This window comes from Variovorax sp. UMC13 (assembly GCF_014170375.1).
In the GTDB taxonomy this organism is placed as follows: domain Bacteria; phylum Pseudomonadota; class Gammaproteobacteria; order Burkholderiales; family Burkholderiaceae_C; genus Variovorax.
In genome coordinates this window covers 57672-102464 of record NZ_LZZW01000002.1, presented here as the reverse complement: position 1 = coordinate 102464, position 44793 = coordinate 57672, and the positions used below count along the sequence as shown (strand labels likewise).

Genomic DNA, 44793 nt, shown 5'->3' with positions numbered 1-44793 from the left:
GTGAGCATCTGCTTGGCGCCGAGCCAGATGAGCAGCGCGAAGACGGCGAACACCCACTTGGGGGTATGGAGGATGACTTGCATCAGCATGGTGGTACTCCGTGAAAGGAAGGATCGGGGACAGGTGGAAGGGCGGGAAGCGATGGAGCGGACTGTGCCGCGAAGCCCCGACGCCCGCCATCGCCGTGAACGGCGGGTAAAGCGCCGACCGCCGGCCGCCGCCGGCCGCAACTGGCGCCGCGAGGCATCCGTTCGCGCCGCCAGCCGGCATTCCGTCGCACGGCGATGGCGGGCGTCGGGGCTTCGCGGCACAGTCCGCTCCATCGCTTCCCGCCCTTCCACCTGTCCCCGATCCTTCCTTTCACGGAGTACCACCATGCTGATGCAAGTCATCCTCCATACCCCCAAGTGGGTGTTCGCCGTCTTCGCGCTGCTCATCTGGCTCGGCGCCAAGCAGATGCTCACCAACAGCGTGGGCCTGAACCGCGTCACCCTGATGCCCGTCGTCATGGGCGCCCTGTCGCTCTACGGCGTGATCTCGGTCTTCGGCGACGCCGTGGGCGCGCTGCTCGGCTGGGCGGTGGCCGTGGCCGCGATGCTGGCCCTGCTGCTGCAGCGCCCGCTGCCCGCCACCACCCGCTACGACGCGGCGGCGCGCCGCTTCCACCTGGCCGGCAGCCCGGTGCCGCTGATGCTCATGATGGGCATCTTCCTGACCAAGTACCTGGTGGCCATCGCCCTGGCCATGCACCCGGAATTGAAGCACCAAGCCACCTTCGCCGTGCTGCTGCCCATGCTCTACGGTGCCTTCACCGGCGTCTTCGCGGCCCGCGCCGTGCGCCTGTGGAAGCTGGCCATCGCGACCGATTCGATCACCGCCGGCGCCCGCGCGGCCTGACAATCCCGCCACCGTCCCACTGCCAGGAAGTGCCATGAGCGTGCTCTTGCTGATCCTCAAGCTGGCCGTCACCGTGGTGCTGGTGGCCTCGATCGCCGAGGCGCTGGTGCTGTCGTGGCGCCATGGCTGGCGCAGCTACGACTGGAAGGCGTCCGCCATCTCGGTGGTCGACTTCCTGGTGCGCGAATACCCGCTGCGCTGGCTGCTGCCGCTGGCCTTCTGGACCGGCGCCATGGAGTGGTTCTACGCCCACCGCCTGCTCACGCTGCCGATGGACCACTGGACCGGCTGGGCCGCCTGCTTCATCGGCCAGGAGTTCTGCTACTACTGGTACCACCGGTCGGCGCACCGGGTGCGCTGGTTCTGGTGCACTCATGCCATCCACCATTCGCCCAACCAGCTCAACCTGTCGGCCGCCTACCGCTTCGGCTGGACCGGCAAGCTCACCGGCACGCTGGCCTTCTTCATGGTGGCGCCCCTGCTGGGCATGCCGCCGCGCGTGGTGCTGCTGATGTTCACGCTGAACCTGCTCTACCAGTTCTGGATCCACGCCACCTGGATCCCGCGCCTCGGGCCGCTCGAGTGGGTGTTCAACACCGCCTCGGCGCATCGCGTGCACCACGCCTCGAACCTCGAATACCTGGACGGCAACTACGGCGGCGTGCTGATCGTGTTCGACCGCCTGTTCGGCACCTACATCCCCGAGCGCGCCGACCTGCCCTGCCGCTACGGGCTGGTGCGGCCGATCACCTCCCACAACCTGCTGGAGATCGAGTTCTCGCAATGGCGCGCGCTGTGGCGCGACCTGGCTTCGGCACGCTCGGCGCGCGCCTTCCTGGGCTACCTGGTCAAGCCGCCGGGCTGGCGGCCCGACGGGCCGGGCGAGACCACCGAGGAACTGCGCCAGCGCGCGGCGAGCCCGCGCGAGGCGCCCGCCACCGAGCCACCGCTCGGCACCGGGCTGGGCGTCGAGCGCAGCTGACCCCGCCTCCATTCCCCACCCCTTATGCTGAGGAGCATCGCCATGGCCTACCCCGCTTCGAACCCCACCCGTCCCGACCTCGAGCGCGCCGCCCGCCGCCGCGCCGGCGCCAAGATGGGCTGGTACATCCACGCCTTCGTCTACGTGCTGGTCAACCTGGGCCTGGTCACGCTGTCGGCCGCCAACGGCCACAGCTGGGCGGTCTATCCGCTCATGGGCTGGGGCCTGGGCCTGCTGGTCCATGGCGCGGTGGTCTGGCTGCTCGCGCCCGGCGGCGGCCTCTACGACCGGCTGCTGGAACGCGAACGCCGCGCGTTGCGCGCCGGGGACCGCGGATGAGCCTGGCCGCGCCGAGCGCCACGCCGCCTTCCCGGCGCCTTGCCGAAGACCTGCGGGACATGCTGCGGCACGGCCTGGTCACCGCCGTCTTCTGCTGCCTGATCGCGATTGCGCTGACCGTCACCAAGGGCGGCGGCTGGGCGAACCACCTGGTCTACTCCCTGTCGATCGGCACCATCAGCTGGCTGTTCATCGACGGTTGCCGGCTGCTGCTGACGCGGGGCCGCGAGATCCGCTGGCCGCTCGGCGTCAGGGGCTACCTGGTGGTGGTCGTCGGCGTGACCCTGGGCTTCCTGGGCGGCAACCTCATCGGCGACGCCTGGATCGGCGCACCGACCTTCGATTTCCTGGACTTCGCCGGCCACAAGCTGGCCACCGCGATCGTCATCACGATCACCGCCACGGTCGGCATGTGCTTCTATTTCTACAGCCTGGGCAGGAGCAAGCACCTGCTGGGCCAGATCGAACAGGCCCGGCGCGACGCCACCGAGGCCCGGCTCAAGCTGCTCGAAGCGCAGCTCGAGCCCCACATGCTGTTCAACACCCTGGCCAACCTGCGGGTGCTGATCACGCTCGACCCGCCGCGCGCCGTGACCATGCTCGACCGGCTCAACAGCTACCTGCGCGTCACGCTGTCGGGCTCGCGCGCGCTGTCGCACCCGCTGGGGGCCGAGTTCGACCGGCTGGGCGACTACCTCGAGCTGATGGCCGTGCGCATGGGCCCGCGGCTGCGCTACACGCTCGACCTGCCGGCCGCACTGCGCGAGGTGCCCGTGCCGCCGCTGCTGCTGCAGCCGCTGGTGGAGAACGCCATCCGGCACGGCCTGGAACCGCAGGTCGAGGGCGGCGAGATCACGGTGCGCGCGCGGCGCGAGGGCGCGCGGCTGGTGCTGGAGGTGTGCGACACCGGCCAGGGCCAGGCGTCGGGTGGCGCGCCGTCGGAGGGTGGCGGCTTCGGCCTGACGCAGGTCCGGGAAAGGCTGGCGACCCTGCATGGCGACGATGGCGTCCTGCAGCTGCACCCCTTGCGCGAAGGCGGCACCTGCGCGAGCATCTCGTTCCCCCTGACGCCATGAATCCGACCGCCCTGATCGCCGAAGACGAGCCCTTGCTCGCCCAAGCCCTGCGCGCAGAGCTGGCGCTCGCCTGGCCCGAGTTGCAGGTGGTCGCCGCCGTGGGCGACGGCCTCAGCGCGGTGCGCGAAGCGCTGCGCCTGCTGCCGCAGATCCTGTTCCTGGACATCCGCATGCCTGGCCTCGACGGGCTGGCCGCCGCCGCCGAGCTGGCCGACAGCTGGCCGACCGACGAGGCGCCGCTGCCGCAGCTGGTATTCGTCACCGCCTACGACGAGTACGCGACCCGCGCCTTCGACGCCCAGGCCATCGACTACATCCTCAAGCCGGTGCAGCCCGAGCGGCTCCAGCGCACCGTCGCCCGCCTCAAGGAGAGCATGGCGCTGCGCCGCTCGACCGCCGTGCCCGGCGAAGACGTGCTGGCCAGCACGCTGGCCCAGTGGCGCCGGTTGCTCAACGCGGCCGGCGACCCGGCCGGCACGCCGCTCAAGTTCATCACCGCCAGCGAGGCCGGCTCCTCGGGCGCGACCGTGCACATGGTGCCGATCGACGAGGTCCAGTATTTCGAGGCCGCCGACAAGTACGTGCGCGTGCTCACCGCGACGCGCGAGTACCTGATCCGCACCCCCCTCAAGCAGCTGCTGCCGCAGCTCGACGCCAACGCCTTCCGGCAGGTGCACCGCGCGGTGGCCGTGCGCACCGACGCGATCGCCTCGGTGCACCGCGACGACGCCGGCAAGCTCTCGCTCACGCTGCGCGGCCGCAGCGAGGCGCTGCCGGTGAGCAGGCTCTACGCCCACCTGTTCCGCGCGATGTAACGCCCAAGAAAAAGCCGGCCTCGAAAGGCCGGCTGCTGGCGGGCGCGTTCAGGCGCCCCCCGGATGCTGGCGGCTCAGCGCCAGTCGCGACGACCGTGGTCGTGGCGGTAGTAGCCGCCGCCCCGGTAGTAGTTGGGCGCCGGACGGTAATAGACCGGCGGCGGTGCGTAATAGACCGGAGCAGGACGGTAATACACCGGCGGCGGCGCGTAATAGGTGGGCGGCGGTGCATAGTAGGTCGGCGGCGGGGCGTAGTAGGTGGGCGCGGGGGCGCCGAAGACCACGCCGGGCGTGTTGATGCCGATGGACCAGCTGACGTCGCCACGGGCGCTGGCGGCCGAGGCGCCGAACAGCGCGGCGGCGGCCACCGCACCGGCGGCGGCCCACTTGAAGAAGGTAGAACGTGTGAGGCTCATGACGGGACTCCTGTGAAAACGGGGCGGTCGGCGGCGGGATGCCGGGGAATCGACCGGGGGCGACAACCGCCCATGCCTGTATTGAACGCGTCAGGCGTTAATCAGGTTCACTCGGCATCGTGAAGTTCGTTGCCAAAGGTAACGCCCGGACCCGCCGCCTAGAATGATCCCATGACCTCCCCTGTAGACAAAAGCGGCAACAAAACGCCCGCGGCCCCCAGCAATTTCCTGCGCCACGTCATCGAAAACGATCTCGAGCAGAAGACCTATGCCCAGCGCCAATGGGGCGGCTCGCCCGGCGACGCCGCCCACCACGCCCAGGGCATGGCCGACCCGGCCCAGGTCCGCATGCGCTTCCCGCCCGAGCCCAACGGCTACCTGCACATCGGCCACGCCAAGAGCATCTGGCTGAACTTCGAGATGGCCAAGGAATACGGCGGCGTGTGCCACCTGCGCTTCGACGACACCAACCCCGAGAAGGAAGAGCAGGAGTACGTCGACTCGATTCGCGAAGCCGTGCAATGGCTGGGCTACGAGACCTACCTGGCCGACCGCCCCAGCGCGCCGGGCACCCTGCAGCCGCACGAGTACTTCGCCAGCAACTACTTCGACTTCATGTACCGCGCGGCCGAGTACCTGGTCGAGGCCGGCCTGGCCTACGTCGACGAGCAGACGCCCGACGAGATGCGTGCCAACCGCGGCGACTTCGTCACGCCCGGCACCGACAGCCCCTTCCGCAGCCGCACGCCGGCCGAGAACCTGGCGCGCTTCCGCGCCATGCGTGACGGCCAGCTCGAGGACGGCGCCGCGGTGCTGCGTGCCAAGATCGACATGGCGAGCCCCAACATCAACATGCGCGACCCGGCGCTCTACCGCATCCGCCGGGCCACCCACCACAACACCGGCGACACCTGGTGCATCTACCCGATGTACACCTTCGCCCATCCGATCGAGGATGCGCTGGAGCAGATCACGCACTCGATCTGCACATTGGAGTTCGAGGACCAGCGTCCGTTCTACGACTGGCTGCTCGACCGCCTGGCCGAGGGCGGCCTGATCGCCAGCCCGCACCCGCGCCAGTACGAGTTCGCGCGCCTCAACGTGACCCACGTGATCACCAGCAAGCGCAAGCTGCGCCAGCTGGTCGAGGAAGGCCACGTCGACGGCTGGGACGACCCCCGCATGCCCACCCTGGCCGGCCTGCGCCGCCGCGGCTACACGCCCGAAGCCTTGAAGCTCTTCTGCGAACGCAGCGGCGTGACCAAGTCCGGCGGCTGGATCGACTACGCGAGCCTGGAGGCCGCGCTGCGCGACACGCTGGACCCGATCGCCCCGCGCGCCATGGCCGTGCTGGACCCGGTCAAGCTGGTGATCACCAACTGGGGCGAGCTCATGGGTGGCGACGCCGTGCTCGATGACTGCACCGCGCCCCTGAACCCGCGCGACGCCGCCGCCGGCCTGCGCCAGTTCAAGATCGGCCGCGAGGTCTGGGTCGAGCGCACCGACTATGAAGACGTGCAGCCCAAGGGCTTCTTCCGCCTGTTCCCGGGCAACAAGGTGCGCCTGAAGTACGGCCACACCATCGAATGCACCGGCGCCACGCGCGACGCCGACGGCCAGCTGCTCGAGATCCAGGCCACGCTGGTGCCCGACACCAAGAGCGGCACGCCGGGCGCCGACGCGGTCAAGGTCAAGGGCAACATCACCTGGGTCGCGGTCGCCGATGCGCTGCCGGCCGAGGTGCGCCTCTACGAACGCCTGTTCGCGGCCGAGAAGCCGGGCAGCGGCGAGCTGCTGGAAGAACTCAACAAGAACAGCCTGAGCACCATCACGGCCTTCGTCGAGCCTTCACTGGCGGGCGCCGAGGCGGGTGGCGCGGGCTTCCAGTTCGAGCGCCACGGCTACTTCGTGGTCGATTCGAAGGCCAGCGCCAGCGGCGCGCGCGTGTTCAACCGGGCGGCGGGGATGCGGGACGGCTGGGGGAAGTGAATGGCGTGCGGTGAGGCGTGCCTTTCGGCCGTGTCACCCCACAACAGGCCATCGCGTGCAAGAGCGCGATGGCCTGCACCTCAAGCGGTCGGCGTTGCCGCTTGCAGCGATGGCAGTCGAGCATCCAATCGAGCCATCGCCCCGCGCCACTCCTCCGCCACCGCCGCCTCCCCCCGCACCATCCCCTGCAGCGCAAAGAAGTGCAGGCTGCGCAGCCCGATGGTGGCCAGCGCCGCCTTGAGGTAGGGCGTGAGGAAGTCCGGCTGGCGCGCATGTTCGCCCAGGTAGAGGCCGCCGGACGCGACGGCCACGTACACCGGCCGGTCGGGCAGCAGCCCCTGCTTGCCCTCGGGCGTGGGCACGAAGGTGCGGCCGATGCGCAGCACGTGGTCGATCCAGACCTTGAGCGAGGACGGCACGGTGTAGTTGTGCATCGGCGTGCCGATCACGACGGCGTCGGCCTGTTCGAGCTCGGCGATCAGGTGGTCGGAGCGCGCCAGCGAACCCGGCGCCGCCACGTCGGGCCGGGCACCGGCGAGGGTGTAGGCATAGTCGCTGTCGACCTGTGGCAGCGGCACGCTGGCGAGGTCGCGCACGCGCACCTCGGCCTCAGGGTGGCTTGCCGTCAGGCGCTCGACGATCCGCGAAGAGAAACGCGTGCTGTGCGAGCCCTCGGCGCGCGGGCTGCAGACGATGTGCAGGATCTTCTTCATGCTTCGGCTCCAGTCGTGCCCAGCGTGCGGCCGAAGCGGATCGCCTCGGTCAGCAGGCCCTGGCGGAAATAGAAGCGCTGGGCCAGCGCGTTCGACAGGCCGGTGTCGAGCACGAAGCGCACGCAGCCGGCCTCGTCCGCGATGCGCGTGGTGGCCTCGATCAGGCGTGCGCCCCATTGCGTGCCGCGCGCCGCTTCGTCGGTCACCAGGTCGTCGACGTAGAGAAAACGGCCGCCGTAGACCAGGTTCTCCTGCAACCGGTAGCCGGCCAGCGCGCGCGGGCTGTCGCCCTGCCAGACGGCGAGCAGGCGGTAGCCGTCGGCCCGCATGCGGCGCACGCGGGCGATGAAGTCGTCGGGGCCCTGCAGGTGCGGTCGCAGCTGCTGCATCACGGGCCAGCAGGCGCGCAGTTCGGCATCGGTCTCGGCGTGGCGCAGGGTGGCGTCGATCGGTCGGGAGGAAAGAGGGGTGGCTTGGGTCATGCAGCGACTCTAGGCAGCCGACCCCGGGCGCGGTAGAGCCAAGAACGCGCTTTCGCGACTGGGCCATGGCGGCGCCAGCGCGCGCTCCCGCTCAGGCGCTGCGCTTTTTCGCGGGCTTCGGCTTGACGGACGACGCGTTGAGCGCCACCGCCTCGCCCACCAGCGCCTTGAACGCCGCCGCATCGACCTGCTCGCCCTCGGCGATGTCGATCGCGCGGCGCACGTTCCCATCGAGGCTGGCGTTGAACAGCCGCGCCGGATCCGCGAGCGAGGCGCCCTTGGCGAAGGTGAGCTTCACGACCTTCTTGTAGGACTCTCCCGTGCAGAGGATGCCGTCGTGCGACCACACCGGCGTGCCCCGCCACTTCCACTCCTCGACGACCGCGGGGTCGGCCTCGTGGATCAGCTGGCGCATGCGCGCCAGCGTCTGGCCGCGCCAATCGGCAAGCTCGGCGATGCGCTGGTCGATGCGCGCCGAGGCGTTCGGGTCGGGGTCCGGATTGGTCATGGGGTCTCCTGCGGGCAAGGCGCGAACACGTGGGCGCGATGGTACGGCGCCCACCGCCACGGCTGCAAAACCCCGGCCGGGACGAAACACCGGCGGCCATGCAGAATTCGACACAGCAGCAGCGGCCAACGCTGCCTCCGGCTCCTTTCTTCCTGCCCCACGCCCACACCATGACCCTCGACCTCTCCGCCTTCCCCATCACGCAGAAGTGGCCCGCCCAGCACCCGGAGCGCCTGCAGCTCTACTCGCTGCCCACGCCCAACGGCGTGAAGGTCTCGATCCTGCTGGAGGAGCTGGGCCTGCCCTACGAGCCGCACCTGGTGAGCTTCGAGACCAACGACCAGCTGTCGCCGGCCTTCCTCTCGCTCAACCCGAACAACAAGATCCCCGCGATCATCGACCCGGACGGCCCCGGCGGAAAGCCGCTGGCGCTGTTCGAATCGGGCGCGATCCTGTTCTACCTGGCGGAGAAGACCGGGCGCTTCCTGCCCGCGGATGCCGCCGGCCGCTACGAGGCACTGCAGTGGGTGATGTTCCAGATGGGCGGCATCGGCCCGATGTTCGGGCAGCTCGGCTTCTTCCACAAGTTCGCCGGCAAGGCCTACGAGGACAAGCGCCCGCGCGACCGCTACGTGGCTGAATCGAAGCGGCTGCTGGGCGTGCTGGAGCAGCGCCTGACGGGCCGCGACTGGCTCCTGGGCACCGACTACAGCATCGCCGATATCGCGACCTTCCCCTGGGTGCGCAACCTGATCGGCTTCTACGAAGCGCGCGAACTGGTGGGCTTCGAGAACTTCCCCAACGTGAGCCGCGTGCTCGAGGCTTTCGTGGCCCGGCCGGCGGTGGTCAAGGGGCTGGGAATTCCGGCGCGCGGCTGAGCGCGGCACGGCGCCGAAACACAAAAGGGACGCCAACCGGCGTCCCTTTTTTTTCGATCGGGGAACGGGCAGGCCGCTCAGGCCGGCACCGCCTCCACGCCCGTTCGGTCCCAATGCCGGTGCTTGGCGATCGCCGCCACGAAGCTCGCGGCGATGTCGGTGGCGGCCGTGGTGTCGCCCAGGTTGGTGACCGGCGTCGCCGCCACCACCACGCCAGCCGGCGCGGCGGAGTCCGCCGTCACGCCCAGCGTGGCCAGCAGCTGCACGCCCTCGCCCACCGCGCAGATGGCTTTGCAGTGCTTGTACGCCTCGAGCACGAAATGCACCGCGTCGCCGTTCTGTGACATGGCGTTTGCCCCGTCCTTGCCGGCCGGCAGCAGCACCGCATCGAACATCACCGAAGGCATGTTGGCGAAGGTGGCGTCGACGTCGATCTGGCGCTTCGAGGCGCTGGCCACCGTGCCCAGGCGCGGGCCGACCACCTTGCAGGTCGCGCCGGCGCTCTCCAGCGCCTCGCGGATCGGCTTGAGCGAGGCGGAGTCCACGCCATCGGCGACCAGGATCGCGACCTTGCGGGTCTTGATCGAGCCGTCGCCGGTGTCGACCATGCGCAGCGCGGGCGACTCCTCGATGGCCGAGGCGATGCGGTGGTCGCGGAAGCCCGGCCGGCCGGCCGCGGCCTTGGCGTCGGGGGCGCCGATGCCCAGCGGCTCGGCCACGCGCCGCGCCAGCTTCTCGTCGACGTGCGCGAGGTTGTCCACCATGCGCTGGCGGATCGCGGGCACCTCCAGCTTCGACAGCTCGAAGCGGAAGGCCGCGACGATGTGTTCCTTCTCGGCCGTGCTCTGGCTGTTGAAGAAAAGCCGTGCCTGCGTGAAGTGGTCGTCGAAGGAAGCGCTGCGGCGCCTTACCTTGGGCGCCTCGATCGCCTCGGGGTACGACTGGAAGCCGCCGCTCTCGCCATCGACGCGGTACTCGGCGCCGTTGCCCAGGGTGTTGGGCTCGTAGGCCACCTGCCCGCGCGCAATGGTCTGGCGGTGCATGCCGTCGCGCTGGAAGTTGTGGAAGGGGCACACGGCCTTGTTGATCGGCAGCTCGTGGAAGTTGGCGCCGCCCAGTCGCGAGATCTGCGTGTCGGTGTACGAGAACAGCCGGCCCTGCAGCAGCGGGTCGTTGCTGAAATCGATGCCCGGCACCACATGGCCCGGATGGAAGGCCACCTGCTCGGTCTCGGCGAAGAAGTTGTCGGGATTGCGGTCCAGCACCAGCCGGCCGATCTTCTGCACCGGCACCAGCTCCTCGGGGATCAGCTTGGTCGGGTCCAGCAGGTCGAAGCCCAGCGAGTGCTCCTTGTCCTGCGGGATCATCTGCACGCCCAGTTCCCACTCGGGGAAGTCACCGTTCTCGATCGCGTCCCAGAGGTCGCGCCGGTGGAAGTCGGCGTCCTTGCCGGCGATCTTCTGCGCCTCGTCCCAGGCCAGGCCGTGGATGCCCAGCTTGGGCTTCCAGTGGAACTTGACGAAGTGCGACTCGCCACGCGCGTTGACGAAGCGGAAGGTGTGGACGCCGAAGCCTTCCATCATCCGGTAGCTGCGCGGGATGGCGCGGTCGCTCATGGCCCACATCAGCATGTGGGTGCTCTCGGGCATCAGCGAGGCGAAGTCCCAGAAGGTGTCGTGCGCGCTGGCCGCCTGCGGCATCGCATGGTGCGGCTCGGGCTTCACCGCGTGGATCAGGTCGGGGAACTTCATCGCGTCCTGGATGAAGAAGACCGGGATGTTGTTGCCCACCAGGTCGTAGTTGCCTTCGCGGGTGTAGAACTTGACCGCGAAGCCGCGCACGTCGCGCACCGTGTCGGCCGAACCGCGTTCGCCGGCCACGGTCGAGAAACGCACGAAAACGGGCGTCTTCTGGGCCGGGTCCTGCAGGAAGTCGGCGCAGGTGAACTGCGACATCGACTTGTAGACCTCGAAGTAACCGTGAGCGGCAGAGCCGCGCGCATGCACGGCGCGCTCGGGGATGCGCTCGTGGTCGAAGTGGGTGATCTTCTCGCGGAGGATGAAGTCCTCCAGCAGCGTCGGGCCGCGCACACCCGCCTTGAGCGAGTTGTGGTTGTCGGGAATGTGCAGGCCCTGGTTGGTCGTGAGCTGCGCCGCGCCCTCCTGGGTGAAGCCCGCCAGCTGCATCTGCTTGCCGTTCGGGCCGTCGCCGGCCTTCGGACGGCGGTTGGCCGCAGCCCTGTTTCTTGGAGTCATTCCGAATCCTCGGGATCGTGGGTAAGGCGCCTCACGGCGCGAAAAAAACTCAGTTGGTTTCGGCGTCGAGGACGATGTCCAGCGCATTCACCAGGGCGACGAGGCCGATGGTGCCGGCCAGCGCCGCCACCGACCAGATCAGGAACTCGTCCATGAAGGGGCTGTTCAGCAGATCGACCAGGTTGGAAAGCGCCATGTTTTTGCCTCGTTGGGATGAAGGGCGTCGAGACGGCAGGTTGGCCTGCGGTCCGACGGATCGATTGCGTCGACCCGAAGGAGCGTAGGGCCGGCCACCCGTTTTCCCCGTAGTGGCCGCGCGCTCGGGTCTGTAGGCGCGCAGGGGCGAAAACGGTAGGTGTGCACCGACGCAGCGTCTTCGGCCTACGCAATGACGGGCTGCAATGCGGCGCGCGAACGCGTCCGTCGCTACGATGGATCGAAGCGGGCACCGAACATGCTTCAGCATTTCCCACCACTCCACTCTTCTTGCGAAGCGACGCCATGCTCATCCAGATCGGCTATGACATCGAAATCGGCGTCAGCGCGCCCACCGCGCTCCTCTACATGCTGCAGGTCCATCCCTCGCGCGCGGCGGACATCCAGACGGGCGAGCACATCACGATCAGCCCGCCGCTGCGCACCGACCACTACCAGGACAGCTTCCACAACCACTGCGCGCGGGTGCATGTGCCCGAGGGCGTGCAGAGCGTGCGGCTGCGCAACCATGCGGTGGTGTACGACCCGGGCTGGCACGACCCGATCGACTACGGTGCCGTCGGCCATGCGCCGGCCGACCTGCCCGTGGCCACCCTGCCCTTCGTGCTGCCCAGCCGCTATTGCGAGGTCGACAGCGAGCTGCTGGCCTTTGCCTGGGCCCAGTTCGGCGGCGTCGCGCCGGGCTGGCACCGGGTGCAGGCGATCTGCGACTTCGTGCACAACCACCTGCGCTTCGACTACCAGCAGGCGCGCGCCACGCGCACCGCGCTCGAGGGTTATCGCGAGCGCGTGGGCGTGTGCCGCGACTTCACGCACCTGGCGATCACGCTGTGCCGCTGCATGAACATCCCGGCGCGCTACGTGACCGGCTACCTGGGCGACATCGGCATCCCGCCCGTGCCCTACCCGATGGACTTCAGCGCCTGGTTCGAGGTCTACCTGGGCGACCGCTGGCACACCTTCGACGCGCGCCATAACACGCCGCGCATCGGCCGCATCGTGATCGCGCGCGGCCGCGATGCCGCCGACGTTCCGATCACCATGGTGTTTGGCGCCAACACGCTGCAGCGCTTCGAGGTCACGACCTTTGAAGTGACGGGCTGAGGCCGATCAGGCGGGCTCGTCGGGCACGAAGCCCACGACCTTCATCGGTGCGGCCAGGCCCTTGCGTCCGCGCTCCCAGTCGGCCCAGGGCATGTTGCCGACCGCGAAACGCTCGGGCGCCGAGCGCAGGTTCCAGTGCGCACCCGAGCGCAGCGTGGGCAGCTCGTCCCAGGCCACCGGCACCGACACGCCCATTCCCGGACGCGCACGCACCGACCAGGCGCTCACGGTGGTGGCACCGAAGCCGTTGCGCAGGTAGTCGACGAAGATCTTGCCCACGCGATTGCGCGGACCGCTCTTGGCCACGAATCGCTCGGGAATGGTCCGGGCCAGGTGCACCACCAGCGCCTGCGAGAAGGACTTGACCGCATCCCAGCCGTAGTGGCGGCGGATCGGCACCACCACGTGCAGGCCCTTGCCGCCGCTGGTCTTGAGGAAGCCGACCAGCCCGACCTCCTCGAGCAGCGTGCGCGCCAGCAGCGCGGCCTCCTGCATGCGCTCCCAGGGCACGCCCTCGCCGGGATCGAGGTCGAAGGTCATGCGGTCGGGTTGGCCGATGGCCTTCGACACCGCGTTCCAGGTGTGGAACTCCACCACGTTGAGCTGCGTGGCCGACAACAGCCCTTCGCCGCGGTCGATCTGCAGCAGCGGATCGTGGTCGGGGTCGAGCGCCGGGTCGAGCAGCGTGATGCCCGGCATCTCCGTGCTTTTGGCATGCTTCTGGAAGAACAGTTCGCCGCCGATGCCTTCGGGCGCGCGCACCAGCGAGACCGGCCGGCCCTTGAGGTGCGGCAGGATCAGGGGCGCGGCCTTGGCGTAGTAGGCGACCAGCTCGCCCTTGGTCGCGCCGCTCTGGCTGTCGATCACGCGCTCGGCGTTGGTGACCCGCGGCATCCTGGCCGCGGTGCTGCTTTTCGATGTCATGGCCATTTCCTTGACGGGCACCGCCTGTTCGCGCGTCACCTCACGCGCCGGCTTGTCGCTGCGCAGGCCCTGGAACACGCTGTGGCGCACCCGATGCTCGCGCGTCCATTCGCCGAAGGCGATCTCGGCCACCAGCTGCGGCCGGACCCAGTGCGCCTTCACGCTGCGCGGGACGCCGTGCGCGCCCTCGGCGAAGGGCGAATGCGCACTCGCGAGCGCATCGAGCTTCGCCTTGATGTCCGCGAGCCGCGCGCCGTCGAAGCCCGTGCCCACGTTGCCGCAGTAGCGCAGTGCGCCGTCCGCGTCGTGCACGCCCAGCAGCAAGGCACCGAAGCCCGCGCGCGAACCCTTGGGCGCGGTGTAGCCGCCGATCACGAATTCCTGGCGCTGCTGGCTCTTGAGCTTGATCCAGTCGGGCGAGCGGCGCGAGACATAGCCCGAACCGCGCCGCTTGCCGATCAGCCCCTCGAAGCCCAGCGCGCTGACCGAGGCCAGCAGGTCGCGCGGCGGCGCGTCGAAGGCCTCGCTGAAGCGCAGGCGCGGCGCGAGCTCGTCGGTCAGCAGCGGCGCCAGGCGCGCGCGCCGTTGCTCCACCGGCAGCGTGCGCAGGTCTTCGCCGTCCAGCCAGGGCGCATCGAAGAGCCAGTAGACGATCGAGGCGGTGGCGCGCTGGTCGAAGGCGTTTTGCAGCGCCTGGAAGTCGGGCCTGTCCTGCGCGTCCTGCACCACGATCTCGCCGTCGAGCCAGGCCGAGCGCACATCGAGCGTTGCCAGTGCGCGCGCCAGCTCGGGCAGTTTTTCGGTCCAGTCGTGGCCGTTGCGGGTGAAGCAGCGCACCGTGCCCTTCTCGATCCGGGTCAGCAGCCGGTAGCCGTCGAACTTGAGTTCCCAGAGCCATTCCTGCGGCGTGGGCGGCGGCGCCGTGGCCAGCGTGGCGAGCTGGGGGGCGAAGCTTTCGGGCAGCGCGGTCGCCGTTGCGCGGCGGCGCGGGGTGGTTTTCTTCGCGGCGGGGGTGGGCCTCTTCGCCGCCGCGGCCGCGGGCTTCGATAGGGGTGCGGTGATCACGCTGTCGGGCAGCGCCTCGGTCACGTCGTAGTCGTCGAGCGGCCGCGCCGCGGCGTCCTTCTCCTTGATCAGCAGCCAGGCCTCCTGCTTCTCGCCCTTGCCCTTCATGCGCACCAGCGTCCAGTGGCCCTGCAGCTTCTCGCCCTGGAGCGCGAACTTGAGCTTGCCCGCGGCCAGCGCCGCACGCGCGTCGCCCTCGGCCTGCCAGGTGCCGCGGTCCCAGACGATGACCGTGCCGGCGCCGTACTGGCCCGGCGGGATCGTGCCCTCGAAGCCGCCATACGACAGCGGATGGTCCTCGACCAACACCGCCATGCGCTTGACGTGGGGGTCCAGGCAGGGGCCCTTGGGCACGGCCCAGCTCTTGAGCGTGCCGTCGAGCTCGAGCCGGAAGTCGTAGTGCAGATGGCTCGCGTGGTGCTTCTGGACCACGAAGGACAGGATGCCCTTGCCTGCCTTGCCGCCTGTGCGCGGCTCCGGCGTCTTGCTGAAGTCGCGCTTGCGGTGGTAGTGCGCGAGCGCCTCCTTCGCACCCATGGCGGCTCCGCGTCTCAGGCCGCGCGGCGGCGGGCCGGGGCCTTCTTGGCCGCGGCGGTCTTGCGCGCGGGCTTCTTGCGCGCGGCCGTCTTCGCGGCAGGCGCTTCTTCCTCGTCGTCTTCGGGTGGCGCGGCCGCCGCCTTGGCACCCTTGCGCAGGCTGCGCTGCAGCAGTTCGGTGAGGTCGATGATCTTGGCGCTGCCGCGGCCGTCTTCCTCGGCCGACTCGGGCTGGGTCACGGTCTCGGTGTCGCCCGCCGCCACCTTGCGGTCCACCAGCCGCATGATCTCGTCCTTGAACGAGTCCTTGAATTCGTCGGGGTCCCAGTCCGAACTCATGTCCTTGACCAGCTCGCCCGCCATCTTCAGTTCGCGCTCGGTCAGGCCCGCGGCCTTGGCGCCCTCGGCCGGCAACGGCAGGTCCTTCCAGGGCCGGATGTCCGCGCCCCAGCGCAGCAGGTTGAGCACCAGCCCGGGCCCGGCCGGCACCAGCACCGCCAGGTGCTGCTTGGTCTGGATCACCACGCGCGCGATGCCGACACGGCCGGTGCGCTGCAAGGTCTCGCGCAGCAGCGCATAGACCTTGGCGCCGCGGTTGATCGGCGCCACGTAGTAGGGGCGCTCCAGATAAACGAAGGGGATGCTGTCGGCCGGCACGAAGGTCTCGATCTCGACCGTCTGCGTGGTCTTGGGATAGGCGGCGGCGATCTCGGCGTCGGTCAGCACCACGTACTGGCCGTCCTCGTAGGCGATGCCCTTGACGATCTGCTCGCGCGCGATCTCCTTGCCGGTCTTCTTGTTGATGCGCTTGTAGCCCACCGGGTCCATGGTGCGCTTGTCGAGCCAGTCGAAGTCGATGCTGTGGTCGGTGGTGGCCGAATAAAGCGCGACCGGGATGTGCACCAACCCGAAGCTGATCGCGCCTTTCCAGAGCACACGGGGGGTCGACGATTTGGCGGCAGCGGGCATGGCGGGATTCCTCCAGCCTGCAAGCTAGCCCGGCGCTCCGGCCGCGCATGTAGGAACCCGGCCTCCCCCGTCGTGGGGTGGCGCCGATGCGCTAGAGGCTGCGCTCGCTCGCCACCGCGAAGTAGAACCACTCGGTGCCGGGCAGCGCCTCGGTGTTGGGAAACACCAGGAAGCCGTCGCGCTCGGCGCGCAGCACGCTGCCGTCGGCGCGCACGCCAATGGCCTCGCCCTGCGCCACCGCGTCGAAGGTGGCCCATTCGCGCACGAACTGATCGTCTTCGTGGGCGCGGTCGGTCACGCTGACCAGCCGCAGCAGCGCGGGCTGTGGCGGCGCCACCGGGGCCGGCGCATCGACCATGCCGAGCAGGCGCAGCGCCGAATGGATGGCCGCGTGGGCCACGTCGGGCGCGGCCGGGTCGGTGTGCTGCCCGCATTCGAGCGTGACGCCGTAGCCGCCCTGGCTGCGCATGTACTCGTTGGTGCCCCAGCCGAAGGCCAGCGCCGCCTCGTCGGCCGGCTGGCCGCCGGCGCGCTGCGCCAGGCCCGCGGCATAGATGTCGAGCCAGCCCTCGACCACGCGCGGCGTGCCGATGTGCAGCGCCAGCTGGCCTTCCTCGAAGGCGCGGGCGAAGGGCTCGAGCGTGCCGCTGTTGTTGCGCGGGCCGATCATCGAAAAAGCCTCGCCCGCGCTCTGGAAGGAATGCAGGTCGAGCAGCACCTCGTGGCGCGCGAGCAGCGGGCACAGCAGGTTGGTGAGCCGCGCCTCGTGGTCGGCCGGCACTTCGCTGGGCCGGAAGGAGCGGTTGAGGTTGCGCTCGCCCTCGCGCCGCAGCAGCCGCCGCGCCAGCGGATTGGCCACCGGCACCAGCGTGAGTTCGCCGCGCGCCAGCCGCAACGCGCCGCCGTCGAGTTCGGCACGCAGGCGCTCGATGCCCACGGTGCCGCAGGTTTCGTCGCCGTGCACGCCGCCGAGCACGATCAGCCGGGGGCCGGGCTCGGTCGAGACGAAGCTGTGGATGCGAAGGAGGTCGTCGGGCGGAAAGGAAGGCATCGCCAGCGATCCTACAGCGCGCGGCTGGGCGGTCCTACCGGGCTTTTCCGAGGACCGGGCCATAACCGAGCTATAGGCGAAAGCCCAAGGAGCACCGCATGACCGCCACGAAGAAGACCCCGCCGAAGCCCGAGGACGGCAAGACCCGCGCCACGCAGGACGGCGAATCCTCGCCGCGCCTGCCGCACGAGCGCGACGAGTCCTCCGACAGCCAGCGCAACAGCGACGGCACCGCCACTGACGTGGGCAAGCGCGCGCACGACGACGTGGAGCGCGGCGCGGTCGACACCGACCGCGGACCGGTGACGGACCGCGTCTACAACGACAAGGTCAAGCGCTGAGCGCCACACCGTAGCGTTCGGCCGGCGTCGGGCGCGACAGGTTCGGGCCCAGCGCACGGCGGGCGGCGTCGGCACGTTCCCAGTCCGCCACGTCGGGCAGCGAGGGGATGGTGATCAGCTCGCGCCGGTCGAAGCCGACCAGTGCGGCGTCGACCATGTCCTCGGCGGACATCACGATGCCTTCGGGCAGGTGTTCCACCGGCACGCCCGCGATGCGCCAGAAGTCAGTATGCGTGGCGCCGGGCAGCACGGCCTGCACCTGCACGCCCTTGTCGCCCACTTCGTGGTGCAGCGACTGGCTCAGGTTGACCACGAAGGCCTTGCTGCCGCTGTAGACCCCGTTGAGCAGCTCGGGCGCCAGCGCCACGATCGACGCGATGTTGATCACCGCGCCCCGGCCGCGCGCCACGAAGCCCGGCACGGCCGCGCGCGTGAGCCGCGTCAGCGCCAGCACGTTGAGCAGCAGCATTGCATCGAGCGACTCCGGCGTCGATTGCACCAGCGGCGCGGTCGCGCCCACGCCGGCGTTGTTGACCAGCAGCGAAATGCCGGCGTCGCTTTCGAGCCTGGCCTCGACGCGGCGCAGGTCGGCCGTCTGCGTGAGGTCGGCCACCAGCACTTCGGCCTCGACGCCGTGCGCGGCCTTCATGCGCGCGGCGAGTTCGGCCAGGCGGCGCGCATCGCGCGCCACCAGCACCAGCGGATGGCCGCGGCGGGCGAGCCGGTCGGCGTAGACGGCGCCGATGCCCGACGAGGCACCGGTGATCAGGGCCTTGCCCAGCGGGGTTGCGGAAGTGTTCATGAGAGATGTCCTTGATGAGCGGTCGGGATTGACAAGGCTCTATTGGCTCACTTAGGCTCATGTCCTGAAAGTCATTTAACCCTCGTTTCAGGACATCATGCGCCGCATCGCCATCGTCGTCTTCCCGGGCTTCCAGGTGCTCGACCTGGTGGTGGTGTCGGTGTTCGAGCTGGCCAACCAGCAGCTGGCGCGCCCGGCCTACGAGGTGGGCGTGGTGTCGGAGCACGGCGGCGCGGTGCTCAGTTCCTCGGGCGTGCGCGTCGAGAGCGCGCCCTTCGGCCGCGCCCGTTTCGACACCGTGATGGTCACAGGCGCGATGACGCCCGAGCCCTCTTCGCCCGGCCTGCTGGCCTTCCTGCAGCGCGCGCTGGCCTCGTCGCGCCGGCTGGCGAGCATCTGCACCGGCGCCTTCATCCTGGCCGAGGCCGGCGTGCTCGACGGCCGCCGCGCGACCACCCACTGGCATTTCGCGCAGGCGCTGCAGCGCGCGCATCCGGCCATCCACCTCGAGCCCGACCGGATCTTCGTCAACGACGGCTCGGTCTGGACCTCGGCCGGCATGACGGCCTGCATCGACCTCTCGCTCGCGCTGGTCGAGGAGGACCTGGGGGTGGAGGTGGCGCGCGCGGTGGCGCGCAAGATGGTGGTCTACCACCGGCGCACCGGCGGGCAGTCGCAGTTCTCGGCGCTGCTGGACATGGCACCGGCTTCGGACCGCATCCAGACCGCGCTGGCCTATGCGAAGAAGAACCTGCGCCAGCGGCTGTCGGTCGACGACCTGGCGGCCGCGGCCAACCTGAGCCCGCGCCAGTTCAGCCGCGCCTTCACCTCGGAGACCGGCCAGTCGCCCGCACGCGCGGTCGAGAAGCTGCGCGTCGAGGCCGCGCGCGAACTGCTGGAAGAAGGCCGGCACCCGATCGAATCGGTGGCCGCGATGGCCGGCTTCGGCGACCCGGAGCGCATGCGCCGGGCCTTCCTGCGCACCATGGGGCAGCCGCCGCAGGCCGTGCGGCGCACGGCCCGGCAGCACGCCGCCGCCTGAAGGTTCAGCCCGCCAGGTTGGCGCGCATGGTGGAGATCACGCCGGCGTAGTCCTTGGCGTTGAAGATCGCGCTGCCGGCCACGAAGGTGTCGGCGCCGGCCGCGGCCACGCGCGCGATGTTCTCGGCCTTGATGCCGCCATCGACCTCGAGCCGGATGTCGCGCCCGCTCTGCTCGATGCGCTTGCGCGCCAGCTCGATCTTGCGCAGCGCCGAATCGATGAAGCTCTGGCCGCCGAAGCCGGGGTTCACGCTCATGATCAGGATCAGGTCGATGTCGTCGATCGCCCAGTCGAGCGCCTCGAGGCCGGCGCCGGGGTTGAACACCAGGCCCGGCTTGCAGCCCGCGGCGCGGATCGCCTGGATGCTGCGGTGCACGTGGGGCGAGGCATCGGGGTGGAAGCTGATGTAGTCGGCGCCCGCCTGCGCAAAGGCCGCGGCCAGCGCGTCGACCGGCTGGATCATCAGGTGCACGTCGATGGGCACGGGCGTGCCGTCGGGCTTCTTGGCGTGCGGCTTGAGGGCCTGGCACACCATCGGTCCGAAGGTGAGGTTGGGGACGTAGTGGTTGTCCATCACGTCGAAATGGATCCAGTCGGCGCCGGCAGCGATCACGTCGGTCACTTCGGCACCCAGGCGGGCGAAGTCGGCGGACAGGATCGAGGGCGCGATGCGGTAGGTGGGGCTGCTCATGCTCCGGATTGTCGCAGCGTGCCGCCGGAGCCAACAGTTACCATTCCCGCATGTCCCAGTCCCCCATGAGCGTCCAGGTCGATCCGCGCTACCTCCCCGAGCAATCCTCGCCGGACGACCACGTCTACACCTTCTCCTACACCATCACCGTGACCAACGTCGGCAAGGTCGCGGCCCAGCTGATCGCGCGCCACTGGCTGATCAACGACACCTCGGGCCATGCCCAGGAGGTCAAGGGCCTGGGCGTGATCGGCCAGCAGCCGCTGCTGGCGCCCGGCGAATCCTTCCGCTACACCAGCGGCTGTCGGCTGCAGGCCGCCAGCGGCACCATGCACGGCAGCTTCTTCGTGGTGGACGAGCACGGCGGGCGCCACGACGTGCCGGTGCCGCTGTTCCTGCTCGAAGCCAACACCGACGGCGCGCCCGCGGCGCGCGTGCTGCACTAGCCCCGGCGCCCCGTTTCCAGGATGCGCGCCCAGAGCGATCTGTCGACGCTGCTCGCCCGACTCGATCCGGCGGCGGGCGTGGCCGAGCGCCACATCTGGCTGATCGACCTGTTCGACTGGCTGCGCGGCGAGCGCGGCACGCCCCAGGCCGCCGCGGCGCGCGTGCGGCTGCTGCTCGACGCGGTGGACAACCGGCCCGCGCTGCGCGAACGCGTGCGCGCCTGGTGGACCGCCTTCACGCGCGACGTGGACCTCACGGCCCTGCTGGCCGACCACGGCTTCGCGCCGCGCACCGCCTTCCTCAGCGAACTCAGCGAGCGCCTGCGCCGCAAGCTGCTGCCCGGCACGCCCGAGACCACCGACGCCTCGGAACTGTTCCGCATGGTGCTGCCGGGCGACTTCGACGCGCGCTGGATCGCGCTGCTCGACGAGGCCACGCTGACCCGCGTGGGCGAACTGCTGGCCGATGCGCCGGACGCACCGGTGGATGAAGACATCCCGCGCTGGCGCCACACCGTGATGGATGCCATCACCTACTGCAGCAGCCAGGTGGTGGCCGCCGGTTTCTCGCCCGAACTGCGGCTGCGCATGAGCGACCCGGTGCGCCAGTCGCGCCCCTTCCACACGCTGATGTCCAGCCTGGACGATCTGCGCGACGAGATGTTCCGCAAGCCGCGCGACGAGGCCGCGCTGCAGGCCGCCTACCTTGCCTTTCGCGACCGGCTCGACGCCTGCCGGCTGGGCGCCTCCTCGGTCTACACGCATCTCGAGGACCACGGCATCTCAGTGGGCCTGGTGTTCCGGTTGCGCCAATTGCGCGAGCGCGTGCTGCGCATCCGCGAGCTGCTGGACTGCCTGATGACCCCGGCGCCGCAGGCCAGCGTGGCACGCCTGGTCGGCAAGCTGGTCACGGCCGGCGGCGAGCGCAGCAGCATCCGCGCGCTGATCGCCTCCAACTCCTCGATGCTCGCGGCCAAGGTCACCGAGCGCAGCGCCGAGGCCGGCGAGCACTACATCACGCGCGACCGCGGCGCCTACGCGCAGATGGTGCGCAAGGCCGCGGGCGGCGGCGCGCTGACCTCGGTCACGGTGCTGCTCAAGTTCGCCATCCTGGCGCTGGGGCTCTCGGCCTTCTGGGGCGGGCTCGCCTCCGGCCTGATGTATGCGGCCAGCTTCGTCGCGATCCAGCTGCTGCACCTGACGCTGGCCACCAAGCAGCCCGCGATGACCGCACCGGCCATGGCCGCCAAGCTGCGCGACCTGAAATCCGAGGGCGCGGTCGATGCCTTCGTCGACGAGGTCACGCACCTGGTGCGCTCGCAGGTGGCGGCAGTGCTGGGCAACGTGCTGATCGTGGTGCCGGTGGTGCTGACGATCGTGGTGGCGGCGCAGCAGCTGCTGGGCGCGGCGCCGCTGGACGCGGTGCATGCGCTCGGTGTGCTGCATGGCCTGTCGCTCGCGGGGCCGACCGCGCTCTATGCGGCCTTCACCGGGCTGCTGCTGTTCGCGTCCAGCATCGTGGCCGGCTGGACCGAAAACGCCTTTGTCCTGCATCGCCTGGACTCGGCGATGCGTTACAACCCCCGCATCGGCGCCTTCCTCGGTGCCGCCCGTGCCCGCCGCTGGGCCGACTTCATGCGCACACACATCTCCGGTTTCGCTTCCAACATCTCGCTGGGCCTCATGCTGGGCCTGGTGCCGGCGTTCGCGGCCTTCTTCGGCGTGGGGCTGGACGTGCGCCACGTCACGCTCTCGGCCGGCCAGATCGCGGCCGCGGCCGGCGCGCTCGGCCCGGCCGCGCTGCAGCTGCCCGCGCTGTGGTGGGCCGTGGCGGCCGTGCCGCTGATCGGCGCGCTCAACGTGAGCGTGAGCTTCTACTTCGCCTTCCGCCTCGCGCTGCGGGCCCACAGCGTGAACGCCGTCGACCGCGCGCGCATCCGTTCCGCGATCTGGGCCCGCTGGCGCAGCCGGCCCGCCAGCTTCTTCGTGCCTGCCCGATGACCTCTTTCATTCCCGCCGATCTCCTGGGCTTCTGGGCCGAATGGGTGCGCCCTTCGGCCGGCCTGCCGACCGTGCTGTGGTCGCTGTTGATCGCCGCGGCCGCGGCCTCCGGCCACCTGGTGCAACGCTACATGGGCCTGCCCAAGGTGGTGGGCTACGCCATCGTCGGCACGCTGGTCGGCCTGGCCGGCTTCGAGGGCGCGGTCTGGCCGCTGCAGGGCATCAGCCTGTTTCTGCTCGAGCTGGGCGTGGCCATCGTGCTATTCGAGGCCGGCGGCCGGCTGCCGCTGCGCTGGTTCCGTCACAACCCGATGCTGCTGCTGCAGAGCCTGCTCGAATCAGCCCTGACCTACTTCGGCGTGTTCTGGACCCTGCAATGGCTGGGCGTGCCCGAGCCGGTGGCCAACCCGGTGGCGCTGATCGCCATCGTCGCCTCGCCGGCCGTGCTGAGCCGGGTGGTGATGGACACCGGCGCCTCGGGCCCGGTGACCGAGCGCGCGCTCACGCTGGCCACGCTCAACACCTTCTATGCGCTGGCCCTGGGCTATGCGCAGGCCGGCCTGCTCGAGCGCGGCCCGGCCGGCCTGATCAGCAAGCTCTACCCGGTGCTGGTGGTGCTGGGCGTGTCCTTCGTGGTGGGCGCGGTGCTGGCCCTGGCCATGCGCTCGGCGCTGCGGGTCATGAGCCCGACCAGCGAGAACACCTCGATCCTGCTGCTCGCGCTGATCGGCGCGGGCGCCGCGCTGGCCGCCCACTTCGGCGGCGCCGCACCGCTGGCTGCGCTGATCGGCGGCATCCTGCTCAAGCAGCTCAATCCCAAGCCCTGGGCCTGGCCGCGCCAGCTGGGCACCGCGGCCTCGCTGCTGACCATGCTGATGTTCGTGCTGGTGTCGATCGTGGCCGCGCAGGGCGACTGGAGCATGCCGGTGGCCAGCCTGGTGCTGGCCGTGATCGGCGTGCGCCTGGTGGCCAAGATCGCCGGCGTGGCGATCGCCAACAAGGGCAGCGGCACCAGCTGGAAGCAGGCCTTCTGGGTCGGCTGCGCGATGTCGCCGCTGTCGTCGATCGCGCTGCTGATCGCTTCGAATTTTGCCAGCGCCTCGCCGCTGCTGGGCGCGATGATCACGCAGATCACGCTGCCCGCGATCCTGCTGATGGAGGTGCTGGGCGCGGTGCTCGCCACCGTGGCCGTGCATGCCTCGGGCGAGAGCCACCGGCCCTGGGCGCCCGAAGCCTTCACCCGCCCCGAGGAACGCGACACGAGGGACACCCAACGATGAGCACGCAAACCCCTTCGTCCGGTGCGGCGCCGTCGCTGCCGGCCGACCGCAGCGTCAAGCTCGAGCGCTTCAACAAGTCCGTGGCGCTGTCGCTGGGCGTGGAGCTCGAGCTGCAGCTGGTCAACACCAACGACTACGACCTCGCGCCCTATGCCGAGGACATGCTGCGCCTGATGGCGCAGACCCCGCTGCCCGGCAGCGTGGTGCCAGAGATGACCTCGAGCATGATCGAGATCTCGACCGACATCTGCCATTCGGCGCAGGACGTGATCGACCAGCTCACGCCGATCCGCGACGCGCTGGTGAAGAACGCCGACAAGCTCAACATCGCGGTGCTGGGCGGCGGCACCCATGCCTTCCAGCAGTGGCACGAGCAGCGCATCTACGACAAGCCGCGCTTTCGCGAGCTGTCGGAGCTCTACGGCTACCTGAGCAAGCAGTTCACCATCTTCGGCCAGCATGTGCACATCGGCTGCCCCGATGCCGACGCCGCGCTGCTGATGCTGCACCGCATGTCGCGCTACATCCCGCACTTCATCGCGCTGTCGGCCTCCTCGCCCTATGTGCAGGGGCAGGACACGCAGTTCGACTCGGCCCGGCTCAACTCGGTGTTCGCCTTCCCGCTCTCGGGCCGCGCGCCCTTCACCCTGTCCTGGAAAGAGTTCGAGAACTACTTCGAGCGCATGACCCGCACCGGCGTGGTCCGCAGCATGAAGGACTTCTACTGGGACATCCGGCCCAAGCCCGAGTTCGGCACCATCGAGATCCGCGTGTTCGACACGCCGCTGACGGTCGAGCGCGCGGCCGCGCTGGCGGGCTACGTGCAGTCGCTGGGCGCCTGGTTCCTGCAGGAACAGCCCTTCACGCCGACCGAGGACGACTACCTGGTCTACACCTACAACCGCTTCCAGGCCTGCCGCTTCGGGCTCGACGCGGTGTATGTCGACCCGGCCACCGGCCAGCACATGCCGCTGCGCGAGCACATCCTGATGACCATGACGCAGCTCGAATGGCACAGCGAGGCGATCAACGCGAGCCGCTCGATCGCGCAGCTGCGCACCGACGTCGAGGCCGGCCAGAACGACGCCCGCTGGCTGCGCGAGAAGCAGTCGAAGGAAAAGCTCTTGGCCGAGGTGGTGCGCCAGGCCGCGCTGCGTTTTCGCAACCCGCCGAAGTGGCCATGATGGGCGAGTTCGACCTGATCGCGCGCTACTTCACGCGCCCAGCACAGGGCCGCGCGGCCACCGGCGCGGCCGGCGCCGTGGTGCTCGGCGTGGGCGACGACTGCGCGCTGCTGCAGCCCGCGCCCGGCATGCAGCTGGCCGTGTCGACCGACATGCTGGTCGAGGGCCGGCACTTCCTTTCCACCGTCGACCCGGTGCGGCTGGGCCACAAGTCGCTGGCCGTGAACCTCAGCGACCTGGCGGCCTGCGGCGCGCGGCCGCTGGCCTTCACGCTGGCGCTGTCGCTGCCCTCGGTCGACGAGGGCTGGCTCGACGGCTTCTCGCGCGGCCTGTTCGCGCTGGCCGACGAACACGGCTGCGCGCTGGTGGGCGGCGACACCACACGCGGCCCGCTCAACATCTGCATCACGGTCTTCGGCGAGGTGCCGCAGGGCGGCGCGCTGCTGCGCTCGGGCGCCAAGGCCGGCGACGACCTCTGGGTCAGCGGCACGCTGGGCGATGCGCGGCTGGCGCTCGAAGTCTTCCGCGGCACGCTTGAACTGCCGGCCGAGCTGTTCGCGCTGGCGCGCGCGCGCATGGAAACGCCCGCGCCCCGCGTGGCGCTGGGCCAGGCGCTGCGCGGCATCGCGAGCGCGGCGGCCGACGTGAGCGACGGCCTGCTGGGCGACCTGTCGCACATCCTTCGCGCCAGCGGCGTGGGCGCGGTGGTCGATGCCGACGCCGCGGCCGGCTGCATCGCGGCCCGGGCCCATCCGGCCTTCGACCTCGGCGACGAACTGCAGCGCCTGTGCGCGCTCTCGGGCGGCGACGATTACGAGCTGGTCTTCACCGCGCCGGCCACGGCGCGCGAGGCCGTGGCCCAGGCCGGCCGCGCGAGCGCCACCGCGGTGACGCGCATCGGCCGCATCGAGGCCGCGCCCGGCGTGCGCATCGTCGACGCGGCGCGTGCGCCGGTCGAACAGCGCTTCACTTCATTCGATCACTTCGTGTGAGCTGTTGAAGCAGGCGGCTGCAGGCGCTTGAGCCGCACCGCGAGCTCGCGTTCCAGCTGGCGCTCGCCCTGCCGTTGCGCGGCGTCCAGCGCCTGCGCGAAGGCCTCGGCGGCCACCGCGGGCTCGCCCTGTTCCAACGCGATCAGCCCGCGCAGGCGGCCCGCAGCCGCGAAGCCCGGCTGGTGCCGCAGCGCCTCCTCGACATGGCCGCGCGCGCGTTCGAGTTCGCCGCGCCGGTGGTAGGCCAGCGCCAGGCCCATGCGCAGCAGCGCGTTGTCGGTGCCCTTGGCCAACAGCTTTTCGAGCGCCTCCGGCACCGGCCCGCCGGCCGTCATGCGGCCCCACCGAAGTGCAGCACACCGAAGGCCGCGAGGATCCACAGCAGCAGCAGGAAGTGCGTCTGCTGCAGCGCCTCCTGCCGGATCCAGTAGGCCGTCGCGAGGCCGCCCAGCAGCATCGCCAGCACCGCGGCCGAGAGGGCCGCCAGGCCCAGGTCGAACCAGGGCAGTGCCGGCACGCGCGTGCCGTGCGCGGCCCACAGCACGCAGCCGGTCCAGAGCGCGGCCGCCGCGACGCACTGCAGCAGCACAACGCCGACCAGGCCCAGCCGGTGCAGCGCCGGCGAGCGGATCGCGCGGCGGCGCAGCGGCGTGTCGACGGCCGGGGCCTCGGCCAGCGGCGCCATCGACAGCGTGCGGCCGACCGCAGCCGCCGCGCCCCGGAAATCCTGGACGTTGTTGAGCACCGCGAGGCTGGCCCAGAGCGCGAGCCCCAGCGCCTGCGTGGCGGCGAACAGCGCGGCGGTGTCGACACTCATGCGGTGCCCCGCGTCGCGCGCCGGGCCAGCAGGGCGGCCGCCAGCGGCGCCAGCGCGAAGCTGGCGAACAACCACAGCGCCGCCGACTGCGCGCCGGCCACGCCGCCGGGCGCGCTGAGCCCGGCCGCATTGGCCACCAGGCCCGCGACGGCCGCGCCCACCGCCATGCCGTAGAGCTGCACCGTGGTGATCGAGGCCGAGGCAATGCCCTCCTCGCCCTGGGGGGCCAGCGCCATCACGCGCGTCAGCAGGTGCGGCCAGCCGATGCCCACGCCCAGGCCGACCGCGCTGAGCGCCAGCGCCATCAGCGCCAGCGTCGGGCCGGCCGCCAGCGCGCCGCTGGTGGGCACGGCCCAGGCCAGCACGCCCAGGCCCAGCGCCGACAGCACCGGCCCGAGGCGCAGCAGGCGGTCGGCGGCCGCGCCCTGGCGCCCCGACGAACCCAGCGAGCCCACGCTCCAGCCCGCCGCCATCGCGGCCGTGAGGTAGCCCGCGGCCAGCGGGCTGTGGCCCTGCAGCAGCTGCAGGAAGTAGGGCACGAAGATCTCGGTGGTGGTGCCGACCAGCAGCAGCGCGATGGCCGCGTAGATCGCGCCCAGCGGCCGGCCCAGCGCATAGGCGCCGGTGGGCAGCAGGCGCACCGTGGCGCGCCGGTCCCAGCGGCTGGCCAGCCAGCCCAGCGCCAGGCCGACCGTCACCGCGACGGCCTGCGCCGCCAGCGAGTCCAGCAGCCCACCCGCGGCGATCGCCAGCACCGACAGCGCCAGCAGCGCGATCTGCGGCGCCGGCACGCGCGGCATGGTGGCGGGCCGCTGGTGCTGCACGCCGGCCCGCGGCGACAGCTGCCAGCTCACCAACAGGCCCTGCAGCACGGCCAGCGGCAGCAACGCCCAGAAGGCCCAGCGCCAGTGGCCGGCCTGGGCGAACAGGCCGCCCACCGCCGGGCCGCACAGGGTCGCGACGCCCCACATGCCCGAGACCAGCGCCACCGCGCGCGGCCACAGCCGCGGCTCGAAGACCCGGCCGATCAGCGCGTAGCTCAACGCCGCCAGGATGCCACCGCCCAGGCCCTGGACGGTGCGGCCGGCCAACAGCCAGGGCATGGACATCGCCATGGCGCAACCCGCCGAGCCCGCGGCGAACACCGCCAGCGCGGCCAGGCAGGCGCCGCGCGGGCCCAGCGCGGCCAGCAGGCGCACCGACAGGGCCGCGCCGACGATCGAGCCGACCACGAACAGCGTGGTGCTCCAGGCGTACCAGTCGAGGCCGCCGATCTCGCGCACCACCGAGGGCAGCACGGTGGTCACGATGTGCACGTTGACGGCATGCAGCGCGACGCCGCCGGTCAGCGCCAGCGCGCGCCAGCCGTTGCGGCCGGTGAAGAGTTCGGACCAGCCGGCGGTGATGTCGGGGGCGGAAGACGAAGGCGCGGCATCCACCGCGGAGGCTTGTGAGCTCATGTGTCGTGGCCAGCCAGAGCCGGCGTTATTATCCAAGTCAGGTCTTGGATATTAGACTTGCCCAGACGATTAAACAAGTAAATACTTGCATAAATGGAAGCCGACCCCGCCGCCACCGCCGACCGCCTGCTGTTCGCGCTGAAGACGCACGGCCCGCGCGCGACCGCCGCCCTCGCCGCCGAACTGGCGATCACCGGCGAGGCCGCGCGCCAGCAACTGCAGAAGCTGCAGGCCGCCGGGCTGGTCGAGGCCCGGTTGCAGCCGCAGGCCGGCGCCGGCCGCCCGCGCAGCCACTGGGCGCTCACGGCCGCGGGCCATGCCCGCTTTCCGGACGCGCATGCGCAGCTCACGGTGCAACTGCTGGCCACGGTGCGCGAGGTCTTCGGCGAGCCCGGGCTCGAGCGCCTGATCGCCGCCCGCGAGCAGGCCACGCGCACCGCCTACCTGCAGGCCTGCGAGGGCATCGAGGCGCTCGAGCCCCGGCTGCGCCGGCTGGCCGCGCTGCGCGACGGCGAGGGCTACATGGCGCGCGTCGAACGCGAGGGCGCCGACTGGCTGCTGATCGAGGACCACTGCCCGATCTGCGCCGCCGCCAGCAGCTGCCTGGGCTTCTGCCGCTCCGAGCTCGAGGTGTTCCGCGAGGTCGCGGGGCCGCGCGGCGCGCTGCGGCGCGAGGAGCACCTGATCGCGGGTGCGCGGCGCTGCGTCTACCGCATCACGCCGATCACGCCGATCACGCCGATCGCACCGGTCGAGGCGCAGCCGGCGCCCAAGATGCGCGACACTGCGGGGTGATGTCCACCGCACCCGAATCCGGCGCCATGCCGACCCCCTTCCCCGCCCCGCCCGCCACCGCGCCGGTCCGCGCGAGCTTCCGTTTCATGCTCTCGCACCCCGCGCACGTCATCGCGCTGGGCTTCGGCTCGGGCCTGCCCCGCTGGGCGCCGGGCACCGTGGGCACACTTTGGGCCTGGGTCGCCTTCCTCGTGATGCAGCTCTGGCTCTCGCCCGCCACCATCGGCTGGGTGATCCTGGCCTCGCTGCCGATCGGCTGGTGGGCCTGCACCGTGACCGCGCGCCACATGAACGTGGCCGACCCAAGCGCGGTGGTGTGGGACGAGGTGGTGGCCTTCTGGCTGATCCTCTGGCTGGTCACGCCGGCCGGCTTCTGGGGCCAGTTCGCGGCCTTCGCGCTGTTCCGCGTGTTCGACGCCGTCAAGCGCGGCCCGGTGGGCTGGGCCGACGCGCTGTGCAAGCAGAAGAACGCCACGCCCCAGACCATGCGCTGGAGCCTGGCCGGCTTCGGCATCATCTTCGACGACCTGGTGGCCGCCTTCTGCACGCTGGTGGTGATCGCGCTGTGGCGCGCCTGGTGACCCGGGTCACGCGCGCATTGCATACTCGCCGCCCATGAACGACGCCTATTCCACCCTGCCCGCCCTGGCCGCCGAAGTCGCCGCACTGCTGCAGCGCCGCGGCTGGATGCTGGCCACGGCCGAGAGCTGCACCGGCGGACTCATCGCCGCGGCGTGTACCGAACTCTCCGGCTCCAGCGTCTGGTTCGAGCGTGGCTTCGTCACCTATTCCAACGCCGCCAAGCACGAATCGATCGGCGTCGACACGGCGCTGATCGAAGCGCACGGCGCGGTCAGCGAACCCGTGGTGCGCGCGATGGCCGCAGGCGCGGTCGCGCATGCGCACGCCCAGGTGTCGCTGGCCGTCACCGGCGTGGCCGGCCCGACCGGCGGCACGCCCGACAAGCCGGTGGGCACCGTGTGGTTCGGCTGGTCGGTCGACGGCGTGCTGCGCAGCGAGCGCCGCCGCTTCGACGGCGACCGCGCCGCCGTGCGCGCCGCCACCGCCCACCATGCCCTGCAGACGCTGGCCCTGCTCCTGGCCGACGCCCCTCCTCCCGCACCATGACCACCACACCCGAACAGACGATCCGCCGCTTCTACGACGCCTTCGCCCAGCTCGACGCCGACACCATGGCCGCCTGCTATGCGCCCGACGCCACCTTCAAGGACGAAGTGTTCGACCTGCGCGGCACGCGCGAGATCAGCGGCATGTGGAAGCTGCTGTGCAGCGGCACCAAGGCCAAGGGCGCGCACGTCTGGAAGCTCAGCTACCGCGACGTGAAGGCCGACGCCACCAAGGGCCAGGCCCACTGGGACGCGCACTACCTGTTCAGCGCCACCGGCCGCACCGTGGACAACGCCATCGATGCGCGCTTCACCTTCACGCCCGAAGGCCTGATCGCGACGCATCGCGACAGCTTCCCCTTCTGGACCTGGGCCCGCCAGGCGCTGGGCCTGCCGGGCCTGCTGCTGGGCTGGTCGCCGAGCCTGCGCCGCAAGGTGCGCGGCACCGCGGCCGCCAACCTCAAGGCCTTCCTGGCCCGCCAACCCTGATTTCCTGGAGCCGCATCCCATGGCCGACATCCGCATCACCAACAACGCCGAACGGCACCGCTACGAGGCCTTCGCCGGCGACGCGCTGGCCGGCTACTGCGAATACAACCTGCTGACCGACGCCATCATGTTCACGCACACCGAGGTGCTGCCGGAGAACGAAGGCAAGGGCGTAGGCTCGGCGCTCGCGAAGCACGTGCTCGACGCCGCGCGCAGCGAGGGCAGGCACGTGATCCCGGTGTACCAGTTCATCGCGGGCTACATCCGCAAGCACCGCGACTACGCGGACCTGGTGCGGCCGGACATCCAGCGCGCGTTCAAGATCTGAGCACGGCGAACGAACCGGCCATCGCGGCCGCTTCGTTCGCACGTCGAGCGTGCGCCTCAGGCCCTCAGGCCCCGTGGCACTTCTTGAACTTCTTCCCGCTGCCGCAAGGGCACAGGTCGTTGCGCCCCGGCGTGGCTTCCTTGCGCACCGTCTCGACGCGCGGGCCCATGCTCTTCCAGAGCTGGCGCAGGTCGTAGACGGCCCAGATGGCCTCGCCGAACTCGTCGAGCCGGCGCTGGCTCACGCTGGGCGGGCCGTCCTCGCTGAACATCGAGAGCTCGGGCTTGCCGGTGTCGTCCTCGGTCAGCGCGACGATGGCATGGAGCGCGTCGTCGAGCATGCCCGCGGCTTCCTTGTCGCGCGGCGCGGCCCAGTCCTCGGGCCAGTTCTCGACCGCAAACATGAAGCCCAGCGCATAGACCTGGGCGAAGGAGGGAATCGCCTCGCCGGCCACTTCCTCGCGCTCCTCCTCGGGCAACGAGGCGATGGCGCCGCGGGTGTCGAGCACCTCGGGCTGGTAGCTGCGGTCGTCGTCGAGCGCCTCGACGTCGGCGTCGAGCGCCTGCTCGACCTCGCGCCAGCGGCGTTTCCAGTGCCAGACGAATTCCATCTGCTGCGCGGCGACGAAGCTGTCGCCCAGCAGCACGGGCCAGTACTCCGAGGGCGGGATGGCGCGGCGCGAGCAGACCAGCGCGGCCAGGAAGCCTTCGCAGAATTCCCACTGCGGGATCTCGTCGTCCTTCTCGCGCATCGCGTCGAGCAGGGTGTCGAGCAGGTCGAAATCTTCGGGGCCGAGGGCCTTTTCTGCGCTCGGGGTGACCGAGGTCGCAGGGGTGTCGTCGGAGGGCGGGGAAGCGGGGGTATCGGGTGTCGTGGTCATGAAAAGGCCGGATAGAGCCCTCTATGATGCAGCAGGCTCCCGGAGAGACATCATTTCATCCCCCACGTTTTCCTTCTTTCCAGCCCGTTACAGCGCCTTTGCGCTGTGCGTGGCAGGCCTTGTCGCCAGTGTCGTCGCCGCGGTCCTGCTGCCGCAGGCCTGGACGGCCTGGCTCGCGCTGGCCGTGTTCGCCACGCTCACCGGCGTGGGCGTGCACGACCTGCGCCAGGAGCGGCATGCGATCCTGCGCAACTACCCGGTGATCGGCCACCTGCGCTTCCTGCTGGAATTCATCCGGCCGGAGATGCGCCAGTACTTCATCGAGAGCGACAGCGAAGCCGCGCCCTTCTCGCGCGCACAGCGTTCGCTGGTCTACCAGCGCGCCAAGGGCGAGCCCGACAACCGGCCCTTCGGCACCCAGCTCAACGTCACGCTCTCGGGCTACGAGTGGATCAACCATTCGATGCAGCCCACGCAGCTGGCCGACCACGACTTCCGCATCGTGATCGGTGGCACGCCCAACCCGGCCACGCCCTCGGGCTTCACCTGCACCCAGCCCTACAGCGCCAGCGTGTTCAACATCTCGGCCATGAGCTTCGGCGCGCTGTCGGCCAATGCGATTCTGGCGCTCAACCAGGGCGCCAAGATGGGCGGCTTCGCGCACGACACCGGCGAGGGCTCGATCTCGCAGCACCACCGGGTGCACGGCGGCGACCTGATCTGGGAGATCGGCTCGGGCTACTTCGGCTGCCGCAACGACGACGGCAGCTTCAGCGAGGAGCGCTTCATCGTCAACGCGCGCGACCCGCAGGTGAAGATGATCGAGATCAAGCTGAGCCAGGGCGCCAAGCCCGGCCACGGCGGCGTGCTGCCGGCCCCCAAGGTCACGGCCGAGATCGCGGCCGCGCGCGGCGTGCCGATCGGCGTCGACTGCATCTCGCCCTCCTCGCACGGCGCCTTCTCCACGCCGACCGAGATGATGCATTTCATCGCCCGGCTGCGCGAGCTGTCGGGCGGCAAGCCCACCGGCTTCAAGTTCTGCCTGGGCCACCCGTGGGAGTGGTTCGCGATCGTCAAGGCCATGCTCGAGACCGGCATCACGCCCGACTTCATCGTGGTCGACGGGGCCGAGGGCGGCACCGGTGCGGCCCCGGTGGAGTTCAGCGACCACGTGGGCGCGCCGCTGCAGGAAGGCCTGCTGCTGGTGCACAACACGCTGGTGGGCGTGGGCCTGCGCAGCCGCGTCAAGGTCGGCTGCGCGGGCAAGGTGATCACCGCCTTCGACCTGGCGCGCATGATGGCGCTGGGCGCCGACTGGTGCAACGCAGGCCGCGGCTTCATGCTCGCGCTGGGCTGCATCCAGGCCCAGAGCTGCCACACCGGCCACTGCCCGACCGGCGTGACCACCCAGGACCCGGTGCGCCAGCAGGCGCTGGTGGTGCCGGCCAAGGCCGAGCGGGTGCGCAACTTCCATCGCAGCACGCTGCATGCGCTGCAGGAACTGGTGCAGGCCGCGGGCCTGGACCATCCGCAGCAGATCACCGCCCACCACATCGTGCGCCGCATCTCCGACACCGAGGTCCGCCTGCTGAGCAACCTGGTGATGCAGGTGCAGCCCGGCGCGCTGCTCGGTCCGCTGGACCAGCAGCACACGGTGTTCCGCATGTACTGGCCGCTGGCCAGCGCACAGAGCTTCCAGCCCATGGCCCAGGACATGCCCGAGCCCCAGGACCAGGCCCTCGCCGCATGAACCCCTTGCATCGCGGCCGCGGCAGCACATCGACGCGCGTGCAGATGCGCAAGGGCGCGGCCTCCGCACCGGCCCCGCTCACCGCTCAGGACACGCCACGCGACGGCTACGCCGAATTCCTGCGCAGCACGCTGCCGCGGCAGGCCGACACCGTCGCCAGCCACCGGCTGGGCCAGGAGCGCGTGTGGCTCAAGAAGGCCGGCCCGCGGCACGGCAAGTGGGGCTACCGCGTGATGGCGCTGTTCGCCCACGCGCTGCGGCTGGACATCATCAAACCCGTGCCCAACCCGGGCGGCGAGGCGGCCGTGGCCATCGAGGCCCGGCGCCTGCGCCAACTGGGCGCGGCCGGGCTGCGCGTGCCGGTGGTGCTGGCGCAGGAAGCGGGCGGCCTGCTGCTGTCCGACCTGGGCCAGAGCCATGCCACCGTGACGGTGCAGGAACGCATCGAGCAGGCGGCGGCGGCCGGCCCGGCGGCGCTGCTGGCCGTCTGGCGCGAGGGGCTGGAAGCCATCGCCGCGGTGCATGCGCGCGGCGCCTACCTGAGCCAGGCCTTCGACCGCAACCTGGTGCAGTGTCCCGACGGCGTGATCGGCTACATCGACTTCGAGGACGACCCGGGCGAGACCCTGGACCTGGTCGACTGCCAGGTGCGCGACTGGCTCAGCTACCTGCACTCCACCGCCATGCTGGTGCGCGCCGCCGCGCCGCAGGCCGCGGGCGAGCACTGGCACGCAATGCAGCAGACTGGCGCCAGCGAAGCGGTGCGCCAGCGCATCGCCGAGGCCTCGCGCCGCATGCGCTGGCTGCGCAAACTGCCCGCGAGCCGCCGCTGGGGCCGCGACACGCAGCGCGTACGCGCGCTGGCGCGGCTGCTGGGGCGCTGGTACCCGGACCGGGACTAGGGTCGGTTCACGCCGGGATCGCTCGGACAGCCCGCCGCATACGCCGAACGGGCAGCCTCAAGCCCGCGCGAACTAGCGTATTTTCGCAAGTCGGTCAGTTTGGAATTCAAATCGGATGCTATCGAACCAGATGACGTGATCGAGTGGTTCGTGCTTCACAAGAATCTTGTCTTGCGGGCGCCGCGCAGTCTCGGCGTTAAGCCGCTTCAGGACTTCGTCTTCAGAAAGGCCAGACCACTCGTGCGCAAGCAGTGCGAACGCTAAATCCCGCGCCTGCTCAGTTGAGCGGCTCCCAGCCTCGGCATAGCTGAGCGTCACTGATCGATCGATCCACAGATAGGCAAATATCCCGCAGGCGAGAAGCGACGTAACCAAGGCGCCAACCAGAAGGGTCATGCGAAGTGGGGTTTTCTCAATCACCGGCTCGCTCCTAGCGCATCTCGCGCGAACGTTCTGCATTGATTGGCCGACCATGGTTTCCAACTGTATGCCGGTCGACTCTTGTTGCGCGCTAGCTGTTCAGCGTAGTCGTAGACCTTTTTCTCGTTCGCGTCCTTCGTACACGTCAATGTTACTGGCGTGCCTTTTCCAGCGCCACGAGAGAGGGCGCCCTTGAGGGCGTCAAGGGAGGCTGGCGTTGGCTCGCCATCTCGCCCCATCTTAAGGTTGGGAACCCCAAGCCTCCGGTAATTGCCGTCGTCAGCAGGCAAGCGCTCGCCTATCACGCCCGATGCGTTGGGCGGGTACCGCCCGTACTCGTAGTACCGAGTGGCCCCATCACTTCCATAGCCGAGCACGCCACCGTGCCCTCCAAGGCTCGTTGAGCTGAAGCCCAAGCCTGTGTCGATTGGCATGTCTGGGAATTCGACCATACACGCCGCCAACCCTGCAGGATCGACCGCGCCAAGCGGATTTCCATCCACGTATCCGAATCGATTCCACCCGCCATCCAGTCCAATCGGGTCGCCCTGGCTATAGCGCCCCGTCGTTGCGTTGTAGCTTCGGAAGTAGTTGTAGTTGAGCCCACTCTCCTGGTCGTAATACTGCCCCGGATACCTCAGATTGAACTTCACCTCCGACATCCCGGTCATGCCCGGATTCGGCTTCACTTCCAAGTCCGCAAACCGATTCTTCAAGATCGTCGGCTTGTCCTCGCCGAACGCACTGTAATTCCACTGCCAGACGGGCAGCCCATCCGCATTGGTCAACTTGCGTGGCGTGTTCAGGTGGTCGCTGTACACCGCATAAGGCGTGCCGTTGACAATGAACGCGATCGGCATGGGGCCATTGGCCGTGGGGAGGTAGATGTACTGCGCGCGATCTGTGCCATTCGCGCCGCCGGTGCCCAGTTCCGAGAGCAGTGTCCCCTGCTCGTCGTAGACATAGGCACTGCCAAGTTTCTCTGCGTCCGCTTGGACCGGACTCCACAGGCGCGTGAAGAAATTCATAAGGCTCTGCATGAAGCCCGGGTCGTTCTCATCGCCCTGCGCTGGCGGATACAGCGGATCGGTCTTGAAGACGCGCTGGCCCAATGCGTTGTGGGCATAGCGTGTGGTCGGGCTCGTGTCGCTGGCGCCCGTCGTGGCGGCGGCCAGACGACCCTCGGCGTCGTAGGTGAAGCTGCGCAGGCCGTCGCTCACGAGATCGCCATTGGCGTTGTAGCCATAGACCACGCTGGTGTTGCTCGCGCCATTGATAGTCTGGGCAAAACCGCTGAGGCGATTGCTCGCGGTGTCGGCGGTGTAGGCACGCTCCGTGGTCTGGCCATTGCGCACCCGCATGCTGCTGCTTCGGTTGCCATTGGCGTCGTAGCCGAACCCGGCGGTGTTGTCCGTGGCGTTGAAGCTGGTGATGCGGCCGACGTTGTCGTAGCCAACCGCCCAGGTGAGGTCGGCGGCGGCGATGGTGTTGTGGGCAGGATCGGCATCGGCCGGCCCATAGAGGCCTTGCGTGAGGCTCGTGATGCGGCCCGCCGCGTCGTACACATAGCTGCTGAAGTCCGTGGTGGTCATGCGGCCCGCCGTGTCGTAGCTTCGGCTGGCGACCATGGCGGGGCTGGCAAACGCCCACGTCCACGCCACGGGTTTGCCCATCGGATTCCAGGCGATGCCGCTCACCAACGGGCTGCCGTTCCAGTTCAGGCCGCTCAGGCGCCCCGTGGCATCGTAGACATGGGTCAGCGTGGCGCCGCCCGGGTAGCCGATGCTGGCGAGCGTGCCATTGGCGTTGTAGCCATAGCTCAATTGCTGCACGCTGCCGTTGACGAGGGTCTGTGTCTTGAGGGTCACGCGGCCGAAGGTGTCGCGCGTGTATTCGGTGACGCCGCTGCGGTCGACGATCTCGGACAGGTAGCCCCTGCTGCTGGGCGTGAGGTCGTAGCGCAGCGTGCTGGTCTTGCCGTCGGCAAATGCCAAGCTGGTCAGGCGGCCCAGCGCATCGCGGGTGATCGTCGTGGCCTGGCCCAACGCGTCGATGAGCTGGCTTGGAAGGCCCAGGGCGTCGTACTGCGTGCTGAGGCCCCCCTGGTCGGCACTGTTCTCCGCCGTGGCGTTGCCGGCAGCGTCGCGTCCATAAGTGGTGGTCACTCCCTTGAAATCGCTCGCCTGGGTGACGGCGCCCAGCGCGTTGTAAGCCAGGCTGGCCGAGGCGTTGGCGGCATCGGTGACTGTCTTCACGCGGCGCAGGCCGTCCAGCATGTAGGAGGTGCGCTGGTTCAGACCGTTGGTGAACCCGGTGGGCTCGCCGTTGGCGTCGTAGGAAAAACTCGTGCTCTGGTTTTGTCCTTGCGTCACCCCGGTCACGCGGTTGATGCCGTTCACGGTGCGCGCAAGGCTGTACGCCACGGCGCCACCGGTTTTTCCGATCTGCTCGCTCACGCGGTTGCCCATGGCGTCCAACGTGTAGGCGCCCTGCTCGCCCCGGTTGTTGCTCCAACCGATCAACCGGCTCGCCGCGTCGTAGCTGAAGCTCCACTGCAGGCCATTCGGCAGGGCTGCCGTCGCCAGGGTGCCAGTGAGGTTGTACGTGTAGGTGGTGGTCTGGGCCAGCGCCCCCGAGCCAGTGGTTCGCGTCAGGAGGCGATCTCGCGCGTCCCAGGTGAATGCGGTGACCAGCCCGTTGGGGTCGGCCTGGCTGGTGAGCCGATTGCCGCTGTCCCATACGTAGTGGATGGCATGCCCCAGCGCATTCGTCGCACTGAGGGCGTTACCCGCCGAGTCGTAGCTGTAGTGCGTGACGGCGCCATTGGGTTGCGTCGCGGTTTCCACCAGGCCGTTGGCGTCGTAGCTCCAGCTCCAGGTTCTGCTGGTGTTGGGTGAGGCGGAGGTGTCCGTCACGAGCCTGCTCAGCAAGCGCCCTTGCGCATCGTAGGTGTAGGCCGTCGTGCGACCTGCCTGCGTCACCAGCACAGGCAGTGCGAAGTTGGCATGCCATTGCGTCTTCGTTTCCGTCGCATCCGCAGTGCCCGCCGCGCGCGTCACCGAAGTCGGCAACCGTCGCGCTGTATCCCAGATGTAGTCTGTGCGAACGCCTTTGAAGTCGGTCTCCCTGTCGATCAGGCCGTTGGCGTTCTGCGTCCGCTGAAAGGCATCGTTGCCACCCGTGGATGAAGGCGCCGTGGCAAGCATCACGGCCAATTGCTTGGCTTTCTTGCTGTAGAGATAGGTCACCGGCGTACCGATCGGCCCGGTCACGGAAGCGTTTGTAGTGCCAACGTCACTGTAGTCAATCGCGTAGCGATCCACCCCACCCGGCTTCTCCGAACTCAACGCCCGGCCTTGGGCGTCGTAGGTGAAGGTGGAGGCGTTGCCGAGCTCGTCCAACTTTCCGGTGAGCAATTGGGCGAACGTCGCGTTCCCATAGACGTACTGCTCGGTGGTGCCGTCCCCCCGCGTTCCCGAAACCAGTCGGCCTTGCGTGTCATAGCCGTACTGCACACTCCTCGCTCCGGGCGCCCCGACGCTCGAGAGCCGGTTGCTGCCGTCGTATGACAGGTTGAGCACACGGCCCGTGGGGCCGGTGACGCTGGTCAGTCGATCGCCGACGTAAGCGTAGGCGGTCACATGGCCGTCGCGGGTGCTCTCGCTCAGCAGGAGCCCCGACTTCGCGAAGACCTGTGTGACATCGTCGTCGGCTCGCCTATAGGTCCACGTCGAGCCACTGTCGGTCAGGGTGTCGGCATGGTCCATCGCTTGCCAGGCGCCGCCCGGCGCTGCCTGTGTGAAGGCCCTTACGGGGCCCCAGGGGGTCTGGACCGATGCCGTGGCCGGCGAGTTCGCCGCAGTCGCCATCAGAAAGGTGGCGTGGTTGTGCGTCCAGCCGCCGCCAAAGCCCGACACATTGACCGGACCGTTGTTTGCGGCCGAGCGCGCGGGACGGTTGCTGCGGTATATGCGCTCGAACGCCAGCGGGTAGGCACCAGGATCAAGAAGGTCCTGGATCCGTTCGATCTTCTCGCCAGTGACCGGCGCGATCGGGTTGCCGAACTGCGCACCCGCTTGGCAGGACTTGTCTTCGGGCGGATCCACATCCGGTGAGTTGATGAGAACAGCATGGCCGAACGGAGACGGGCGGGCGACCCCTTTGGAATCGACTATCTGGACCACGCAAATCGCATAGTCTCCTTTCCCTTGTGCCTCTACTGTGCCGAGAGCATTCAACCCTTGTGAGTTTGCAAGCGCACTGCAAACGGCTTGCGCTGTCGGCCCCTCAAAGTAAGGGACGCCAGTTAGCCTTGTAGGCGAGGTCGCATATAGCACTTGCTGCGCCCGAACGCTCCCTGCCCCTCCAATCCCTGCGATGAGCAAGGCGATGCACGCCCGATAGAACTGGCGGTTCATGTTCTATTCCTCCCTGCTGTCTTCGCCGTCGAAAGAGTGCGGACGTTCTGACAGGCGCGTAATTTTGGTGGCACATGGCCAAAACCAACCGGAGATTCACACCAAGAAATATCAATTTCGTGCTCTTCTTGAGCTGGATATTCCATTGACTTTTCAAACCAAAGCGAAGGTTCCAAGAGCCGATTTCAGCCGGCGGTCTTTTGCATCGCCGACGATCCGCGAATGAGGGCGTTGACTGCAGCGCAGGGCGCAGACATCGATCGGAAAAATCGCAAGCGAAGCGGCACGACGCAAACGTCCTCGTCACGGTATCGATCACATTACATGCTCGAGCAGGCGCATAGCCTGATCGCCCGTCACCACGAGACCGCATGCTGCTGCTCATTCACCTTGCCGCGGCAACGTCAAGAGCACGCACGCCGCCGCTGGCAACTACGACACGTGGCAGAGGCGCTCTGAAAGAGATGGACCTCGGGGCCCACTTCACGGACTACGACGGCACGCGTTCGGGCGACTTCAAGCCGCTGCGCTACCTGCCCAAGGGCAAGACCGTGGTGCTGGGCCTGGTGACCACCAAGTTCGGCGAGATGGAAGACAAGGACGAACTCAAGCGCCGCATCGACGACGCCGCGAAGTACGTGCCGCTAGAACGGCTCGCGCTGTCGCCGCAATGCGGCTTCTCGAGCACGGTGCACGGCAACAACATCGCGGTCGAGGCGCAGCGCAACAAGCTGCGGCTGGTGATCGAGACGGCGCGCGAGATCTGGCGCACCGACTAGCCCGCAGGCGGGGCTTCGTAACTCGGCGCCACGGTCACACCCAGCGTCGCGAGCCGCTTGCGCATCACCAGCACCGCCTGGTCCTTGCTCAGCAGCCGCGCACGGTGCATCACCGCGAGGTCGATGAAGACCTGGTCGTCGGGGTCCTTGCAGACGAAACGCGCGCGCGGCGGTGTCTCTTGCACGATGCGCGCCTGCGCATCGAAGGCGGCCAGCACCGCTTCGGGCGCGCGCGCGTCCTTGGCCAGCCGCCGCACGATCAGCGGATAGCCCAGCACGCGTGCGAGCTCGACGCGCATCGCTGCGGTGGCCAGCCACCGCAGCGTGCCCGCGGCCAGCGCCGCGCGCAACGCGGCCCAGCGCGGGTCGTCGAAGACCAGCAGGTCGAGCACGATGTTGGTGTCGATGACGATCGCGGTGTCGTCGGCAGAGGGATCAGGGGTCACGAGAACAGGGCCGGCTTGGCCACCATGAGATAGAAGATGCCCAGCATCGCCACGAAGGCCGGGTAGCCCAGCCATTCCCAGTAGCGCGCATAGCGGGCGAAGCGTTCGGGCAGAGGCGTGCCATCGCGCGCCGCCGCCTGTGCCATCGCGGCCAGCTGCAGCTGCAGCCACACCACGGGCAGCCAGCAGGCGCCGGCCAGGACGAACAGGCCCAGCGAGAGCATCAGCCAGGGCGTGCTCAGCGGCAGGCCGGCCAGATGCGCCATCGCGAGGCCGGTGGCCGGCTGCAGCACGATGGTGGGCGTGGTGAACCACCAGTCGGCCCGCACCACCAGCCGCGCCACCACGGCCTGCGCTGCCACGCTGCCGCTGCGGTTGGCGAAGAACATGTAGTAGGCCGAGCCGAAGCCGGTGCCGACCAGCACCACGCTCGACAGGATGTGCAGCCACTTGAGGGTCAGGTAGAGGCTCATCGTCTTGGGCTCGCCAGCAGCCACAGCGCCGCGGCGATGGGCAGGTTCTTGGTCAGGGGCCCGAGCGGATGCAGCCACAGCGCGGGCAGCAACAGCGTCGCGACCACCGTCATGCCGACCATCGCAGCCAGCGCCGCGAAGTAGACGGCGCGCGTCGGCCGCGCCCACAGCAGCAGGCCCAGCAGCGCATCGACGGCCGCGCCGCCCAGGATCAGGCCGCGCCGCAGCGCCGGGTCGCCGACGCCGGCCGCGACCAGCAGCTCGGTGCTCTGGCCGTCGAGTTCCCACACGCTAGCCGCCGCGGTCGCGAGCCACACGAAGACCAGGCTGAAGCGCAGCCAGGCCATGTCACGGGACGCTGCGTTCACGGCCGGAACTCCGATGCGGTCTCGACGCGCAGGTCGGTCACCATGCCCCAGCGCGCGAACTCGGGCGCGAACTCGGCCAGCGCCAGCAGGCCGCTGCTGGTGAACGCCCCCACCGGTGCGGGCTCTCCGCGTGCCCAGCGACGCGCCAGCAGGATCGCGGCCATGCAGGGGATCTCGGGCCCGTGGTCGTCGTCGGCCGCGATGTGCCAGGCCACGCGGGCCGGCCGGCCGCCCGCATCGAGGCCCTGCACGCGCACCACCATGCCGCCCAGTGCCGAGCCCAGGAAGTCGATGGTGCCCGCGGCCCTGTTGAGCCATTTCGCCCAGCGCGCGGGATCGGGCAGCAGGCCCGCCCCGCGCAGGGCAGCCAGCGTGGCGAAGGCCCGCTGCGCGAAGCCCAGCTCGAGCGCGGCGCGGAACATCACGCGCTGCGACACGCCGTAGCGTGCCGGGAAGAGTTCGAGGTCGGGGATGTCGCACAGCGCACCCAGCCGCGGCCGCAGCCGCTCGAAGTGGACGCGCGAAGGGGCGGCCCAGCCGCGCCGCGCCTGCCAGCGGCCCTGGTCCCAGACCTCGACCGGCGCGCCGCAATAGCCCAGCACCGCGGCCATCGTGGCCTCGCCGCGCGGCGCGGTCTGGGCCGGCGCGATGCAGGTGTCGATGACGTCGACGCGCTGCCAGCCGCGCGCCAGTTCGTCGACCACGGCCGAGGACAGCGCGGGCACGGTGCTCGCGCCGCACACGGCACTGCGGCCGGCGGCACGAAAGCGCGCATCGAGCGCCGCCGGAAAATCGCAGACGAAGCGGCGCCCGTCCGAGAGATCGATGTAGTGCGCGCCGGCCGCCGCCGCGGCCTCGGCCACGCCATAGCCCTGCACCTGGAACGGGCCGGCCGTGTGGATCAGCAATTCGATGCCCAGCCGGCGCAACTGCGCGGCGAAGTCGGCGGACGAGAGGTCGATGGCGATGCCGACCGCCCCCTGCCCCACCTCGGCCGCCAGTGCTTCGGCGCGCCGCAGGTCGCGGCCGCCGATGCACAGCGCGATCGCCGGGTCGCCGGCCAGCGCGCGCACGATGCGCGCGCCGAAATTGCCGTAGCCGCCGAGGACCAGCGTCTTCACGAAGCGCCGGCCCGCGGGCCGCCGCCGAAGCCGGCGCTCAACGCTCGATGGTCAGGGCCACGCCCATGCCGCCGCCGATGCACAGCGAGGCGATGCCCTTCTTGGCGTTCTGGCGCTTCATCTCGTGCAGCAGCGTCACCAGGATGCGGCAGCCGGACGCGCCGATCGGATGGCCGATGGCGATCGCGCCGCCGTTGACGTTGACCTTGCTCACGTCCCAGCCCATCTCGCGGTTCACCGCGCAGGCCTGGGCCGCAAAGGCTTCGTTGATCTCCAGCACGTCGAGGTCGGCGGCCTTCCAGCCCGCGCGCTCCAGCGCCTTCTTCGAGGCACCGACCGGGCCCATGCCCATGATCGCCGGGTCGAGGCCCACGGTGGCGTAGCTCGCGATGCGGCCCAGCGGCGTCAGGCCCAGCGCGGCGGCCTTCTTGGCCGTCATCACCATCACGGCGGCCGCGCCGTCGTTGAGGCCCGAGGCATTGCCGGCCGTCACGCCACCAGCCTTGTCGAAGGCGGGGCGCAGCGCGGCCAGGCCTTCGGCGCTCGACTTGCGGTTGATGAACTCGTCCTTGTCGAAGACGATGGGGTCGCCCTTCTTCTGCGGAATGGTGACGGCCGTGATCTCGTCCTTGAACTTGCCGGCGTCCTGCGCGGCCGCGGCCTTGGTCTGGCTGCCCAGGGCGAGTTCGTCCTGCGACGCGCGGTCGATGTTGTACTGCTTGGCCACGTTCTCGGCCGTGATGCCCATGTGGTACTGGTTGTAGACGTCCCACAGGCCGTCGACGATCATGGTGTCGACCAGCTTCCAGTCGCCCATGCGCTGGCCGTTGCGCGAATTCGGCAGCACGTGCGGCGCCAGGCTCATGTTCTCCTGGCCGCCGGCGATCACGATCTCGCTGTCGCCCGTGGCCACGGCCTGCGCCGCGAGCATCACGGCCTTCAGGCCCGAGCCGCAGACGGCGTTGATGGTCAGGCCCGGCGTGGCCTTGGTCAGGCCGCCCTTGAGCAGGGCCTGGCGCGCGGGGTTCTGGCCCGCGCCCGCGGCCAGCACCTGGCCCATGATGACTTCGCCGATCTCCTCGGGCGAGCGGCCGGCGCGCGCCAGCACTTCCTTGATCACGATGGCGCCGAGCTCGGTGGCGGCGATGCCGGCCAGCGAGCCGCCGAACTTGCCGACGGCGGTGCGGGCGGCTGAAACGATGACGATGTCTTCCATGATGAATGCTCTCCGTTGCTTTGGGCTGGAATGAAAAAAAGGAAAAGGATGTTCAGGCGCGGGCCTTGACGTAGCGGCCCGGCGCCGGCTCGCCAGCCACATAGCTGCGGCCCTTGCCGTAGGCCTTGGGCGCGGGGATCTGCTTGCCCGCATGGCCCTTGAGCCATTGCGACCAGTCGGTCCACCAGCTGCCCGGATGCTCGACCGCGCCGGCCAGCCACTCGGACTGCGCCTGGGGTAGCTTGCCGTCCTCGCGGATCCAGTGGCTGCGCTTCTTCTTGGCCGGCGGGTTGATCACGCCCGCGATGTGGCCCGAGGCCCCCATCACGAAGCGCTTCTTGCCGCTCAGCAGTTGCGTCGACGCATAAGCGCCGCCGATGGGCACGATGTGGTCCTCGCGCGAGCCGTAGATGTAGGCCGGGATGTCGATGCGGCCCAGGTCGATCTGCTCGCCGCAGACGGTCAGCGCGTTGGGCTGGGCCAGCTTGTTCTCGAGGTAGGTGTTGCGCAGGTACCAGGCGTAGAAGGGGCCGGGCAGGTTGGTCGCGTCGCTGTTCCAGTAGAGCAGGTCGAAGGGCGGCGGGGTCTCGCCCTTGAGGTAGTTGCCCACCACGTAGTTCCACACCAGGTCGTTGGGGCGCAGGAAGCTGAAGGTCGACGCCAGGTCCATGCCCGGCAGCAGGCCGCCCTGCCCCATCTGCATCTCGCGCAGCTTGACCATCGCCTCGTCGATGAAGATGTCGAGGATGCCGGTGTCCTGGAAGTCGAGCAGCGTGGTCAGCAGCGTGACCGAGGCGGCCGGCTTCTCGCCGCGCGCGGCCAGCACCGCCAGCGCGGTGCCCAGGATGGTGCCGCCGACGCAGAAGCCCAGCGCGTTGATCTGCGGGCTGCCACCGATCTCCTGCACCACGTGGATGGCCTTGATGGCCGCGTCCTCGATGTAGCGGTCCCAGGTGAACTCGCGCATCGACTCGTCGGGGTTGCGCCAGCTCACGACGAACACCCGATGG

The 44793-nt window shown here is 69.7% G+C and carries 46 protein-coding genes and 1 pseudogene (1 of these 47 cut by a window edge); 24 read left to right on the top strand and 23 right to left on the bottom strand.

The window, feature by feature from the left end; all coding sequences use genetic code 11:
- Window positions 1-375 precede the first annotated feature (375 nt).
- From A9977_RS00780 to A9977_RS00760, 5 genes are read left to right on the top strand one after another with little or no spacing between them, the layout of a single operon-like run.
- Entirely contained in the window at window positions 376-897 is a 522-nt protein-coding gene (locus A9977_RS00780) for a DUF6622 family protein (protein ID WP_183022952.1), read from the top strand.
- Window positions 898-931: 34 nt separating this feature from the next.
- Window positions 932-1879 (top strand): sterol desaturase family protein, encoded by a 948-nt coding sequence (locus A9977_RS00775; protein ID WP_183022951.1) that lies wholly within the window; start codon window positions 932-934, stop codon window positions 1877-1879.
- A 42-nt stretch (window positions 1880-1921) separates the two neighbouring features.
- Entirely contained in the window at window positions 1922-2218 is a 297-nt protein-coding gene (locus A9977_RS00770) for a 2TM domain-containing protein (RefSeq protein WP_183022950.1), read from the top strand.
- Window positions 2215-3294: a sensor histidine kinase gene (locus A9977_RS00765; RefSeq protein WP_259651751.1), complete on the top strand. Its 1080-nt coding sequence runs from the start codon at window positions 2215-2217 to the stop codon at window positions 3292-3294. Before A9977_RS00770 ends, A9977_RS00765 begins: the two co-directional genes overlap by 4 nt.
- Window positions 3291-4109: a LytTR family DNA-binding domain-containing protein gene (locus tag A9977_RS00760; RefSeq protein ID WP_183022949.1), complete on the top strand. Its 819-nt coding sequence runs from the start codon at window positions 3291-3293 to the stop codon at window positions 4107-4109. Before A9977_RS00765 ends, A9977_RS00760 begins: the two co-directional genes overlap by 4 nt.
- 74 nt (window positions 4110-4183) lie before the next feature.
- Here A9977_RS00760 and A9977_RS00755 read toward each other — a convergent pair whose 3' ends face one another.
- Window positions 4184-4525: a hypothetical protein gene (locus A9977_RS00755; protein ID WP_183022948.1), complete on the bottom strand. Its 342-nt coding sequence runs from the start codon at window positions 4523-4525 to the stop codon at window positions 4184-4186.
- A gap of 171 nt (window positions 4526-4696) precedes the next feature.
- Here A9977_RS00755 and A9977_RS00750 point away from each other — a divergent pair, with 171 nt between their 5' ends.
- The gene (locus tag A9977_RS00750) at window positions 4697-6514 is read left to right on the top strand and encodes a glutamine--tRNA ligase/YqeY domain fusion protein (protein WP_183022947.1); all 1818 of its coding nucleotides are present in this window, start codon (window positions 4697-4699) and stop codon (window positions 6512-6514) included.
- 80 nt (window positions 6515-6594) lie between these two features.
- Here A9977_RS00750 and A9977_RS00745 read toward each other — a convergent pair whose 3' ends face one another.
- The 3 genes from A9977_RS00745 to A9977_RS00735 form a co-directional block, all read right to left on the bottom strand.
- Complete coding sequence (locus tag A9977_RS00745) at window positions 6595-7227, bottom strand: FMN-dependent NADH-azoreductase (RefSeq protein ID WP_183022946.1); 633 nt, start codon at window positions 7225-7227, stop codon at window positions 6595-6597.
- A complete protein-coding gene (locus A9977_RS00740) occupies window positions 7224-7709 on the bottom strand; it encodes a GNAT family N-acetyltransferase (RefSeq protein WP_183022945.1) in 486 nt (161 codons plus the stop codon). Before A9977_RS00740 ends, A9977_RS00745 begins: the two co-directional genes overlap by 4 nt.
- Window positions 7710-7800: 91 nt before the next feature.
- Window positions 7801-8217: a DUF1801 domain-containing protein gene (locus tag A9977_RS00735; RefSeq protein WP_183022944.1), complete on the bottom strand. Its 417-nt coding sequence runs from the start codon at window positions 8215-8217 to the stop codon at window positions 7801-7803.
- A 170-nt stretch (window positions 8218-8387) separates the two neighbouring features.
- On the opposite strand from A9977_RS00735, the gene A9977_RS00730 reads away from it, so the two are divergent.
- Entirely contained in the window at window positions 8388-9095 is a 708-nt protein-coding gene (locus A9977_RS00730) for a glutathione S-transferase N-terminal domain-containing protein (RefSeq protein WP_183022943.1), read from the top strand.
- 77 nt (window positions 9096-9172) lie between these two features.
- Here the strand turns inward: A9977_RS00730 and katE are convergent, their stop codons facing one another.
- Window positions 9173-11350 (bottom strand): catalase HPII, encoded by a 2178-nt coding sequence (katE, locus tag A9977_RS00725; RefSeq protein WP_183022942.1) that lies wholly within the window; start codon window positions 11348-11350, stop codon window positions 9173-9175.
- Window positions 11351-11399: 49 nt separating this feature from the next.
- Window positions 11400-11546, bottom strand: a complete 147-nt coding sequence (locus A9977_RS00720) for a hypothetical protein (RefSeq protein ID WP_183022941.1) — start codon at window positions 11544-11546, stop codon at window positions 11400-11402.
- A 305-nt stretch (window positions 11547-11851) separates the two neighbouring features.
- On the opposite strand from A9977_RS00720, the gene A9977_RS00715 reads away from it, so the two are divergent.
- Complete coding sequence (locus A9977_RS00715; protein WP_183022940.1) at window positions 11852-12670, top strand: transglutaminase family protein; 819 nt, start codon at window positions 11852-11854, stop codon at window positions 12668-12670.
- 6 nt (window positions 12671-12676) lie between these two features.
- Here the strand turns inward: A9977_RS00715 and ligD are convergent, their stop codons facing one another.
- From ligD to A9977_RS00700, 3 genes are all read right to left on the bottom strand, one after another.
- The gene (gene ligD / locus A9977_RS00710) at window positions 12677-15196 is read right to left on the bottom strand and encodes a DNA ligase D (protein WP_183022939.1); all 2520 of its coding nucleotides are present in this window, start codon (window positions 15194-15196) and stop codon (window positions 12677-12679) included.
- A gap of 14 nt (window positions 15197-15210) precedes the next feature.
- Window positions 15211-16164, bottom strand: coding sequence for a Ku protein (locus tag A9977_RS00705; RefSeq protein ID WP_183022938.1), 954 nt, complete (start codon window positions 16162-16164; stop codon window positions 15211-15213).
- 91 nt (window positions 16165-16255) lie between these two features.
- A complete protein-coding gene (locus tag A9977_RS00700) occupies window positions 16256-17215 on the bottom strand; it encodes a succinylglutamate desuccinylase/aspartoacylase family protein (RefSeq protein ID WP_183022937.1) in 960 nt (319 codons plus the stop codon).
- 98 nt (window positions 17216-17313) lie between these two features.
- Between A9977_RS00700 and A9977_RS00695 the strand changes: the two genes are divergently transcribed.
- Window positions 17314-17556 (top strand): hypothetical protein, encoded by a 243-nt coding sequence (locus tag A9977_RS00695; RefSeq protein WP_183022936.1) that lies wholly within the window; start codon window positions 17314-17316, stop codon window positions 17554-17556.
- Here A9977_RS00695 and A9977_RS00690 read toward each other — a convergent pair.
- Window positions 17546-18358, bottom strand: a complete 813-nt coding sequence (locus A9977_RS00690) for an SDR family oxidoreductase (RefSeq protein ID WP_183022935.1) — start codon at window positions 18356-18358, stop codon at window positions 17546-17548. The genes A9977_RS00695 and A9977_RS00690 overlap by 11 nt on opposite strands.
- A 97-nt stretch (window positions 18359-18455) precedes the next feature.
- Between A9977_RS00690 and A9977_RS00685 the strand changes: the two genes are divergently transcribed.
- A complete protein-coding gene (locus A9977_RS00685) occupies window positions 18456-19400 on the top strand; it encodes a GlxA family transcriptional regulator (protein WP_183022934.1) in 945 nt (314 codons plus the stop codon).
- Between the two features lie 4 nt (window positions 19401-19404).
- Here the strand turns inward: A9977_RS00685 and rpe are convergent, their stop codons facing one another.
- Window positions 19405-20091: a ribulose-phosphate 3-epimerase gene (rpe, locus tag A9977_RS00680; protein WP_183022933.1), complete on the bottom strand. Its 687-nt coding sequence runs from the start codon at window positions 20089-20091 to the stop codon at window positions 19405-19407.
- 50 nt (window positions 20092-20141) lie between these two features.
- Here rpe and apaG point away from each other — a divergent pair, with 50 nt between their 5' ends.
- The 5 genes from apaG to thiL are packed head-to-tail and all read left to right on the top strand — an operon-like array spanning window position 20142 to window position 25994.
- The gene (gene apaG, locus A9977_RS00675; protein ID WP_183022932.1) at window positions 20142-20537 is read left to right on the top strand and encodes a Co2+/Mg2+ efflux protein ApaG; all 396 of its coding nucleotides are present in this window, start codon (window positions 20142-20144) and stop codon (window positions 20535-20537) included.
- A 21-nt stretch (window positions 20538-20558) separates the two neighbouring features.
- Entirely contained in the window at window positions 20559-22538 is a 1980-nt protein-coding gene (locus tag A9977_RS00670) for a site-specific recombinase (RefSeq protein WP_183022931.1), read from the top strand.
- Window positions 22535-23818: a cation:proton antiporter gene (locus A9977_RS00665; RefSeq protein WP_183022930.1), complete on the top strand. Its 1284-nt coding sequence runs from the start codon at window positions 22535-22537 to the stop codon at window positions 23816-23818. The genes A9977_RS00670 and A9977_RS00665 overlap by 4 nt, the downstream gene beginning before the upstream one ends.
- A complete protein-coding gene (locus tag A9977_RS00660) occupies window positions 23815-25002 on the top strand; it encodes a YbdK family carboxylate-amine ligase (protein WP_183022929.1) in 1188 nt (395 codons plus the stop codon). The genes A9977_RS00665 and A9977_RS00660 overlap by 4 nt, the downstream gene beginning before the upstream one ends.
- The gene (gene thiL, locus A9977_RS00655) at window positions 25002-25994 is read left to right on the top strand and encodes a thiamine-phosphate kinase (RefSeq protein ID WP_183022957.1); all 993 of its coding nucleotides are present in this window, start codon (window positions 25002-25004) and stop codon (window positions 25992-25994) included. The genes A9977_RS00660 and thiL overlap by 1 nt, the downstream gene beginning before the upstream one ends.
- Here the strand turns inward: thiL and A9977_RS00650 are convergent.
- From A9977_RS00650 to A9977_RS00640, 3 genes are read right to left on the bottom strand one after another with little or no spacing between them, the layout of a single operon-like run.
- Window positions 25982-26329, bottom strand: coding sequence for a lipopolysaccharide assembly protein LapB (locus A9977_RS00650; protein ID WP_183022928.1), 348 nt, complete (start codon window positions 26327-26329; stop codon window positions 25982-25984). The genes thiL and A9977_RS00650 overlap by 13 nt on opposite strands.
- Window positions 26326-26811, bottom strand: coding sequence for a DUF2165 family protein (locus A9977_RS00645; RefSeq protein ID WP_183022927.1), 486 nt, complete (start codon window positions 26809-26811; stop codon window positions 26326-26328). Before A9977_RS00645 ends, A9977_RS00650 begins: the two co-directional genes overlap by 4 nt.
- Window positions 26808-28271, bottom strand: coding sequence for an MFS transporter (locus A9977_RS00640; protein ID WP_183022926.1), 1464 nt, complete (start codon window positions 28269-28271; stop codon window positions 26808-26810). Before A9977_RS00640 ends, A9977_RS00645 begins: the two co-directional genes overlap by 4 nt.
- A 93-nt stretch (window positions 28272-28364) precedes the next feature.
- Here A9977_RS00640 and A9977_RS00635 point away from each other — a divergent pair, with 93 nt between their 5' ends.
- Genes A9977_RS00635 through A9977_RS00615 form a run of 5 tightly spaced genes read left to right on the top strand, consistent with a single transcriptional unit; the run spans window position 28365 to window position 31010 of the window.
- The gene (locus A9977_RS00635) at window positions 28365-29066 is read left to right on the top strand and encodes a metalloregulator ArsR/SmtB family transcription factor (protein ID WP_183022925.1); all 702 of its coding nucleotides are present in this window, start codon (window positions 28365-28367) and stop codon (window positions 29064-29066) included.
- A 26-nt stretch (window positions 29067-29092) separates the two neighbouring features.
- On the top strand, window positions 29093-29647 hold the full coding sequence (locus A9977_RS00630; protein ID WP_183022924.1) for a phosphatidylglycerophosphatase A: 555 nt from the start codon (window positions 29093-29095) through the stop codon (window positions 29645-29647).
- 34 nt (window positions 29648-29681) lie between these two features.
- The gene (locus A9977_RS00625) at window positions 29682-30194 is read left to right on the top strand and encodes a CinA family protein (protein ID WP_183022923.1); all 513 of its coding nucleotides are present in this window, start codon (window positions 29682-29684) and stop codon (window positions 30192-30194) included.
- Window positions 30191-30682, top strand: coding sequence for a nuclear transport factor 2 family protein (locus A9977_RS00620; RefSeq protein ID WP_183022922.1), 492 nt, complete (start codon window positions 30191-30193; stop codon window positions 30680-30682). Before A9977_RS00625 ends, A9977_RS00620 begins: the two co-directional genes overlap by 4 nt.
- 19 nt (window positions 30683-30701) lie before the next feature.
- Window positions 30702-31010 (top strand): GNAT family N-acetyltransferase, encoded by a 309-nt coding sequence (locus A9977_RS00615; RefSeq protein ID WP_183022921.1) that lies wholly within the window; start codon window positions 30702-30704, stop codon window positions 31008-31010.
- Between the two features lie 64 nt (window positions 31011-31074).
- Here A9977_RS00615 and A9977_RS00610 read toward each other — a convergent pair whose 3' ends face one another.
- On the bottom strand, window positions 31075-31890 hold the full coding sequence (locus A9977_RS00610; protein ID WP_183022920.1) for a YecA family protein: 816 nt from the start codon (window positions 31888-31890) through the stop codon (window positions 31075-31077).
- Between A9977_RS00610 and A9977_RS00605 the strand changes: the two genes are divergently transcribed.
- Window positions 31889-33640: an FMN-binding glutamate synthase family protein gene (locus tag A9977_RS00605; RefSeq protein ID WP_183022919.1), complete on the top strand. Its 1752-nt coding sequence runs from the start codon at window positions 31889-31891 to the stop codon at window positions 33638-33640. The two genes, A9977_RS00610 and A9977_RS00605, sit on opposite strands and share 2 nt — an antisense overlap.
- Entirely contained in the window at window positions 33637-34542 is a 906-nt protein-coding gene (locus A9977_RS00600; RefSeq protein WP_183022918.1) for a hypothetical protein, read from the top strand. The genes A9977_RS00605 and A9977_RS00600 overlap by 4 nt, the downstream gene beginning before the upstream one ends.
- 72 nt (window positions 34543-34614) lie before the next feature.
- On the opposite strand, the gene A9977_RS00595 is transcribed toward A9977_RS00600, so the two are convergent.
- Both A9977_RS00595 and A9977_RS00590 read right to left on the bottom strand, forming a co-directional pair.
- The gene (locus A9977_RS00595; RefSeq protein WP_310936069.1) at window positions 34615-34962 is read right to left on the bottom strand and encodes an Imm58 family immunity protein; all 348 of its coding nucleotides are present in this window, start codon (window positions 34960-34962) and stop codon (window positions 34615-34617) included.
- Entirely contained in the window at window positions 34959-39146 is a 4188-nt protein-coding gene (locus A9977_RS00590) for an RHS repeat-associated core domain-containing protein (RefSeq protein WP_183022917.1), read from the bottom strand. The genes A9977_RS00595 and A9977_RS00590 overlap by 4 nt, the downstream gene beginning before the upstream one ends.
- A gap of 232 nt (window positions 39147-39378) precedes the next feature.
- Between A9977_RS00590 and A9977_RS00585 the strand changes: the two genes are divergently transcribed.
- Together A9977_RS00585 and A9977_RS00580 are read left to right on the top strand one after the other, a co-directional pair.
- Window positions 39379-39606 (top strand): hypothetical protein, encoded by a 228-nt coding sequence (locus tag A9977_RS00585; protein WP_183022916.1) that lies wholly within the window; start codon window positions 39379-39381, stop codon window positions 39604-39606.
- Window positions 39607-39771: 165 nt separating this feature from the next.
- Window positions 39772-40159: pseudogene (locus A9977_RS00580) on the top strand (5-methyltetrahydropteroyltriglutamate--homocysteine S-methyltransferase); the annotation flags it as partial.
- Here the strand turns inward: A9977_RS00580 and A9977_RS00575 are convergent.
- The 6 genes in view from A9977_RS00575 to phaC are tightly spaced (at most 52 nt apart) and all read right to left on the bottom strand, a layout consistent with a single transcriptional unit that may run on beyond the window.
- On the bottom strand, window positions 40156-40605 hold the full coding sequence (locus A9977_RS00575) for a putative toxin-antitoxin system toxin component, PIN family (RefSeq protein ID WP_310936068.1): 450 nt from the start codon (window positions 40603-40605) through the stop codon (window positions 40156-40158). The pseudogene A9977_RS00580 and the gene A9977_RS00575 overlap by 4 nt on opposite strands.
- Window positions 40602-41078: a DUF2269 domain-containing protein gene (locus tag A9977_RS00570; RefSeq protein ID WP_183022914.1), complete on the bottom strand. Its 477-nt coding sequence runs from the start codon at window positions 41076-41078 to the stop codon at window positions 40602-40604. The genes A9977_RS00575 and A9977_RS00570 overlap by 4 nt, the downstream gene beginning before the upstream one ends.
- Window positions 41075-41425, bottom strand: a complete 351-nt coding sequence (locus tag A9977_RS00565) for a DoxX-like family protein (protein WP_183022955.1) — start codon at window positions 41423-41425, stop codon at window positions 41075-41077. The genes A9977_RS00570 and A9977_RS00565 overlap by 4 nt, the downstream gene beginning before the upstream one ends.
- Window positions 41426-41442: 17 nt before the next feature.
- A complete protein-coding gene (locus tag A9977_RS00560; RefSeq protein WP_183022913.1) occupies window positions 41443-42567 on the bottom strand; it encodes a saccharopine dehydrogenase family protein in 1125 nt (374 codons plus the stop codon).
- A gap of 37 nt (window positions 42568-42604) precedes the next feature.
- The gene (locus A9977_RS00555; protein ID WP_183022912.1) at window positions 42605-43783 is read right to left on the bottom strand and encodes an acetyl-CoA C-acetyltransferase; all 1179 of its coding nucleotides are present in this window, start codon (window positions 43781-43783) and stop codon (window positions 42605-42607) included.
- A gap of 52 nt (window positions 43784-43835) precedes the next feature.
- On the bottom strand, window positions 43836-44793 hold the 3' portion of the coding sequence (gene phaC / locus A9977_RS00550) for a class I poly(R)-hydroxyalkanoic acid synthase (protein WP_183022911.1). 740 nt of this gene lie beyond the right edge of the window; 958 of the gene's 1698 nt are visible here — the last part of the coding sequence; the start codon falls outside the window, past its right edge; it ends in the stop codon at window positions 43836-43838.

Coding starts and splice junctions, on each gene's coding strand:
- A9977_RS00720 (WP_183022941.1), bottom strand. CDS start 11,546: ATGGCGCTTTCCAACCTGGTCGATCTGCTGAACAGCCCCTTCATGGAC.
- A9977_RS00585 (WP_183022916.1), top strand. CDS start 39,379: ATGTTCTATTCCTCCCTGCTGTCTTCGCCGTCGAAAGAGTGCGGACGT.
- A9977_RS00685 (WP_183022934.1), top strand. CDS start 18,456: ATGCGCCGCATCGCCATCGTCGTCTTCCCGGGCTTCCAGGTGCTCGAC.
- A9977_RS00660 (WP_183022929.1), top strand. CDS start 23,815: ATGAGCACGCAAACCCCTTCGTCCGGTGCGGCGCCGTCGCTGCCGGCC.
- A9977_RS00645 (WP_183022927.1), bottom strand. CDS start 26,811: ATGAGTGTCGACACCGCCGCGCTGTTCGCCGCCACGCAGGCGCTGGGG.
- ligD (WP_183022939.1), bottom strand. CDS start 15,196: ATGGGTGCGAAGGAGGCGCTCGCGCACTACCACCGCAAGCGCGACTTC.
- A9977_RS00630 (WP_183022924.1), top strand. CDS start 29,093: ATGCCGACCCCCTTCCCCGCCCCGCCCGCCACCGCGCCGGTCCGCGCG.
- A9977_RS00565 (WP_183022955.1), bottom strand. CDS start 41,425: ATGGCCTGGCTGCGCTTCAGCCTGGTCTTCGTGTGGCTCGCGACCGCG.
- A9977_RS00625 (WP_183022923.1), top strand. CDS start 29,682: ATGAACGACGCCTATTCCACCCTGCCCGCCCTGGCCGCCGAAGTCGCC.
- A9977_RS00715 (WP_183022940.1), top strand. CDS start 11,852: ATGCTCATCCAGATCGGCTATGACATCGAAATCGGCGTCAGCGCGCCC.
- A9977_RS00600 (WP_183022918.1), top strand. CDS start 33,637: ATGAACCCCTTGCATCGCGGCCGCGGCAGCACATCGACGCGCGTGCAG.
- A9977_RS00775 (WP_183022951.1), top strand. CDS start 932: ATGAGCGTGCTCTTGCTGATCCTCAAGCTGGCCGTCACCGTGGTGCTG.
- A9977_RS00770 (WP_183022950.1), top strand. CDS start 1,922: ATGGCCTACCCCGCTTCGAACCCCACCCGTCCCGACCTCGAGCGCGCC.
- A9977_RS00570 (WP_183022914.1), bottom strand. CDS start 41,078: ATGAGCCTCTACCTGACCCTCAAGTGGCTGCACATCCTGTCGAGCGTG.
- A9977_RS00755 (WP_183022948.1), bottom strand. CDS start 4,525: ATGAGCCTCACACGTTCTACCTTCTTCAAGTGGGCCGCCGCCGGTGCG.
- A9977_RS00605 (WP_183022919.1), top strand. CDS start 31,889: ATGAAAAGGCCGGATAGAGCCCTCTATGATGCAGCAGGCTCCCGGAGA.
- A9977_RS00640 (WP_183022926.1), bottom strand. CDS start 28,271: ATGAGCTCACAAGCCTCCGCGGTGGATGCCGCGCCTTCGTCTTCCGCC.
- A9977_RS00735 (WP_183022944.1), bottom strand. CDS start 8,217: ATGACCAATCCGGACCCCGACCCGAACGCCTCGGCGCGCATCGACCAG.
- A9977_RS00610 (WP_183022920.1), bottom strand. CDS start 31,890: ATGACCACGACACCCGATACCCCCGCTTCCCCGCCCTCCGACGACACC.
- A9977_RS00665 (WP_183022930.1), top strand. CDS start 22,535: ATGACCTCTTTCATTCCCGCCGATCTCCTGGGCTTCTGGGCCGAATGG.
- apaG (WP_183022932.1), top strand. CDS start 20,142: ATGTCCCAGTCCCCCATGAGCGTCCAGGTCGATCCGCGCTACCTCCCC.
- A9977_RS00765 (WP_259651751.1), top strand. CDS start 2,215: ATGAGCCTGGCCGCGCCGAGCGCCACGCCGCCTTCCCGGCGCCTTGCC.
- A9977_RS00740 (WP_183022945.1), bottom strand. CDS start 7,709: ATGACCCAAGCCACCCCTCTTTCCTCCCGACCGATCGACGCCACCCTG.
- A9977_RS00650 (WP_183022928.1), bottom strand. CDS start 26,329: ATGACGGCCGGCGGGCCGGTGCCGGAGGCGCTCGAAAAGCTGTTGGCC.
- A9977_RS00690 (WP_183022935.1), bottom strand. CDS start 18,358: ATGAACACTTCCGCAACCCCGCTGGGCAAGGCCCTGATCACCGGTGCC.
- thiL (WP_183022957.1), top strand. CDS start 25,002: ATGGGCGAGTTCGACCTGATCGCGCGCTACTTCACGCGCCCAGCACAG.
- A9977_RS00760 (WP_183022949.1), top strand. CDS start 3,291: ATGAATCCGACCGCCCTGATCGCCGAAGACGAGCCCTTGCTCGCCCAA.
- katE (WP_183022942.1), bottom strand. CDS start 11,350: ATGACTCCAAGAAACAGGGCTGCGGCCAACCGCCGTCCGAAGGCCGGC.
- A9977_RS00670 (WP_183022931.1), top strand. CDS start 20,559: ATGCGCGCCCAGAGCGATCTGTCGACGCTGCTCGCCCGACTCGATCCG.
- A9977_RS00555 (WP_183022912.1), bottom strand. CDS start 43,783: ATGGAAGACATCGTCATCGTTTCAGCCGCCCGCACCGCCGTCGGCAAG.
- A9977_RS00635 (WP_183022925.1), top strand. CDS start 28,365: ATGGAAGCCGACCCCGCCGCCACCGCCGACCGCCTGCTGTTCGCGCTG.
- A9977_RS00750 (WP_183022947.1), top strand. CDS start 4,697: ATGACCTCCCCTGTAGACAAAAGCGGCAACAAAACGCCCGCGGCCCCC.
- A9977_RS00615 (WP_183022921.1), top strand. CDS start 30,702: ATGGCCGACATCCGCATCACCAACAACGCCGAACGGCACCGCTACGAG.
- A9977_RS00700 (WP_183022937.1), bottom strand. CDS start 17,215: ATGCCTTCCTTTCCGCCCGACGACCTCCTTCGCATCCACAGCTTCGTC.
- A9977_RS00730 (WP_183022943.1), top strand. CDS start 8,388: ATGACCCTCGACCTCTCCGCCTTCCCCATCACGCAGAAGTGGCCCGCC.
- A9977_RS00695 (WP_183022936.1), top strand. CDS start 17,314: ATGACCGCCACGAAGAAGACCCCGCCGAAGCCCGAGGACGGCAAGACC.
- A9977_RS00745 (WP_183022946.1), bottom strand. CDS start 7,227: ATGAAGAAGATCCTGCACATCGTCTGCAGCCCGCGCGCCGAGGGCTCG.
- A9977_RS00780 (WP_183022952.1), top strand. CDS start 376: ATGCTGATGCAAGTCATCCTCCATACCCCCAAGTGGGTGTTCGCCGTC.
- rpe (WP_183022933.1), bottom strand. CDS start 20,091: ATGAGCAGCCCCACCTACCGCATCGCGCCCTCGATCCTGTCCGCCGAC.
- A9977_RS00620 (WP_183022922.1), top strand. CDS start 30,191: ATGACCACCACACCCGAACAGACGATCCGCCGCTTCTACGACGCCTTC.
- A9977_RS00705 (WP_183022938.1), bottom strand. CDS start 16,164: ATGCCCGCTGCCGCCAAATCGTCGACCCCCCGTGTGCTCTGGAAAGGC.